This window comes from Gemella sanguinis ATCC 700632 (assembly GCF_000701685.1).
Taxonomy (GTDB): domain Bacteria; phylum Bacillota; class Bacilli; order Staphylococcales; family Gemellaceae; genus Gemella; species Gemella sanguinis.
In genome coordinates this window covers 57,672-108,663 of sequence record NZ_JNJO01000008.1, presented here as the reverse complement: position 1 = coordinate 108,663, position 50,992 = coordinate 57,672, and the positions used below count along the sequence as shown (strand labels likewise).

56 protein-coding genes, 1 rRNA gene and 1 other annotated feature (1 of these 58 running past the window's edge) are annotated in these 50,992 nt (G+C 32.2%); of the genes, 4 read left to right on the top strand and 53 right to left on the bottom strand.

Annotated elements, in window-relative coordinates; genetic code table 11:
• From T369_RS0105170 to T369_RS0105125, 10 genes are all read right to left on the bottom strand, one after another.
• Window positions 1-187 (bottom strand): 16S ribosomal RNA (locus T369_RS0105170); the annotation flags it as partial.
• 567 nt (window positions 188-754) lie between these two features.
• A complete protein-coding gene (gene nadE / locus T369_RS0105165; RefSeq protein WP_006364546.1) occupies window positions 755-1,576 on the bottom strand; it encodes an ammonia-dependent NAD(+) synthetase in 822 nt (273 codons plus the stop codon).
• Between the two features lie 8 nt (window positions 1,577-1,584).
• Window positions 1,585-3,030, bottom strand: a complete 1,446-nt coding sequence (locus T369_RS0105160; RefSeq protein ID WP_031552606.1) for a nicotinate phosphoribosyltransferase — start codon at window positions 3,028-3,030, stop codon at window positions 1,585-1,587.
• 145 nt (window positions 3,031-3,175) lie between these two features.
• Window positions 3,176-3,820, bottom strand: coding sequence for an FtsB family cell division protein (locus tag T369_RS0105155; RefSeq protein WP_006364548.1), 645 nt, complete (start codon window positions 3,818-3,820; stop codon window positions 3,176-3,178).
• Window positions 3,807-4,082, bottom strand: a complete 276-nt coding sequence (locus T369_RS0105150; protein ID WP_006364549.1) for an RNA-binding S4 domain-containing protein — start codon at window positions 4,080-4,082, stop codon at window positions 3,807-3,809. Before T369_RS0105150 ends, T369_RS0105155 begins: the two co-directional genes overlap by 14 nt.
• A 172-nt stretch (window positions 4,083-4,254) precedes the next feature.
• Window positions 4,255-5,484 carry an aminopeptidase gene (locus T369_RS0105145; protein WP_006364550.1) on the bottom strand — a complete coding sequence of 410 codons (1,230 nt, stop codon included), beginning with the start codon at window positions 5,482-5,484 and terminating at the stop codon, window positions 4,255-4,257.
• A gap of 80 nt (window positions 5,485-5,564) precedes the next feature.
• A complete protein-coding gene (locus T369_RS0105140; protein ID WP_006364551.1) occupies window positions 5,565-7,358 on the bottom strand; it encodes an aminopeptidase P family protein in 1,794 nt (597 codons plus the stop codon).
• 43 nt (window positions 7,359-7,401) lie between these two features.
• Window positions 7,402-8,367, bottom strand: coding sequence for a prolyl aminopeptidase (pip, locus tag T369_RS0105135; protein ID WP_031552597.1), 966 nt, complete (start codon window positions 8,365-8,367; stop codon window positions 7,402-7,404).
• Between the two features lie 147 nt (window positions 8,368-8,514).
• Window positions 8,515-9,477 carry a prolyl aminopeptidase gene (gene pip / locus T369_RS0105130; protein ID WP_031552596.1) on the bottom strand — a complete coding sequence of 321 codons (963 nt, stop codon included), beginning with the start codon at window positions 9,475-9,477 and terminating at the stop codon, window positions 8,515-8,517.
• A 212-nt stretch (window positions 9,478-9,689) separates the two neighbouring features.
• Window positions 9,690-11,078 carry a peptide MFS transporter gene (locus T369_RS0105125; RefSeq protein WP_031552594.1) on the bottom strand — a complete coding sequence of 463 codons (1,389 nt, stop codon included), beginning with the start codon at window positions 11,076-11,078 and terminating at the stop codon, window positions 9,690-9,692.
• Window positions 11,079-11,247: 169 nt separating this feature from the next.
• Between T369_RS0105125 and T369_RS0105120 the strand changes: the two genes are divergently transcribed.
• The gene (locus tag T369_RS0105120) at window positions 11,248-12,330 is read left to right on the top strand and encodes a M24 family metallopeptidase (protein WP_031552592.1); all 1,083 of its coding nucleotides are present in this window, start codon (window positions 11,248-11,250) and stop codon (window positions 12,328-12,330) included.
• Window positions 12,331-12,398: 68 nt separating this feature from the next.
• On the opposite strand, the gene T369_RS0105115 is transcribed toward T369_RS0105120, so the two are convergent.
• The 5 genes from T369_RS0105115 to T369_RS0105095 all read right to left on the bottom strand — a co-directional run bounded on the left by T369_RS0105115 (window position 12,399) and on the right by T369_RS0105095 (window position 18,429).
• Window positions 12,399-13,331 carry an alpha/beta hydrolase gene (locus T369_RS0105115; RefSeq protein ID WP_031552591.1) on the bottom strand — a complete coding sequence of 311 codons (933 nt, stop codon included), beginning with the start codon at window positions 13,329-13,331 and terminating at the stop codon, window positions 12,399-12,401.
• Between the two features lie 111 nt (window positions 13,332-13,442).
• Window positions 13,443-14,363 (bottom strand): ABC transporter ATP-binding protein, encoded by a 921-nt coding sequence (locus T369_RS0105110; RefSeq protein WP_031552589.1) that lies wholly within the window; start codon window positions 14,361-14,363, stop codon window positions 13,443-13,445.
• A 3-nt stretch (window positions 14,364-14,366) separates the two neighbouring features.
• Window positions 14,367-15,968 carry an ABC transporter permease gene (locus T369_RS0105105; RefSeq protein ID WP_031552587.1) on the bottom strand — a complete coding sequence of 534 codons (1,602 nt, stop codon included), beginning with the start codon at window positions 15,966-15,968 and terminating at the stop codon, window positions 14,367-14,369.
• A gap of 89 nt (window positions 15,969-16,057) precedes the next feature.
• Window positions 16,058-17,098 (bottom strand): ABC transporter substrate-binding protein, encoded by a 1,041-nt coding sequence (locus T369_RS0105100; protein ID WP_031552586.1) that lies wholly within the window; start codon window positions 17,096-17,098, stop codon window positions 16,058-16,060.
• 185 nt (window positions 17,099-17,283) lie between these two features.
• Entirely contained in the window at window positions 17,284-18,429 is a 1,146-nt protein-coding gene (locus T369_RS0105095; RefSeq protein WP_031552583.1) for a BaiN/RdsA family NAD(P)/FAD-dependent oxidoreductase, read from the bottom strand.
• A 409-nt stretch (window positions 18,430-18,838) separates the two neighbouring features.
• Here T369_RS0105095 and T369_RS0105090 point away from each other — a divergent pair, with 409 nt between their 5' ends.
• Window positions 18,839-20,038 carry a D-alanyl-D-alanine carboxypeptidase family protein gene (locus T369_RS0105090; protein WP_031552580.1) on the top strand — a complete coding sequence of 400 codons (1,200 nt, stop codon included), beginning with the start codon at window positions 18,839-18,841 and terminating at the stop codon, window positions 20,036-20,038.
• 2 nt (window positions 20,039-20,040) lie between these two features.
• The gene (locus T369_RS0105085; RefSeq protein ID WP_006364559.1) at window positions 20,041-20,328 is read left to right on the top strand and encodes a YutD family protein; all 288 of its coding nucleotides are present in this window, start codon (window positions 20,041-20,043) and stop codon (window positions 20,326-20,328) included.
• Between the two features lie 43 nt (window positions 20,329-20,371).
• On the opposite strand, the gene T369_RS0105080 is transcribed toward T369_RS0105085, so the two are convergent.
• From T369_RS0105080 to T369_RS0105030, 11 genes are all read right to left on the bottom strand, one after another.
• Window positions 20,372-21,265, bottom strand: a complete 894-nt coding sequence (locus T369_RS0105080; protein ID WP_006364560.1) for an ATP-binding cassette domain-containing protein — start codon at window positions 21,263-21,265, stop codon at window positions 20,372-20,374.
• Window positions 21,265-22,131, bottom strand: coding sequence for an ABC transporter ATP-binding protein (locus tag T369_RS0105075; protein WP_031552575.1), 867 nt, complete (start codon window positions 22,129-22,131; stop codon window positions 21,265-21,267). The genes T369_RS0105080 and T369_RS0105075 overlap by 1 nt, the downstream gene beginning before the upstream one ends.
• Before the next feature lies 1 nt (window position 22,132).
• The gene (locus T369_RS0105070) at window positions 22,133-22,957 is read right to left on the bottom strand and encodes an ABC transporter permease (RefSeq protein ID WP_031552572.1); all 825 of its coding nucleotides are present in this window, start codon (window positions 22,955-22,957) and stop codon (window positions 22,133-22,135) included.
• 2 nt (window positions 22,958-22,959) lie between these two features.
• Window positions 22,960-23,916: an ABC transporter permease gene (locus tag T369_RS0105065; protein WP_031552569.1), complete on the bottom strand. Its 957-nt coding sequence runs from the start codon at window positions 23,914-23,916 to the stop codon at window positions 22,960-22,962.
• A gap of 108 nt (window positions 23,917-24,024) precedes the next feature.
• Window positions 24,025-25,584 carry an ABC transporter substrate-binding protein gene (locus tag T369_RS0105060; RefSeq protein WP_031552566.1) on the bottom strand — a complete coding sequence of 520 codons (1,560 nt, stop codon included), beginning with the start codon at window positions 25,582-25,584 and terminating at the stop codon, window positions 24,025-24,027.
• Between the two features lie 352 nt (window positions 25,585-25,936).
• Window positions 25,937-27,091, bottom strand: coding sequence for a 5-methyltetrahydropteroyltriglutamate--homocysteine S-methyltransferase (locus tag T369_RS0105055; RefSeq protein ID WP_031552565.1), 1,155 nt, complete (start codon window positions 27,089-27,091; stop codon window positions 25,937-25,939).
• A gap of 64 nt (window positions 27,092-27,155) precedes the next feature.
• On the bottom strand, window positions 27,156-27,896 hold the full coding sequence (locus T369_RS0105050) for a cyclase family protein (RefSeq protein ID WP_031552562.1): 741 nt from the start codon (window positions 27,894-27,896) through the stop codon (window positions 27,156-27,158).
• A 93-nt stretch (window positions 27,897-27,989) separates the two neighbouring features.
• Window positions 27,990-28,240 (bottom strand) — a binding site (T-box leader).
• 286 nt (window positions 28,241-28,526) lie between these two features.
• Window positions 28,527-29,369 carry a YwqG family protein gene (locus T369_RS0105045; RefSeq protein ID WP_031552560.1) on the bottom strand — a complete coding sequence of 281 codons (843 nt, stop codon included), beginning with the start codon at window positions 29,367-29,369 and terminating at the stop codon, window positions 28,527-28,529.
• Window positions 29,370-29,468: 99 nt separating this feature from the next.
• The gene (locus T369_RS0105040) at window positions 29,469-32,075 is read right to left on the bottom strand and encodes a cation-translocating P-type ATPase (RefSeq protein WP_031552557.1); all 2,607 of its coding nucleotides are present in this window, start codon (window positions 32,073-32,075) and stop codon (window positions 29,469-29,471) included.
• 260 nt (window positions 32,076-32,335) lie between these two features.
• Window positions 32,336-32,809, bottom strand: coding sequence for a threonine/serine exporter family protein (locus tag T369_RS0105035; protein ID WP_035496411.1), 474 nt, complete (start codon window positions 32,807-32,809; stop codon window positions 32,336-32,338).
• A 2-nt stretch (window positions 32,810-32,811) separates the two neighbouring features.
• Window positions 32,812-33,582, bottom strand: coding sequence for a threonine/serine exporter family protein (locus T369_RS0105030; RefSeq protein ID WP_006364572.1), 771 nt, complete (start codon window positions 33,580-33,582; stop codon window positions 32,812-32,814).
• A gap of 512 nt (window positions 33,583-34,094) precedes the next feature.
• On the opposite strand from T369_RS0105030, the gene T369_RS0105025 reads away from it, so the two are divergent.
• Window positions 34,095-38,117 (top strand): Spy0128 family protein, encoded by a 4,023-nt coding sequence (locus T369_RS0105025; protein WP_051618972.1) that lies wholly within the window; start codon window positions 34,095-34,097, stop codon window positions 38,115-38,117.
• 617 nt (window positions 38,118-38,734) lie between these two features.
• On the opposite strand, the gene rplQ is transcribed toward T369_RS0105025, so the two are convergent.
• From rplQ to rplD, 27 genes are all read right to left on the bottom strand, one after another.
• Entirely contained in the window at window positions 38,735-39,103 is a 369-nt protein-coding gene (rplQ, locus tag T369_RS0105020) for a 50S ribosomal protein L17 (RefSeq protein WP_006364576.1), read from the bottom strand.
• A 21-nt stretch (window positions 39,104-39,124) separates the two neighbouring features.
• Window positions 39,125-40,066: a DNA-directed RNA polymerase subunit alpha gene (locus T369_RS0105015; protein WP_006364577.1), complete on the bottom strand. Its 942-nt coding sequence runs from the start codon at window positions 40,064-40,066 to the stop codon at window positions 39,125-39,127.
• A gap of 36 nt (window positions 40,067-40,102) precedes the next feature.
• Entirely contained in the window at window positions 40,103-40,492 is a 390-nt protein-coding gene (gene rpsK / locus T369_RS0105010; protein WP_006364578.1) for a 30S ribosomal protein S11, read from the bottom strand.
• Between the two features lie 25 nt (window positions 40,493-40,517).
• The gene (gene rpsM / locus T369_RS0105005) at window positions 40,518-40,883 is read right to left on the bottom strand and encodes a 30S ribosomal protein S13 (protein ID WP_006364579.1); all 366 of its coding nucleotides are present in this window, start codon (window positions 40,881-40,883) and stop codon (window positions 40,518-40,520) included.
• Between the two features lie 22 nt (window positions 40,884-40,905).
• The gene (rpmJ, locus tag T369_RS0105000) at window positions 40,906-41,019 is read right to left on the bottom strand and encodes a 50S ribosomal protein L36 (protein WP_003144208.1); all 114 of its coding nucleotides are present in this window, start codon (window positions 41,017-41,019) and stop codon (window positions 40,906-40,908) included.
• 26 nt (window positions 41,020-41,045) lie between these two features.
• Window positions 41,046-41,261, bottom strand: coding sequence for a translation initiation factor IF-1 (gene infA, locus T369_RS0104995; RefSeq protein ID WP_003144387.1), 216 nt, complete (start codon window positions 41,259-41,261; stop codon window positions 41,046-41,048).
• Between the two features lie 15 nt (window positions 41,262-41,276).
• Window positions 41,277-41,930 (bottom strand): adenylate kinase, encoded by a 654-nt coding sequence (locus tag T369_RS0104990; RefSeq protein ID WP_031552550.1) that lies wholly within the window; start codon window positions 41,928-41,930, stop codon window positions 41,277-41,279.
• Between the two features lie 5 nt (window positions 41,931-41,935).
• A complete protein-coding gene (gene secY, locus T369_RS0104985; RefSeq protein ID WP_031552549.1) occupies window positions 41,936-43,240 on the bottom strand; it encodes a preprotein translocase subunit SecY in 1,305 nt (434 codons plus the stop codon).
• Window positions 43,241-43,243: 3 nt separating this feature from the next.
• Window positions 43,244-43,684, bottom strand: coding sequence for a 50S ribosomal protein L15 (gene rplO, locus T369_RS0104980; RefSeq protein WP_031552546.1), 441 nt, complete (start codon window positions 43,682-43,684; stop codon window positions 43,244-43,246).
• A 28-nt stretch (window positions 43,685-43,712) separates the two neighbouring features.
• A complete protein-coding gene (gene rpmD / locus T369_RS0104975) occupies window positions 43,713-43,889 on the bottom strand; it encodes a 50S ribosomal protein L30 (protein WP_031552544.1) in 177 nt (58 codons plus the stop codon).
• A 16-nt stretch (window positions 43,890-43,905) separates the two neighbouring features.
• A complete protein-coding gene (gene rpsE, locus T369_RS0104970) occupies window positions 43,906-44,403 on the bottom strand; it encodes a 30S ribosomal protein S5 (protein WP_006364584.1) in 498 nt (165 codons plus the stop codon).
• Window positions 44,404-44,423: 20 nt separating this feature from the next.
• Window positions 44,424-44,780 (bottom strand): 50S ribosomal protein L18, encoded by a 357-nt coding sequence (gene rplR, locus T369_RS0104965; RefSeq protein WP_031552541.1) that lies wholly within the window; start codon window positions 44,778-44,780, stop codon window positions 44,424-44,426.
• A 27-nt stretch (window positions 44,781-44,807) separates the two neighbouring features.
• Window positions 44,808-45,344: a 50S ribosomal protein L6 gene (gene rplF, locus T369_RS0104960; RefSeq protein ID WP_006364586.1), complete on the bottom strand. Its 537-nt coding sequence runs from the start codon at window positions 45,342-45,344 to the stop codon at window positions 44,808-44,810.
• A 23-nt stretch (window positions 45,345-45,367) separates the two neighbouring features.
• Window positions 45,368-45,763 (bottom strand): 30S ribosomal protein S8, encoded by a 396-nt coding sequence (gene rpsH, locus T369_RS0104955; protein WP_006364587.1) that lies wholly within the window; start codon window positions 45,761-45,763, stop codon window positions 45,368-45,370.
• Between the two features lie 32 nt (window positions 45,764-45,795).
• Window positions 45,796-46,065, bottom strand: a complete 270-nt coding sequence (gene rpsN / locus T369_RS0104950) for a 30S ribosomal protein S14 (RefSeq protein ID WP_003144337.1) — start codon at window positions 46,063-46,065, stop codon at window positions 45,796-45,798.
• Between the two features lie 21 nt (window positions 46,066-46,086).
• Complete coding sequence (rplE, locus tag T369_RS0104945) at window positions 46,087-46,626, bottom strand: 50S ribosomal protein L5 (RefSeq protein ID WP_006364588.1); 540 nt, start codon at window positions 46,624-46,626, stop codon at window positions 46,087-46,089.
• Window positions 46,627-46,658: 32 nt separating this feature from the next.
• Window positions 46,659-46,964, bottom strand: a complete 306-nt coding sequence (gene rplX / locus T369_RS0104940) for a 50S ribosomal protein L24 (protein ID WP_006364589.1) — start codon at window positions 46,962-46,964, stop codon at window positions 46,659-46,661.
• 34 nt (window positions 46,965-46,998) lie between these two features.
• Window positions 46,999-47,367, bottom strand: coding sequence for a 50S ribosomal protein L14 (gene rplN, locus T369_RS0104935; protein WP_003144098.1), 369 nt, complete (start codon window positions 47,365-47,367; stop codon window positions 46,999-47,001).
• 39 nt (window positions 47,368-47,406) lie between these two features.
• Window positions 47,407-47,670 carry a 30S ribosomal protein S17 gene (gene rpsQ, locus T369_RS0104930; protein ID WP_003144356.1) on the bottom strand — a complete coding sequence of 88 codons (264 nt, stop codon included), beginning with the start codon at window positions 47,668-47,670 and terminating at the stop codon, window positions 47,407-47,409.
• A 15-nt stretch (window positions 47,671-47,685) separates the two neighbouring features.
• Window positions 47,686-47,895, bottom strand: coding sequence for a 50S ribosomal protein L29 (gene rpmC / locus T369_RS0104925; protein WP_003144404.1), 210 nt, complete (start codon window positions 47,893-47,895; stop codon window positions 47,686-47,688).
• Complete coding sequence (rplP, locus tag T369_RS0104920; RefSeq protein WP_006364590.1) at window positions 47,895-48,320, bottom strand: 50S ribosomal protein L16; 426 nt, start codon at window positions 48,318-48,320, stop codon at window positions 47,895-47,897. The genes rpmC and rplP overlap by 1 nt, the downstream gene beginning before the upstream one ends.
• Window positions 48,321-48,323: 3 nt before the next feature.
• Window positions 48,324-48,977, bottom strand: a complete 654-nt coding sequence (gene rpsC / locus T369_RS0104915) for a 30S ribosomal protein S3 (RefSeq protein WP_006364591.1) — start codon at window positions 48,975-48,977, stop codon at window positions 48,324-48,326.
• Window positions 48,978-49,026: 49 nt separating this feature from the next.
• On the bottom strand, window positions 49,027-49,362 hold the full coding sequence (gene rplV / locus T369_RS0104910; protein WP_003144105.1) for a 50S ribosomal protein L22: 336 nt from the start codon (window positions 49,360-49,362) through the stop codon (window positions 49,027-49,029).
• A 33-nt stretch (window positions 49,363-49,395) separates the two neighbouring features.
• Window positions 49,396-49,674, bottom strand: coding sequence for a 30S ribosomal protein S19 (rpsS, locus tag T369_RS0104905; protein ID WP_003147627.1), 279 nt, complete (start codon window positions 49,672-49,674; stop codon window positions 49,396-49,398).
• Between the two features lie 87 nt (window positions 49,675-49,761).
• The gene (gene rplB / locus T369_RS0104900) at window positions 49,762-50,592 is read right to left on the bottom strand and encodes a 50S ribosomal protein L2 (RefSeq protein WP_031552537.1); all 831 of its coding nucleotides are present in this window, start codon (window positions 50,590-50,592) and stop codon (window positions 49,762-49,764) included.
• A gap of 38 nt (window positions 50,593-50,630) precedes the next feature.
• A complete protein-coding gene (rplW, locus tag T369_RS0104895; RefSeq protein WP_003144216.1) occupies window positions 50,631-50,912 on the bottom strand; it encodes a 50S ribosomal protein L23 in 282 nt (93 codons plus the stop codon).
• Window positions 50,912-50,992, bottom strand: the end of a protein-coding gene (gene rplD / locus T369_RS0104890) for a 50S ribosomal protein L4 (RefSeq protein ID WP_031552531.1). Its footprint extends 543 nt past the window's final position; 81 of the gene's 624 nt are visible here — the last part of the coding sequence; the start codon falls outside the window, past its right edge — the gene reads right to left on this strand; its stop codon occupies window positions 50,912-50,914. Before rplD ends, rplW begins: the two co-directional genes overlap by 1 nt.

Sequence of the window (50,992 nt, the reverse complement as noted above, 5' to 3'; positions counted from 1 at the left end):
GCTGTTATCCGGTATTAGCTATCGTTTCCAATAGTTGTCCCCGTCTATGAGGCAGGTTCTTTACGTGTTACTCACCCGTTCGCCGCTAAGTTTTTCTAGTGCAAGCACCAGAAAAACTTCGCTCGACTTGCATGTATTAGGCACGCCGCCAGCGTTCGTCCTGAGCCAGGATCAAACTCTCCAAATAAATTTGTTAGCTTGATTAGCTCATTAAAAAGTTTTATAGTTCCTTTTTAGAACTGTCCTTTTTTGGAATTAACGTTGACTTAATTCGTTTAGTTTTCAATGTTCAAGTTTGTTGCGATTAGCAACTTTTATAGTTTAACATTTTTATTATTCAATGTCAAGAACTTTTCAAAAGTTTTTTTAAAAAATTTTTAACATTCGGTTTTTAAAAAATGTAATTTTAGCCTTCTCTCCTGAAGACTTTTTCTATTCTATCATCTCATTTATTCTTTGTCAAGAAGTTTCTGTAACTTTTTTTAAGTTTTTTAAAAAGTATGGTAAATAATAAGATAATATCTTTCAAAACGAAAGATTGATATTATTTTAACATCTCTAATTAGTTTTGTCAATATATTTCATGAAATTTATGCTGTTCTTCTTAACATTTTATTAAAATAAAACTACCATTGTTCGCATTCTTCTATAATTAATGCAAATTCTATTTATTTACAATTCATTTTCATATGAAATTCAGCGATAAATAACAAGTAGAGATAGGATTTAACAATTCTATCTCTACTTGTTTCTTCTATATATTGTAAAAATCAAATATAGTTACAGGCATATTTCTTTTATGCTCTGATTTTATATAATGAGTTTCTATAATTTTCTTAGCTTCTTCTGGCACCTCTCGCCCTTCAAGGTAGTCATCTATATTATCATATGTCACTCCAAGAGCTACTTCGTCAGCTAAAGCTGGTCGATCTTCTTCTAAATCTGCCGTAGGTTTTTTCAAATAAAGATGTTCTGGACAATTTAGTTCTTTTAATAATGCTTTCCCTTGTCTTTTATTCAGTCTATATAACGGAACAATATCTACACCACCATCACCATATTTTGTATAGAAACCAGTAATCGCTTCTGCAGCGTGATCTGTTCCTACTACTATACCTTTATTCATTGTGGCAATTGAGTACTGAACTTTCATTCGTTCTCTTGCTTTTTCATTCCCTTTAGCAAAGTCTGAAATTGCAATACCTGCTGCTTTTAATGATTCTACACTTGCATCTACAGCATTTTTTATATTAACAGTATATACTTTATCCGGTTGTATAAAGTTAAGCGCGTCGTTACAATCTGCTTCATCAAACTGTGTTCCGTACGGTAATCTAACAGCTATAAATTTATAATCGCGTCCAGTTTCTTCTCGTAATTCAGTTATAGCCATCTGGCAAAGTTTACCGCATAAAGTTGAATCTTGGCCACCAGATATACCTAAAACTAAAGTTTCTAGAAAATCATTTTTTTTCAAATAATCTTTTAAGAAATTAATAGTTAATCTAATTTCTTCTTTTACATTAATTTCAGGTTTACATCTTAATCTTTTTATTACCTCTTGTTGTAATGTCATAATTTCACCTAGTCAATCTGTTTTTTTGTAATTTTTTTCATTATATTATTTCTATTTTTCCAACATTTAGTACTTAAGTCCACCGGATAAAACTCAGGGTTTAATAAACGTTTGTATTCACTCCATATCAGTTCCTTGCTTTCTTTAAAGTATTCAGCACTCTCTTGAACAGTTGGAGCGACATAAACTTGTTTTCCATCTTTGAATACATCCACATGAATATCACGAGCTTCAAAGTTTACCACTTCTTTCTCTAAATACGTATGTGTTGGATGGAATAATTTTATTGTAGGTTCCGCTTGCACATCTTCATCATCCATTGCAATATAGTCCCCAGCAGCTTTACCGGTATCTTTATTGATGATTCTATAAACTTTTTTCGCTCCAGGAATAGTTAACTTAGCAGGATTTTCTGATATTTTTAATCTATCCACCATTTCCCCATTGTCATCTTCTAAACATACCAATTTATAAACTGCACCTAATGCTGGATTATCATATGCTGTAATTAACTTAGTACCAATTCCCCAAGAGTCTATTTTAGCCCCTTGTTGTTTTAGGTGAGTTATAGTGCCTTCATCTAAATCATTAGATGCAACAATCTTAGCATCCGGATAACCAGCAGCGTCTAACATTTTTCTAGCTTCTTGAGATAGGTATGCAATATCGCCCGAATCCAAACGAACTCCTAAGAAATTAATTTTATCTTTCAATTCATCAGCAACTTTAATTGCTGTTGGAATACCCGAACGTAAAGTATCATATGTATCCACTAAGAAGTAGCAATCTTTATGAACTGAGGCATATTTTTTAAATGCCGTTTCTTCATCTTGATAAGCCTGCACAAATGAGTGCGCATGCGTTCCACTACATGGAATACCAAACAGTTTTGCAGCTTTCACATTACTTGTCGCATCAAATCCACCTATTATTGCAGCACGAGTTCCCCAAAGAGCGGCATCAAATTCATGTGCACGTCTTGTACCAAATTCCATGCAAACTTCATTTGGACATAAGTGTTTAATACGCGCAGCTTTAGTAGCAATTAATATTTGATAATTCACTATATTCAATATTGCAGTTTCCATTAATTGCGCTTGAATCAAAGGAGCCTCTACTCTAATTAGCGGTTCATTACCAAAAACAATTTCACCTTCTCTAACCAAACGTATACTTCCTGTGAATTTTAAATTTTTTAAATAATCTAAATAATCTTCATCATAGTTAAGCGTACGTAAATACTCTATATCAGAATCTGTAAATTTAAAGTCATTTACATACTCTATTATTTTGGCTAACCCTGCAAATACAGCATAACCTCCACCAAATGGAATCTTTCTGAAATATACATCAAAATATGATTTTCTTTCATGTATACCATCTTTAAAATAAACATACCCCATATTTATTTGATATAAATCTGTATGAAGCGCATCGCCTATGTATTTATTCATAACACCCTCCGGCTTTATTTAACTTATTACTAAAAATTTTTAGTTATCTATATATTAACACTTTTAGAGTATTTTAACAAATAATTATTATCATTTAAATTATTTATCAAAAAGACAATATAATAAAAATAGAGATTAGATATTACTAACCTCTATTATTGCTTCTTGTATTCGATTGGGTGTTATTAGTGTTTGAATTCTTTTTAGTATTCGTACTGTTACGATTACTGTTTGAACTTGAAGTTTTTTTGTCAGACGTATTTTCTGACTCCTCATCCGATGATTCTTCATCTGTTTTTTCAGATTTACTTTCTGATTTATCATCTTTATTTTTTTTATCTTTTGAGTCTTTATTCGAACCTGGTAATTTACTATCATCTATACGACCGCTACCATCATCTTTTTTCTCGATATTACCTTGCATAATAGCTTCTATAGCATTTTTTAAGAAGTTCTCTTGCTGAGGTAAACTAAAGATTATCTCTCCACCGTAGCTAAGTCCATATTCTTGTCTTACTAAATCAGTAATAAACTGAGGATCTTTCAACTTATCGATTACTACATCATTTACTTTTGCTTCTTTTTCTAATTTCTCAATTTGTTGAGATTGTTCTTTTAATTGGGCATTAATTTGTTTCTTTTCACGAATATAGAAAAATGTCTGAACCAAGGTAACTACAAGCAATAAAGAAAGAACACTTATTATTATGAACTTTCTACGCTTTCTGTATTTCGCCTTTGCTTTAAGAACATCCTTCCTGAATTGGGGGTCTAAATTATGCTCTGCCATTGTCTTCCTCTCTTGTTTTTTCCGACACTATTTTGAACATTTTAGTTGCATCTTCTTTTTTTGTGCTGTCTTTTAATTCTAACACTTCATATACAACTTCTTTTTTCGCAAAGAAAATAGTAATTACATCTCCGACTTTAAGAGGACTAGACGGCTTTGCTTTCTTTCCGTTTATCGCAATGTGTCCTTCAGCCGAAATTTCATTAGCTACTGTTCTTCTTTTTATTATTCGTGAAACTTTTAAGAATTTATCTAAACGCATTTAATCACCCCTGTATAATTTGTACTAACTATTATCACATATAATTCATTTTTTCGCAAATATTTCCAATTACAGTAACACAAAGTTACATAAACACGAAGAAACTTAACTAAACTCAATTTTGTCTAGCTAAGTTTCTAACATTAATTATATTTGATTCAGCCCTTATAAACTATGCCCAGTTACCATCTTTAAATATTTGGACTTCACGACCATCTTTAGTTATACCAACTATATTAGTAGTTCCTTCTCCAACCATAAAGTCTACGTGAACTAAACTATCATTAGCACCCACTGCCGCTAATTCTTCATCAGACATTTCGCTTCCACCTTCGACACATGTTGGATAAGCTTTACCTAGCGCGATATGACAAGCTGCATTTTCATCAAATAATGTTTCTAGGAATAAGATTCCTGTATTAGAAATAGGTGAATCAAATGGAACAAGAGCCATTTCCCCTATACTTCTAGCACCTTCATCAGTTTCTAAAATATTTTTAAGTGCATCATATCCTCTTTTTGCATCATAATCAACAACTTTACCATTTTCAAATTTCAACCAGAAATCATCAATTAGCACTCCACCATGGTTTAATGGTTTTGCATTATAAACTATTCCGCTTGTAACATCTTTATGAGGCATTGTAAATACTTCTTCCGTTGGAATATTAGCTACAAAACGACCTGCTTTTTTAGCATAACTTCCTGCACTTTGCCAAATATGACCTTCAGGTAAACCTACAATAAGATCTGTTCCTAAGTCATTTGTAATATGTAATTTTTCAAGATTACTTTCTATTAAGAATTTTCCTTTAGCATCTAAAACACTAATATGTTCTTCCCAAGCTGCAACTGGATCATCTCCATCAGCACGACAAGCACTTAAAATTTCATCCCATAGACGTAAGTATGCTGCTTCATCATCTAATTCAGGGAATAGGCGTTTGGCCCATCCAACAGTTGAAGCTGCAACTACTGACCATGGACACTCATCACTCATTATAGATTTCATGTAATTTCTTAAAGCTTTAGAGCGCCCAACTAAAGATGCTTTCATTTTATTACTATCAACACCTGCTAATCCATCAGGATCGTCTCCAATAATTGATAAGAAAGCTGCACCGTTTTCTAAAGTTTCTTGGTAGTGGTCAACATACCATTGGCTTACGTTACTTAAACTTTCTTCACTTTGATAAGTTAAATTTAATTTTGTTAATTCTTGATCACGCCATTCTACTTCCACTTTACTAGCACCAAGTTCATAACATGCTTTTACTACTTTCACTACAAAATTTCTAGTATCAGTAGTAGCTCTAACCAATACTGGTTGATCTTTTTGTACGTTCAGCCCTACTTTAGCTATTAATTTTGCATAGTTATCTAATTTTTTATCTAATCCCATGTTTATCTCCTATATTTCAATATTAATTTATTTTAATAAGGCTTTGAGAACAATACCCCAAAGCCTTATTTGACCTACTATTAAACTTCTCTAGTAGCTTCTTTTAACCAAGCTCTTTCTTCTTCAGTTAATTTAGGCGCAATAATATCATATACTTCTTTATGATATTTGTTTAATTCGTATTTATCTTCACTTGTTAGTAAGTCTACGTCAATTGCTTCTAAATCCCAAGGAACATATGTAATAGGTTCAAATTCTAAGAATTGACCATATTCATTTTTAACTGTAGCTTTTACTAAAATTTCGTTTTCTAAACGGATACCGTGAGATCCTGCAATATATAATCCAGGTTCGTTAGTTAATACCATACCAGCTTTAAATGGTTCTACAGAACGAGCTATACTCCAGTGAATTCCTGCTGGACCTTCGTGGATATTTCCTAAGAATCCTACACCGTGTCCTGTTCCGTGGTTGTAATCTTCATAGTCATACCATAACGGTGCACGAGCGAATAAGTCTACGTTTGGACCAGAAATTCCTTCTTTGAATTTCAATCTTGATAGACGTAAGTGACATTGTAATACACGAGTGTAGTCACGTTTCATTCTATCTGAAATTTCTCCTAACGCAGTTGTTCTTGTGATATCAGTAGAACCTTGACTGAAGTTTGCCCCAGTATCTGTTAAGAATAGTGTGTTTGGAGTTAGAGCACGGTTAGTTTCTTCGCTTGAAGAGTAGTGAACGATTGCTCCATTTGGACCATGACCACAAATTGGGTCAAAACTTGGACAAATGAATCCACCTTGTTCTTCTCTGAATTTTTCTAATCTTGCAGATGCAGATAATTCTGTTTCATTTGCAATTTCACCACTTTTAACTAATTCTTTTAACCAATAGATGAATTTAGTATGAGCTGCTCCATCTTTAACGTGTGCTTCTTTGATGTTTTTAATTTCCACATCATTTTTAATTGCTTTCATTAATACAGTAGGGTTACGTTTTTCAACTAATTTAACACCTTCTGGAATATTACTGAAGATAGCAAAGTTTAGACGTGCAGGGTCTACTAATACAACATCTTCTGATTTAAATCCTTTAATATCTTCATAGATTTGGTTGTATGGTTTAATAACAACATTATCTTTAGCTAAGTTAGCTTTAATTTCATCAGAGAATTTAGATTCGTCAACATATAAATCAACGTGATCTTCAAATACTACTGTATAACTTAATAGTAACGGGAAGAAATCAACGTCCATTCCACGGATATTTAGTAACCAGCCAGTATCATCTAAACTAGTAATGATGTGGATATTAGCTCCTGCTTCTTTCATTTCTTTTCTTACGCGTTCTAATTTGCTAGTAGCAGTTTCACCAGCTAAATCAACATCTAGGTAAAATGCTTTACGTTTAGATAATTCTGGTCTATCTTCCCAAATTTCATCTACTAAATCAACTTCGTATTTAATAGTTGCATTTTTAGCTTTTAGTTTTTCTGATAAAGTTTTTCCTTCACCGAATGTTACAACACGTCCATCAAAACCTAATACTCCTCCTTCAGGAATATTTTTTTCGATAAATTCAGTAGTTGTTGGAACTCCTGGGTTGAACATACGACATAATTCAATACCAGAACCTTCTAATTGTTGTTCAGCTTGTAAGAAGTAACGTCCATCTGTCCAAAGTCCAGCATAATCTTTTGTTACTACTAGTGTCCCAGCTGACCCTGTGAAACCACTCATAAATACACGAGCTTTAAAGTGTTCTCCTACATATTCACTGTTATGGAAGTCAGCAGTTGGTACCATATAAATATCAATTCCATCACGTTCCATAAGTTCTCTTAGTTTAGCGATTCTTTCTTTAATTGCCATTTTATATTGCTCCTTTGTTATTTTTCATAATTTATTTTTTACCTTATTTCAGTTTTTCTTTAAATCTATCTGTTGCACGTACCAAAGCATCCACTATTGCAGGTTCTGCTGAAGAGTGACCAGCAATAACAAAATCTAGATCACAGTTATTCAGTTTTTTACTTAACTCATAGGCTCCAATTGGTCTACAATCTACATCATAGCGCCCATGTACTATATAAGTAGGAATATCCTTAATAACATCTACATTATTTAATAGCCAGTTATCCTCTCCGCCCCAGAACATCTCATTCATCCAAAAATGGCATTCAATAGTAGCTATTGATATAGCAAAGTTGATTTCTCCTGCACTCTCTTCAACATCTGGGTTAGGATGTAGCGTTACTACACTACCTTCCCAAATACTCCACTCACGTGCAGCCTCTTCTCTTACCTCTTTATTTTCACTTGTTAAGCGCTTATAATACGCACCTATAATATCATGTTGTTCTTCTTCTGGAATAATAGATGTATATCTAGCAAAAGCTTCTGGGAAAAATTCACTTACTCCACCCTTTTCATATAGCCATTCAATATCTTCTCTGCGCCCTAAGAATATACCCCTTAGTACTAAACCAAGAACACGTTCAGGATGCTTAATAGCATAACAAAGTGATAAAGTAGTTCCCCAGCTTCCTCCAAAAACAAGCCATTTATCGATATTTAACTCTTTACGAATTTTTTCAATATCTTCTATAATGTGCCATGTATCATTATCTTTCAAACAAGCTCGTGGTGTCGATTGACCACTACCTCTTTGATCTAATAAAATAATACGATATGCTTCAGGATCAAAATATCGTCTACCAGCTGGTGATGTACCTCCACCAGGACCTCCATGTAAGAAAACTACTGGTATTCCATTCGGATTACCACTTTCCTCATAATAAATAGTGTGAACGTCATCAACTTTTAACATTTTAGAGAAGTTCTCACTTATCTCTGGATATAACGTCCGTAGTTCTCCCATAGTCAGGACCTCCTATCTCTATAAAATATTTACATTTACTATTCTACCATAAAATAAAGCGTTTTTCATTACTAATTTTAAATAATTTCTTACAATCTTATAATTTCAGTAAAATATATTTGTTTATACTATTTTTAAATATTTTTGTTATTTTAGAATTTCTTTGAAATAGTCGGTAGCACGTACTAATGAATCAACAATTTCCGGTTCTCCTGATGAGTGACCTGAAACCGTAAATTCTAACTTGCAGTTATTTAATTTTTTATTTAGTTCATATGCACCTATCGGTCTACAATCTACATCATATCGTCCATGAACTATCCATGTTGGAATATCTTTTATAACATCCACATGGTCTAACAACCAGTTATCGTCATCCCAAAACATGTTATTCATCCAAAAATGACATTCAATAGTTGCCATAGAGATAGCATAGTTAATTTCTCCAAAACTTTGTTCAAGGTTTGGATCAGGATGAAGAGTTACTAGACTACCTTCCCACATACTCCATTCCTTAGCAGCAACTTCTCTAGTTTCTTTATCTTCACTTGTTAAACGTTTATAGTATGCTCCAATAATGTCTTTTCGCTCTTCTTCTGGAATAATCGAAATATATCTTTCAAAAGATTCTGGGTGAAAATTACTTGCTCCACCTACTTCATAAATCCATTCAATATCTTCTCGTCTTCCTAAGAAAATACCACGCAGCACTAAACCTAACACTCTTTCAGGATGTTTAATTGCGTAGCAAAGCGATAAAGTTGATCCCCAGCTTCCTCCAAAAACAAGCCATTTATCAATATTTAACTTTTCACGAATTTTTTCTATATCTTCTATGATATGCCATGTATCATTATTTTCTAAACATGCACGTGGTGTTGATTTACCACTTCCACGTTGGTCAAACAAAATTATACGATAAAACTCCGGATCAAAATATTGTCTACAGCTTGGAGCTGTCCCGCATCCAGGTCCCCCGTGTAAGAATATTACAGGTACTCCGTTAGGATTTCCACTTTCTTCATAATAAATTGTATGCGTCCCATCTACATCCAACATTTCTGAGAAATTTTCTTTTATTGCAGGATATAAAGTTCTTAATTGTTCCATAATAGACCTCCCAATTATATATATTTTATTTACACTTCTATTTTACCATAAAACCAGTATTTTATCATTATTATATAAAAATTATTTTTTCTATTTAATGATAACGTCTTAATCAAATAAATATTTATAATATAACAATATTTTTTTAAGCACTCTACTCTTTTAAATAAAGAAAAAAGGCTAGAATCTTAATTCTAACCTTTTTATTAATTTTATTCTTCTACTAATGTTTCACCTTCACGAAGTTCTACTAGACTAGCTAATTTTTTCTCGAAGATAAATACTAATACTGCAACTACCACACAAACAGCACCTATACCTAGCGCTACTTGAATAATAGGTAAATCAGCTATTTTTGAATACAATAAACTGTATCCTTTAGCTGCACCAAATGTTGCAACAATCCAAACAGCCATCATTATAGATAGAATTTGTTTAGGTGCATATTTAGATACAAATGATGCCCCTAATGGAGAGAAGAACATTTCAGCCAAGCTTAGTACTACGAAGAATAGTATTACCCAAAGAATACTAGCTTTTTGAGTTTCAGGAGCTCCTACTCCACGAGTTACTTCTGTTAATGCTAAGATTCCAAAAGTTACTCCTAATAAGAATAACGCGATAGATGCTTTTTTGTATAAACTCCAGTCCCCTTGTGGACGAGTAGCTAGTTTATACCACAACGCCCCTAAAACAGGCCCTAGAATAATACAAGTTAATGCGTTAACAGAATCTAACCATGATGTCGGAACAGTAAAGCTACCTAGGTTTGTATCAATAAATTTAGGCATATAATCATAAAGAATTACATATGTTAAATACCAGAAAACCCAGAAAACAACAGAAAGTAATGAAATGATTACGATAGACCATACGCGACGAACTTCATATTTTTCCAAAGGTCTATTTACTTTTGGTTTATCTTCGTGGTGTTCTTCACCTTGTGCAAATGGATGTTTACCAACATCTCCTAAAGATTTATAACCTAATACAAACCAAACCGCTCCAATTAAACAAATTAATCCAGCTAATTTGAAACATTGTAAGTAACCATTAGCACTCGCTGTTGCAAGTTTTACATATAAAACCCCTACAAAAGTTGTTCCGATAAATGACCCAATATTAATAAATGAATACATAGTTGAGAATGCGTCATCTTTACGTTTTTGATCACCTTCGAAGATTTGTCCAACTACTGCTTGAAGGTTACCTTTGAAAAATCCAGTTCCTAAAGAAACTAAAACAATCATCGTCCATAAAGCTGAATATGATCCAACAAACCCTGCATAACCATATCCTATTCCCATTAATAATAATCCTAGAGGAATAAGATATCTAGCTCCTATCAACTTATCGGCAATAAAACCAAATAATACGGGCGCAAGATAAGTGAATGCCACTAAGTTAGATTGCATCGCTGCACCTTCTACCTTACCTAGACCAAGACCACTTTCTCCAAAACCTCCACTTACTACAGCTGCTGTTACATAAACAATAATAAGCCATTTTGATGAGTAGTAAGCACAACGTTCGAACATAAAAGTCATCGAGCTCATATAAAAGCTCCACGGTTTACCTTTTTTTACCGCTACTTCAGACATATAAATCCCTTCTTTCTGTATAATTTAATACACAAATATTATAGCATAGTTTTTCAATTACTACAACTATTTTTGAAAATGTTACCATTCTATTAATTAACTATTGTGTTTCAAATTAGCAAGTGATATAATAAAAATATATTCGAAATATTAAAAGGAGTTGTATAATATGAAACTTTCTAGAACTAATACCATTTTAGCTAAAATGAAAGAGCAAGGAATCACACATGCACTTGTAAGTGATCCATATTCTATTTTTTATTTAACAGGATTTTTAGAAAATCCTGGTGAACGTTTCTTCGCTATTCTACTTGACGAAAACGGAAATCACAAATTATTCTTAAATATTCTATTCCCATTAGAAGAAGACTTAGGTTTAGAAATTGTAAGTTACTCAGATACTGATGATATTATTAGTAAAGTTGCTGAGTACATTCCAGATGGAACAAAACTAGGTATCGATAAAATTCTACCTGCTCGTTTCTTACTTCCATTAATGGATAAATTACCTAAAACTAAGTTTGTTGATGTTTCAGTACTAGTAGATACTACTCGTATGTTAAAAGATGAAGAAGAGAAAGAATTAATGCGTATCTCTTCTGAACTAAACGACAAAGCATGTCAGTTTGTTATCGACAACATTACAGAGCACACTACAGAAAAAGATTTAGTTAAAAAATTATTAGCTTACTATGAAGAAATCGGTGTAGAAGGGACATCATTCGCACCAATTATCGCTTTCGGTGATAACGGTGCAAACCCACATGGTATGCCAGGAGATAGAAAACCAAAACCAGGTGAATCTGTTATTGTAGATATCGGTGGTATTAAAGATAAATATTGTTCAGATATGACTCGTACAGTGTTCTTTAAACAACCTACACCAGAAGACAGAGAAGTATTTGAAATCGTTCTAGAGGCTGTTAAACGTGGTACTGCTTTAGTAAAACCTGGTACTAGATTGTGTGATATAGATGCTGCTTGCCGTGATTATATTACTGAAAAAGGATATGGTGAATACTTCACTCACCGTACTGGTCACCAAATTGGACTAGAAGACCACGAATACGGAGACGTTTCTAGTGTTAATGAGATGGTTTGTGAACCAGGTATGATTTTCTCTATAGAACCAGGTATCTACCTTCCAGGACGTATGGGAGTTCGTATCGAAGACTTAGTACTTGTTACTGAAGATGGTGTTGAAGTACTTAATAAACTTAACAAAGAATTTGTTGTAGTTGGAGAAAAATAATATTATTTAGTATTTTAATAATCAATGAAAAACACTAGATTGTATATACAATCTAGTGTTTTTCATTGTTATTTTTTAAAATATTTTTCTAAAAACTTACTTACGATATCCCAATATTGATCTCTGTATTTTCGTTCTGCTTGAACATGCTTCATTCCAGGGAAACTATGGAATTCTTTTTCTGATCCAATTAACTCATAAGCTTCTCTACCGTGTTCTATAGGAACAAATCCATCTTCTTCCCCATGTAGAACTAAAGCTGGTAACTTAGTATTTTTTAATCCTTCAGTTGCATTAACATCTCCAAAGAAGTATCCACCTCTTATTTTAGTCATTGTATTAGCTGCAGGTATTACAGGGAAACTAGGTAGTTTAAATAGTTTCTTCAATTGATAAGTAAATTCTACTTTTAAATTAACATATCCACTATCTTCTATAAATACCTTAACATTACTTGGCAAATCTTTTCCTATCGCATTCATAACAGTTGCAGCGCCCATACTTATACCAAATAATGCTGTGTCCGCATTGTTATTTTCAGCAGAGATTTTCTTAACCCAATTTACTAAGTCATCTGAGTCAAATCCACCCATCGATATTGTTTCACCTTCACTCTTACCATGAGCAATTAAATCTGGAGCAAATACACTATATCCCATATCATAAAATCTTTTTATATACTTAGCCATCTTTTTAGCATCACTAGTATAACCATGCACAACAAAAATCCATTTTTTAGCATTAGGATTAACAAACTTATACCCTACTAATTTATTTTTAGTAACAGACTCCATTGTCACTTCTGTTTTCGTTGATTCAAACCAGTTCTCTACAGCCGTCTTATCCTCTTTTTCTCCATCGCTATCTTGATTAACAATTGCACTTTTATCTACTTTTGGATTTAAGGCAAAATTATAAAAATAATTTCCTGTAAAACCAAAAGCTACTATTAACAATACTAAAATTGATAATAATATTTTCTTAAAATGTTTTTTTATCATCTACAACTCTTTCTCCTTACTAATAAATATAGTTTACATTATACTACTTCATTTGGGAAAAGTAAACAATAAAATACACTAATAGAGACTTGCATTGTCTCTATTAGTGTATTATTTTATTTTTACTTCTACCCTTTCTCCTACATCATATTCCGCTTCCGAAGATAATCTTAACGCTTTAATAACGCCATATTTATGTGTTTGAATTTTATATTCTATTACTGAACCAAAAAATATTTTTTCTATTATAATATCATCACTAGTCTCGCTTTTAAATAACTTTACATTCTCATATCTAACTATTTTTTCGGGATCTATTATATTACTATCTCCTATGAACTTAGCAACAAACTCTGTTTTCGGTTTTAAATATAGTTCCTTTGGAGTTCCTATTTGCTCTATTTTACCATTATTAAGAACTACTATTCTATCAGCCAATCTAAAGGCATCCTCTTGATCATGTGTAACAACTACCATAGTAATTCCAAATTGTTTTTGAATTCTTTTTACCTCATCACGCATAACGCCTCTAAGATGAACATCAAGATTTGAGAAAGGTTCATCTAAAAGCAATACTTTGGGATTTAGCACTAAACTACGAGCAATAGCAACACGTTGTTGTTCTCCTCCAGATAATTCACTAATTCTCTTTTTATCATACCCTTCTAACCCAACTTTTTTTAATACATCTTCAGATTTTTCTAGTATTTCATTTTTTGATAATTTCAAAAACTTTAATCCGTAACTAACATTTTCTATCACATTTTTATGTGAAAATAAACCATAAGATTGAAATACAGTAGAAATTGGTCTTTTTTCTGGAGGTACATTACTTATATTATTATTAGATAAGACTATATCCCCCTCATAATCCGGTATAAACCCTCCTATTATGTTTAATAGCGTAGTTTTCCCGCAACCTGAAGGTCCTAAAACACATATTAGTTCACCTTCATTCAGTTCAAAATCTATATTTTTTAAAACTTCTTTATTATCATATTTCATTGAAACATCTTTTATTCTTAAATACATCTTTTACCTCTTTCTGTTTATTACTAAATAATATACAACATTTACTAATAAACAAATCACAATTATATAAAATGCTATTACTGAACCTATATCATATTTCCCACTCTCAATCACATCAAACATTACTAAAGTAGCAACTTTTTGACTTGGATAAACTAAAAATATAATTGAGCCTATTGTTGTCATAGTGGCAGTAAATCCATTTACGAAACTCACATATAGACCGCGTTTACTAAGCGGAAATACTACATCTTTAATTTCATTTATTCTACTTCCCCCTAAGTCTCTTACCGATTTTAATTGTGAAGTAGAAACTTGGCTAACCGAACTGTACCCTATCTTGCTAGCGAATGGCATTTGTTTAAAAATCAGGTTAAGTACTACTATTGCTGCTGTTCCTGTTAATTTTAAAGGTGTAGAGTTAAATGCTAATACATAACCTAGTCCAAAGAATGTTCCTGGTAATATATATGGTAGCGTTGCTACAAAATCAATAATCTTCAATGATTTAATTTTTCTTATGTTTATATAATATTGCAACACATGACCTATAACCGATGATAACCCTCCAGCTATTAACGCATATATTATACTACGTATAAATACACCAGAAATATATTCACTTGCATCGCTGAAGTTCTGTAACGTAAGTACTAGTTTTCCATATTCCATTGTAGAGAAAGCAGAAAGGATAATAGCCCCATATAGACTTACTAACGCAAATAACATTAATGTTGATGCGATAGCAGAAATATAATAAATTACCCCGCTCTTTCTCATATTTAGACTCACAGAAACTAATCCCCTTGATTCTGTTGCTGTACTTCTAAAACTCTTAGAAAATACTAAAAATATAATTAGTGATGGTAATAATATAATAAGATTCATAATAACCGCCTTACTTACATCTCCTTCAGCAATAAATGCCAAATACCCTTCTGTAGCAAGAACATTATATTTTCCTCCAACTATTGCAGGTGTAGAAAAATCAGCCATACTTCTAATAAAAGTTAATAATACTACTACTTTTATTGCTGGACGGAATAGCGGTAATATAATATCTAAAATTATTCTATTTGTATTGGCACCAAGTGATCTAGCAGAGTTAATAACACTCCTATCGATACTACTAATAAATCCAATTAACAATAAAGCATTTATAGCAATATGAGTAACACTTTGCATACTAATAATTCCCCAATATCCGTAAGGATCATAATTTAATTTCAATAAATTATAAGTAATTAACCCTCTTCTACCAAATAAGTTTATATATGATAAAGATGTTACAAATGGCGGTGAAATTATTGCTATCATAAAAATAAAGACAAGTATTTTTTTTATTCTACCACTACTTATAAAATAAAATATTGAAATAAAGATTGAAAAAATTGTTGTTAAAACTGTAGTTCCTAAAGCTACTTTTAGGGAATTAATAAATAATTTATTATAGTATTGTTTATTTGATAAAAAACTTTGGATTAAATCTCCTTTAATTCCATAATTGAATACTGCAATAAATGGATATAAAACAAAAAGAACAAAAGAGATAATTATTGTTAGTATCACTATTGAATCAAATAAATTTATTTTTCTTAATCGCATATTATCTCCTTTGCCTTATAATATATTTTTAAATAAAGAGATAGTAAATCAGAAAATACATCTTCTTCATTACTATCTCTGATATTTTACTATTTATCCCCTACTAACTCTTTCCATTTTTTAAGAATTGAGTCACGTTCGCTACCAAAAGTAGATAAATCTTCTTTCATAAGTCTATCTTTTGGTAATCCTAAATCCGCTCCTTTAGCTCCATCGATTACCATTTGAGCTCCATCTTTACCATCCAATTCAGCGATTAATTGTTGATTTTCTGGTTTTAAGATATAATCTTCAAATGCTTTAGCAATATCAGTAGCTTGTGAGTTTTTAAAGATTGCTACACCTTCTGGAATCCAAGGAATTCCATCTTCTGGATAAACAACTGTTAAGTTATTTTTCTTAGCTGCATCAAATGCAGATTTATCTACAGGAATAATTCCAATTCCAAATTCTCCTGCAACAGTTTTTTCTTGTGGATCTTTTCCTCGTTTACTATAGAAGTCAACATTTTTATTGAAAGCAGTCCAATATTCCCAACCTTTTTCTGTACCTTTTTGATCTAGGATACCTTTTACAGCTCCATAGTTTGTTCCAGAAATAGCAGGATTACTCATAATAATTTGACCTTTATATTTTGGATCAGTTAAATCTTCCCATTTTTTAGGAATATCATACCCTTTTTCTTTAGCTACACTATCATTTACTAAGAAACCAACAACTGTGATTCCTTTAGATATCCAGTAGTTATCTTTATCTTTAAACCCTTCTTTAATTTTATCAGAACCTTTCGCTTCATATTGTTCTAATAAACCATCATTTTTAGCAGCAATAAAAGCATCTACTCCCCCTCCAAACCAAAGGTCTGCCATAGGCTTACCTTCAGCTTTTGTTCTTGAGATAACTTCTCCACTAGACATAGATAAAAACTCTACTTTACAGTTTGTTTCTTGAGCAAATTTATCAAATAGTTTTTTGTATTTTTCAGAAGTAGCAACAACATTCATTGTTCTACCACCAAAGTCCAATTTTTGCTCTTCTTGTTTAGTTTCTGTCGATTGTTTTTGACCACAACCTAATAAAACTAAAGATACTGCTAGAACCGCAGCCAATAATTTGAATATCTTTTTCATATATTTACATCCTTTCTGTAATTTTAATCTATATAAAATTATACTAGCTATTAACATAAGTTGCAACCTAGCTACAGATAGGGCGTTTATATTATATTACTATTTTTATCGAAACATTAAGCCTGTTATTTATTTTTATATATAATTATTTTTATATTTTCTGTATGCTTACAATTTGAAAAATACTATTCTATTCCAAATTTTTCCTTAATTGCATCAGCAACTATCATTCCTGTAAACCAAGCTACCATTAGATTATACCCTCCTATTTCACCGTGTAAATCAAGAATTTCACCAGCAAAATACAAGTTATCTATTTTTTTATGGCAACATGTTTTTGGACTAACACCTTTTAAATCTACTCCACCTGCTGTAGTAAAAGCATATTCCAACGGCATTGTTTTAACCCCTACTAATTCATAGCGTTTAATCTTAGCTACAAATTTTCTTAGTTCTTTTTTACTAACATTTTCAGGGAAATATTTATCTAACATGAAATTATAAAAGCTTTTTGGTAATTTCCCATGTAAATATTTATTATCTTGCCATAATTTCTCAAAAAGTTTTTCCTCATTAAGTTCTGGATAAAAATCTAAGTAAAATTTATCTTCCGGAAATCTCGCAACAAATTCTCCCATAGAAATAGATAATGGCCCACTAAGCCCTTTATGGGTAAATAACAAATCCCCAGTTCTTTCATTTTTCTTATGAAACATTCTAACATTTTGAAGGGCAACACCAGATAATTCAGTAAAATCATCAAAAATTAATGCTACTTCACTAGGATATATCTTTGTTAATTTTACACCATGTTTTTTCAGTATTCTGTGTAATGAGCCATCACTTCCACTCTGTGGATAAGTTTTCCCTCCAGCACAAACTACAATATTTTTTCCTAGATATGTATCAACGTTTGTTTTAACTCCTACTAGTTTATCATCTTCAAATATTAAGTCTTCTACCTTCTCTTTATATTTAATTTTTGCATGATCTATTTTAAAGGTATTTACTACATCACGTGCTTTTTCACTTGCTGGATATAGTCTTCTATTTTCTTGTTTAAGTTTTAGATTGTGCTTATCAAAGAATTTTTTAACATTATATTTATGATATGCACTGCGTAAAAATCTCCCGTTATGTACAGCGGCTACAAAGTCTTCTGCATTATCACTACTCATGACATTACAGCGGCCATTCCCTGTTAGAAGCAGCTTTACACCTGCTCTTCGATTTTGTTCAAGTACTAATACTTTTAATCCACTATCATTTAATCTATCTGCAATCATAAGTCCAGCACTTCCCAGACCTATAACTATAACATCATATTTCATAGTTTCTCTTAACAACCCTTATATTTTAACTTCCCATCTCTAGCAACTCAATTTTATACTATTAGCTATATTTATTCAAAGATGAGACACATAGGCTGTATTCCTCCTAATATATTATATTCATTTTTTCTTTATATTTACCATAGTTAATTATATCTATATTTACTATTTAAAGCAAGAATCTCAGAATAAACTTATCACTAGAAAATAGTTTATTTATTTTTTATCGATAGTAACTATTTCTGTATTTAATTTTCTTTTACACATTATTCTAATTTAAAATAAATTATTGCTTTCCGTTCCTTCTTAATGGAATTTTTTACAATTTTGTACTATACTATATTGTATGTATTTAGAAAATTATTTTTATTATTTTCTAAATAATTTTTATGTAAAGGATTTTTTTATAATGAGATTTAAAAAAATTAGTATTTTAGTTATGGCTGTGGCATTTCTATTTCCTAATCTTGCCAAAGCAGATGACGTATTTTTAGATAATAATGCCATTTCGGAATTTAGTGATGCTAATTCTAGCATTGTTATATCTGAATATAATACCGGAAAAATTATTTCCAAACGTGGAGAAAACGAAAAAGTATCAGTAAATAAATTACCAAATTATCTTGCTTTATATTTATTAACAGATGATTTGAAAAATAAAAAAACTAGCTTAGACGATAAAATAACTATTAATAAAGGTGATGACGTATTATCAAAATACCAAATCACTAAAGAACTAACTATTAAAGATGCTATATTCTTATTAGAAAATGAGAATTCTAGTAGCTTATTAGAGGCAATCTTTACAAAATATAATGTAGATGTAGAAAAAGCTAATTCTATTCTTGGGGCAATGTCTCTTAATAACACTAAACTAGAAAACCTTGAAAATTCTGACAGCAACACTAGTTCAGCAAAAGATATTACATTCTTAAATAGTGTTATTTTAAAGAATTATCCTGAATTAACAGAAATTACAAAAAATCCAGAATACACTCTTTCTTCTGATGAAAAAGTAACAAACAGTATTACATTTAAAGAATCAGAAAAATTTAGGGTTCTTGGACTAGATTATTCAGGAAAAAATAGCGTAACGTACGCATATAGTGGAAACACAAAATTACTTGTAACAGTATTAAATCAAAGTGATGATAAAGATAAGTTTTTCGAAAAACTTCAAAAAACTTATGAATATCTATTTTCAAACTATCAATATAAACTTGCTTTAAAAGCAGGAACTTATACAATAAATAACGAAAATATTAGTTTTGATCAAGATATTTATGATTTATTCTATGAAAAACATTCTATCAAAGATGTCACCTACCTATTAATGAATAGTAAAATTCTTCTATTCCAAAAATATGAAACAATTTCAGCTAATGAAGGTACAGTATATGCTGACATTAAAAATAACGATTCAACTGGAGTATTAGACAAGTTTAAATTCAATTTTATCGAGGATAAAGACTTCAGTAAGAAATCAAATTCAGAAAAAGCCCTTATGGTAATTGATCGTACTAAGTATTTTGCTACTGGTATTTTAGCTATATATTCACTTGTCTTCATGTCATTATATATTATGAGACGAGTAGTTAGGAAGGATTAATTATGGAACAAAACAATTTAGTATTCGAAGTTGATGGACTTATCTATGAACTAATTTATAACTTCAAAGATGCTTTCCAAAGAGAAGCTTTCGAAGAAAAATTAGTTGATGTCCTTAAAAACAAACCATATATTGTTGGTGATATATCTCATGATAAACTACGTTTAAGTGGCTTTATCCTTACAAAAGATGGGAGTAATCCTAAAAACATTAACAATCTGGAAGACTATATTTTAGAATATTGTAATTTTGGTTCACCCTTCTTTGTAGTAAAAAAACGAAATGGTTAAACATAATAAAAAGCTCTCAAAAATAAAATTGAGAGCTTTTTATTTATTTTAGAACGAAGTGACCTTCTTCTATTTCTTCTAATTTTTCTTTTTCTGTGATTGTAAAATCTTCATCAGAAACTTCGAATTCTTCAAACATTTTTCTTGCTTTTGACGGATTCATAATAGGTGTCGAATTTAACAATCTCTTTGTATAAGGGTGTTGAGCATTATTTATAATTTGCTCAGTTGTACCTAATTCAACTAATTTCCCACGATACATAACTGCTATTCTATCAGCAATATATTCTACCACTCCTAGATTATGAGAAATAAATAGATATGTAAGATTAAATTCTTTTTGTAAATCTTTTAATAAATTAATAACTTGAGCCTGAGTAGAAGCATCTAATGCTGATGTAGGTTCATCACACAATATAAAATCTGGTCTAGTAACTACCGCTCTAGCTATACCAATTCTTTGTCTCTGCCCACCACTAAAAGTATTAGACAGTTTTAAGGCATCTTCATTAGATATTCCAACAAACTCTAATATATCTAATGCTTTCTTTTTTGCTTCTTCTTTGTTCTCTTTAAATAATGGTTCCATTACAATATCTAATGCTGACAATCTAGGATTTAAAGAAGAGTATGGATCCTGAAATATTATTTGCATTTTACTATATACTTCTTGTTGCTCTTTTTTAGACATTTCTAATATAGATTTTTCTTTTCCTTCTACATATATACTTCCAGAAGTTAAAGTTTCAATATTCAGAATACCTTTACCTAATGTAGTTTTACCACTACCTGATTCTCCTACAAGCGCTAAAGTTTCTCCTTTGAATATATCTAAACTTATATTATCAACGGCAACGGTATTAGTAGGTTTACCACTTATCCCCTTACTTTTAAATACTTTTTTTGCATTTTTAATAGTCAAATATTTTCTACTCATTACTCCACCTCTTTCAAATATTCATGAGTATCACTTACTTTTTCCCATACGTACCCAGATTTATTTTGTTCGTAATCTACAGTTAGCAATTCACTTTCTTTATTTTCTAATCGTGCTGCAGCTAATAGTTGTTTGGTATATGGATGTTGAGCATTAGAAAAAATTTCTTCAACATTACCTTTTTCTACTACATTACCTCTGTACATAATATATACATAATCACACATCCCAGCAATAACACCGAAATCATGACTTACTAAAGCTACGCTAAGTTCAGTTTCTTTTTGTAATTTTTTTATTAAAGATAATATTTGCGCTTGAACAGTAACATCAAGTGCTGTTGTAGGTTCATCTGCAATTAATAATTTAGGATTAGCAAGTATTGACATAGCAATCAATATTCTTTGTCTCATACCACCCGATAGTTCATGTGGATATTGTTTCATTCTTAACGGTGCATTTAGTATCCCAACTCTTTCTAACTGAGCTATTGCTAACTCTGTAGCTTCTTTTTTAGATTTTTTCTGGAATCTTTCTATTACTTCTATTAAGTGATATCCTATTGTGCGAACAGGATTAAGAGAGGTCATAGGATTTTGAAAAATCATTGAGATTGGTAATTTTTCTCCTTTTTTAACCTCTTTTCCATCAAATAAGAATTTTTCATAATTATCATCAACATTATTTGGTAATATTGACATAATACTTCTCATAAGAATACTCTTACCACTACCAGATTCTCCTACAACTCCAGTTATATGTCCTTTTTTTATATCAATATCGATTCCATGTATTATTTCTTGTTTATTACCCTGTTTAGGTGTGTAATCTACTTTTAAATTTTTTAATTCTACTATATTCGCCATACTACTCACCTTCCCTTTGTACATATTGAGTAACTAAATTACCTATATTGTTAAATGAGTAAATAGTTAACATTACAAATAATCCCGGTATTATCGCCATATGAGGTGCACTTTGCAAGCTCTGTTGAGCATTTTGTAATAATGTTCCCCATGATGTCATCGGTTGTTGAATACCTAAACCTAAAAAACTCAGAGCTGCTTCTGTCATTATTGCATTGGCAATAGATGAACTAGCCGCAACTACTAATGTTGGAATAATTGCTGGTAGAATATGTCTTTTTAGTATAGTCGTTGCCTTTACTCCTGTAAACTTACTATAAACAACATAGTCATACTCTTTAGCTGATAATGTCTCCGCTCTTATAAGTCTTGCCAAACGCATCCAAGAAAAACATCCGATTACTATTACAATAGAAGTTAATCCAGGTTTTAAAAATACACTTAATACTATAACAAGTACTAACCAAGGGATAGATGAAAGTACATCTACTATACGCATTAATAAACTATCTACCCAGCCACCTAGATATCCAGCAATAAGACCTATAGTCGTACCAATAATTACTGATGTTATCATGGCTAGTAACCCTACTTTTAGCGATACTTGTCCACCATAAACAACACGTGCAAAGTAATCACGCCCTACTTCATCTGTTCCAAATAAATATTGTAAACTTGGCCCTTGAGATAAGCTACTAATATTAGTTTTTGTCGGATCAATAGGTAATATTGGAGCTAATAATGAAATTAGCATTAATACAGTTATAAAAATTACTGAAAAAATATAAACTTTAGAACTTTTAATTGTATTAAAAAATCTCTTCATAATTACTTACCTCCTCTTCTAATACGAGGATCTACTAATGAATAAAGTATATCCGAAATTAGATTACCTACTATTACTAATGTCGCAGACAGTAGCATTACTGCCATAATTATTGGGTAGTCTAAAGAACGTGTAGCACCCGTAATATATGGACCAACACCTGGCCAACCAAATACAGTTTCTGTTATTATCGCTCCTGTTACTAACATCGGTAATGACATACCAACTTGTGTAATGACTGGTATTAAAACATTTTTTCTAATATGACGTGTGAAAATTTGCCATTTTGTCGCTTGGAATGCTTCTTGAACAACTACATACTCTTCATTAGTTTGACTAATTGCTGATGATCTTACATAACGAGTTAACTCTGCAAAGAAGACTATAACCAATGTTAAATAGGGCATAAAGAAGTGCTGTAAAAAGTCTCCAAAGTCTCCTTCTTTACCTATTGTATGCATTCCCATAATAGGAAATATATTCATTTTGTAACCAAGTAAGTAAATAAATAGCATAGCTATCCAAAATGAAGGAGTAGCTATACCAAGTGATGCTAATCCATCCACGAATCTATCTAAAAACTTACCTTTGTTAGCAGCTGCTATTAATCCAAGTACTATCGCTAAAATTAGTGCTGTAATATATGCTGGTAAAACTAAAGAAATAGTATTAGGAATACGAGCTAATAGCTCCTCCCCAACTCCTACATGAGTTACTAATGAATGTCCAAAATTACCAGATAAAATCTGTTTTAACCATGCAATGTATTGAACTATAAACGGCTGATTCAAACCACTTTGTTCACGTAAAATATTAATTTGTTCTTCTGTCATATTAGGTGTTACTTGAGCATCAATTGCATCATACGGTGCAATATGAATTAATGAGAATACAATAAATGAAATAACAAATAACAGAGGGACTGCCTGTAATATACGTTTAATAATATAACGTAGCATCAAAATACTCCTTTCATGTACTTTATGAATAAACGGCTGGAACAACTGTCCCAGCCTATTTATTTATAAATAGTATAATTATTATTTTCTAGCAAACCAGACTATTTATTACTTAATTGAGATTTTTGATAAATCTTCAAATGTATAAATAGGTACTAATTTTGCATCATTCACTCCACTTACGCGTTTATTTACCGCTAAGATTTTTTGGTTATCTACTATTGGATAAATAAATGCTTCTTTAGCAATTTCACGTTGTAAATCATTGTAAATTTCTTTACGTTTTGTGCTATCTAATTCTGCTGCTCCACGTTTAAATAAATCATCAATTTTTGATTCTCTATATTGGAAGTAATTTGATGTACCATTTGAAGCAAATAATGTTGAATATAAGTCTGGATCGTTACCCATAATATATCCACCTAAGAATAAATTATAAGCTGTTGAATCTTTCTTTCTAAGTTCTGTAAAGATAGCTGTACCATCTCCACCACGTAATTCTACATTAACACCAATTGCTTGTAATTGTTGTTGGATAAATGTTGCCTGAATTTTCTGAGCAGGGTCATTACTTGTATATGCTAATGTTAATTTCAGATTACTTACACTCGCTTCTTTTAATAATTCTTTTGCTTTATCAACATTTTGTGTATATTTTTCTACATCATCAGTTTTATATGGATTATTCGGTGGTAAAATTGAATATGGATTTTGGTAATATTTCTCATCTAAGTAAGCTGCTTTATTCATATCCCCTTTATTTAAAGCATATAAAATAGCTTGACGAACTTTAACATCTTTTAACTCATTAGTTTTTGTATTTAATCCTAAATATCCTATTCTGTTTTCACTATATGAATACACATCTAGTTTATTTGTATCTAAATCTTTAATATCAGTAGGTAATACGTATGATGCATCAATTTCACCTTTTTGTAAAGCTACTTTAGTTGTATCTGCACTTTGAATAACACGTAAAACTACATTTTTAACTTTAGGTTTACCTTTATAGTAGTTTTCATTTGCTTCAAACTTAATGTATTCACCACGTTTATTTTCTACTAATTTATATGGCCCAGTTCCTACAGGTTTTTCTTGTAAATCTTTTACTGAAAAATCACTAACTTTTCCATAAATATGTTTAGGAATGATGTATGTTTCAGTAGCAATATTATTTGCCGCTGCTGCACTTGGCTCTGGGAATTTAAACACTACTGTATGATCATCTTTTTTCTCTACAGTGATTGGTTTATCATTAATCCATAAACTCTTGAAGTTTCCGTTTTCTTTCTTCGCTTTTGTTTCATAAGTAAATACTACGTCATCTGCAGTAAAGTCTTTACCATCTGACCATTTAATACCTTTTTTCAGGTTTACTGTTAAGCTTAATCCATCTTTTGCAAGTTCTGTAGATTCTGCTAACTCATTTACTAATGATCCATCACCTTCAACACGAATTAATGGTGAGTATATCATATTTGTCATAGTTAGTCCCCAACGGTCACTTACATTAATTGGATTTGTTGAAGATGGGTCACTATTTATTGCATAAGTGAACGTATCTTTATCCTGAGAAGTGGTTGTTGTGTTTTCCGTTTTAGAACTACATGCTGTAGTAAATGCCATTAATAACGCTAGTGCTCCTATAAACAACTTATTCTTTTTCATTCTCATTTCCTCCTTTGGTTTAAAATATCAATGTAATAAAACATTACTGCTAAAAAGCTATCTCTAATAATGGTTTAATATAGCCATGCATAATTATGGCGCGAGCTTAGTTTCCACTCTTATATTAATTAGAAATAATATAATCTTCTATATACATTAATATTTATTATTTAATTATGATCACATTGAGCGAATGAATTCAATGTGGTTTTAGTTTACATTTTTTAATTTACAATGTCAATCTTATTGTTTTCATTTTTATTTTCATTTTCATAACTGATCTTTAAACCTTTAATCTTAAGGTGATTCGCTATGAAAACAACTACCAGCTGTCTGATTCTTTGGAAGTCAATTACTCTCCCCAAACTTCATCAACTATTTCACTTATTAAAGCAATTTTTTTCCATTGATCTTCTTCAGTTATTACATTTCCTTCTTCTGTAGAAGCAAATCCACATTGTGTACTTAAGTAAATATTTTCTAATGGAATGTATTGACTAGCTTCTTTAATTCTTGCGATAACTTCTTCCTTATCTTCTAAATCAGCAAATTTAGATGTAATTAATCCTAAAACTACTTTTTTATCTTTTCCAACTTTAGCTAATGGTTTGAAATCCCCAGCGCGGTCAGTATCATATTCTAAATAGTAGGCATCTACATTTTCTCCTGCTAAAAGTTCATCTTCAACATTTTGATATCCACCTTGTGAAATCCATTTAGAAGCAAAGTTACCACGACATACGTGTGTATTGATTACTAAATCTTCAGGTTTTCCTTCAATTACTTCATTATTTAAAGCTAAACAACGTGCTGCATAATCACGACGAACTTCTTCTAGTGGTCTTTCATCACGGAAACGATTTGCAAACCCATCATCTGCTAATGCTCCCCAAGTACAATCATCAAATTGAAGTACTCTTAATCCTTCATTGTAAAGATCGTTAATAACTTGTTTGTATGCTGCAACAATTGCTGCTTTTAATTCATCAAAGTTACTATAAAATTGTTCATATGATTTAATGTGATCTTCTGTACGGATTAATTCGAAATATAATTGTGATGGAGATGGTATAGTAAGTTTTACTACTACATCTTTATCTTTAGTAATATCTCTTAAATATTTGAAATGTTCTACAAATGGGTGATTTTCTCCACTAATTTTTCCTGATACTTTAGCTGTATCTGGTTTAGTTTCTATCCCTTTAAAAGCATACCCTTTTTCTCCTTGAACGTGTTCAATTCCGTTAAGTCCCCAGAAAAAGTCTAGGTGCCAGTATGCACGACGAAACTCTCCATCTGTAACTCCTTTTAATCCTGCAGCAATTTGTTTTTCTACTAGTTCTGCGATTAATTTATCTTCAACTTTTGTTAATTCTTCTTTGCTTAATTCACCTTTAGCGAATTTTTCACGAGCTTCTACTAACTCTTTTGGTCTTAAATATGATCCTACGTGATCTACTCTAAATGGTGCTTTTCCTACTACTTTATTTTGACAATTTTGACACATAATTTTGTTCTCCTTTTGTTTTCTCTTTTTTATTTTGACTTCTGTTTAATTATTAATAAATTTTTTATTCATCTTCTGGCAAAATAGCTACTACTCTTACAGGTGACCCAGTTGCTTCTGTCCAGTTAGGATACGCTACTGATATTAAAGCTCCTGTTGCTGGAACTTGATCTAAGTTAGCTAAAACTTCTACTTGATAAATATCTTGTTCTAATAAGTAATACTCTTGAATTAAACCTTCTGCTGCTGCAGATACACCTGAGTCTGTATCTAATGTTTCATGTCCTACTGCTTTAACATTTCTTTCTTTAATTAAGAATTCTAATGCATCTCTTCCCCAACCTGGTGTGTGTTGTACATCATTCTCATCAAGATTTCTTATTTCATCATAACTTGGCCAACGTTTTGACCAGTCACTTCTAAAAGCTACAAATGATTCTGGTAAAATTTCACCATGTTCTGCTTCAAAATCAAGAATATCTTGTTTTGTAATAACATAGTCATTATTTTCTGTAACTTCAGCGCTTTTATCTATTACATAAAGAGGTAGTAATAAATCTTTTAGTTCAATTTCATCAAGCCATCTACCACCTTCTACAAAGTGAATTGGAGCATCAATATGTGTTCCATATTGACCAACTACTGAAAATTTTTGAACGTAAAATCCATCTTTTAGTGTAAATACATTTTCTTTTTCTAAAGCTGGTAAAGCTGGGAATTTTGGTGAGTTTTCATCGATCTTATGACTTAAGTTTACCCATTTTTTTGATTTTAAAGTTTTGTAAATATTTAGTAATTCTGACATTTTGTTGTCCTCCAGTTATGTTAATTTTTAAAGTTAATTATTCTCTTGATTATTTTGAGAAATAAAAAAAGTCCTCACAGAAGCTTATGCTCCTGCAAGGACGTCTAATAATCTACGTGTTACCACCTTACTTTATGATATTCTCACAAATATCAACTCAAAAAGTACGCACCAAATAATTATGATGTTATACCCTGAGCTTTAACGGGCTCTCCCGTAGAGGTCTAATTATTCGACCACTACCACTCAAAGACCATTTTCAAAGTTTCCGTATTGATCTCTTTTCACCACCCGAGACTCTCTTTACAATCTTTCACTTTTACTTATCTTTTCAACGTGTGAATCATTAACTTGAAATTAGTATAACAAGATTTTAATTTTATGTCAATAGTTTTTTCGGAAAATAATATATGTTTTTTAAAGTCTATATCAGGTGGAAGCATCCTATGGTACGGATATAACACTTAAAATACAGCATACACCTTATTATTATTCACTTTACATCTAAAAAACGAATTTTTCTCTGAGGAGAACAATTGTTTTTTACGAACTTTCTAAAGAGAATTAAAACTAACCTATATGCAAAAATAACCACATACGCTTAGTACATATGTGGTTAAAGTAATAATCTTAGCTACAATCCCAATTGTATAATATATTAGAGAAATCTTGTGCTTTTAAATCTTTTTCTCTTATAAAGAAGTTTGCAATACCACAATCCCCCCAAATAATTAAATATCTACGCTCACCTTCAACAAATTCACTATCTACCTGTAATAGCATAACATTGTATTCTTCTTTTTCCTCATCGTACTGTCTCGGATCTTCTTGTATAAATAGTGGATATCCACCTATTGAATGTCCTTCATTTGAAAACTCATTAAATACTTTATCTAATGAAAAATCATCTATATCAGTCCACATATCAGTTACATTTGCTTCTGGATATAGTTCATTTATTGCATTACAGAATATCTCCTCAAATCTATAATCTACAGCTGTTATTGATACTGGTTTCTCTTCAAATGCTATTTTTAATGTATTATTTGCAGGTTCAAACGGAGAGTATTCATCTCGATCATCTTCATCAAAAAGTTTATACTTTTCTAATACATCCATTTCTGTTACCATTCTATCTAACTCTGGATAATAAATAACTTTACTTCCTTCTTCTTCATCTAATCCCATAAGATCATCACGCCCAATCCAAAATTGTACTAATCCAGTTTTTGGGTATAAATCATTTTCTGGTAAATCACTACAATTAATCTGTGCAAGTAATCCTAACTGCACCCCTTCACTATCTACTGGAACTTTTGCATCTTGAGGTAAATATGGAATACCTCCAAATTTACTATCAAATATTGATAATGTAGGATCTTCACCGACAACTGTAATTTTAATATGTTTATCAGTAATCGTATCTCCCTTTACCTTTTCTATTGCTTTACTAATCATTTCTTCAGTAACCATATAGTACCTCCTTAAATTTTTCTAAATTAATTATACCATAGTAAAATAATATTTCATATATTAAAGGAGCTAGTTTTCACTAACTCCTTTAATCTTTTATTATCTGCTTTTGATCATTTTAATAATTTGAGTCACTATTGTTGGTGCAATAGCTAATCCAATTATTGTTAATACTTGAGTAATATTTAAGCTCATAACTTTAAATATACTTCCTACAGCAGGTATAAATACTATAATACCTACTAATGTTATTCCAATCAGGAATGCATATACTGTATTTTTGTTAGAAAATAATCCAATCTTAGTTAAAGGTTGATCACTTCTGCAACTAAATCCATTAAATAATCTAGCCAAGCATAAAGTTAGGAATGCAAATGTAGTAGCATAACCTTCTCCTGTTTCAATACCAATATAGTATCCAACAAATACTGCAACCGCAATTAAAGCAGCTTCAATCAACACTGATGTGAATGTTGCACGAGTTAAGATTGGCTCATTTGGATCTCTTGGTTTTTGTTTAAGAACATCATCTGTTCCTTTTTCAGTACCGATAGCTATTGCTGGTAGCGAGTCTGTAACTAAGTTAATAAATAGTAACTGAATTGCAGCAAATGGAACTACAAATTTACTATCGAAGAACGCTAATAAAGTTGTTGCTATAACAACAAAAATTGCTCCTGTATTACCAGTTAATAAGTATTTAATAGCATTTTTAATATTTGTAAAGATATTTCTTCCTACTGTTACAGCTTTTACAATTGTCGCAAAGTTATCATCTGTAAGAATCATATCAGCTGCATCTTTGGAAACTTCTGAACCTGTTATTCCCATCGCAATACCAATATCTGCTTGTTTCAATGCTGGAGCGTCATTTACTCCATCACCACTCATACCAACTACTTTTCCTTTTGCTTGCCATGCATTAACTATACGTATTTTATGCTCTGGTGCAACACGTGCATATACTGATATTTTTTCTAAATCACGTGCTAATTCTTCATCTGTCATATTTTCTAATGTTAAACCATCAACAACCATATCACCATCTTGGAAAATTCCAATTTTACGTGCGATTGAGCGAGCTGTAACAGCGTGGTCCCCAGTAATCATAATTGGTTTAATACCTGCTCTAATAGCTTTTTCTACAGCCTCTTTTGATTCTTCACGAGGTGGGTCAATCATTGAAGTTAATCCCACGAATGTTAAGTTATTTTCATCATCAAATGTTAACTCATCACTTGCATCTTTTTTGAATGCATAACCTAAAACACGTAATCCTTCTTCAGCAAAGTTATTATTTTGTTCTAAAATTTGTTTTTTATCTTCTTCTGTAATATCACGAACTTGACCATCTATTAGAATTGAACTACATTTTTTAAGCAGTTCATCTGTTGCGCCTTTTGTTAACATTAATTTCTCATTATCAATAATTTGTAATGTTGACATGAATTTACGAACTGAGTCGAATGGTAATTCTGATATACGAGGGTATTTTTCTCGAAGATCTTGTTCAATTATACTATATTTTCTACCTAATTCTACAAGTGCTAACTCTGTTGGATCCCCTACTTTTTGATCACCATTTATAAATGAATCATTAGTAAGAACCATTGTATCTATAATAAGTTTACCTGCTTTATCTTCTAGATTTATATCCGCTGGATTTAGCAATTTACCATTAATATAGACATTTTCAACAGTCATTTTGTTTTGAGTTAATGTACCTGTTTTGTCTGACGCAATGATAGATACTGAACCTAGAGTTTCTACAGCATTAATATCTTTCATTATTGCATTTTCTTTAGCTAGTGTTTGAGAACCTAGTGATTCAACTATTGTAATAATTGAAGCTAGAGCTTCTGGTACTGCAGCAACTGCTAATGCTATAGCAAACATTGCAGCTCCACCAAAATCATGTGAACTCATGTAAGTTAATCCAAATACTACAATACATAAAATTATTATTCCTACAGATAAATTTTTTGAAAACTGATCTATAGATTTTTGCAATGGAGATTTTCCACTTGAAGCATTGTTTAATAACTCTGAAATCTTACCAATTTCTGTATCAACACCAATACTTGTAACTACTGCCTGTCCTTTACCATATGTAACTTGTGAACCTGTGAAAACCATGTTTGTTTGGTCTCCTACTACAACTTCACCTTCAACTACATCAGTATTTTTATCTACTGCATGACTCTCACCAGTTAGCGCTGATTCCTGCACCTGTAGTGAACTTGCTTCAATAATACGTGCATCAGCCACTATCATATCACCAGCTTCAAATTCAACAATATCACCAATAGTTAAGTGGTGCGAATCAATCTCTTGTTTTACACCATCACGAATGACTTTAACTTTTGGTACTGATAGTTGTTTTAAGCTATCTACTGAACGCTGAGCATTTAATGTCTGGGTAGTTCCTAAAATTGCATTAATGATTAACACTACTACAATAACTATTGATGACTCTGCATCTCCTGTTACTCCTGAAATAACTGCCGCTGCAATTAATATTAATACTATTAAATCTTTAAATTGATTTAAAAATATTTGAAACCCACTTGGACGTGGCGCTTCAGGCAGCACATTTAATCCATGCTTTTCTTGACGTTTTTCAACTTCTTTACTGTTTAAACCAGAAGTAGTTGTATTTAATTCATCTAAGATTTCTTTACTTTCTTTTTGATAAAAATATTTCATCTCTATACATTCCTTTTTTATAAATTTCACAGAGTATGTACCTAGTTACTACTCCTTCAAATGCAAAAAAGCGAGACCGGTTGCGTAGCAACCAAGTCTCGCTTTTTAATATAGTACCGGAAAATATTCTTTCGTACTGACGATACTATAACGTTTATTCGTAAGCTAATCCCTTGTGTTGATAATACTATAACATAGTATTTTCACTTTTGCAAGAAGAATTTATCTATTTTTTCTTAATTTTAAAATAATACGTTTTTTTACAATCTTTGTGAACGTTTTTGTAACATAGGTCCTACTATTACTCTAAAGATTGAGTCTGCAATAATAATTCCTACTGCTAAACCTATTGCACCATAAAAACTATTTAAGAAAATTCTTGCAGAATTTGAATATTCATCTAATAATAATGTTCTAAATGCATCGTAAATAGTAACCCCAGGAACTACCGGAACAAGTCCAGGTACGAAGTATACTGTTAGTGGGTTTTTAAATTTAATAGCACAAATTTGACTCGTATTAGCTAGTAAAAGTGAACATACTAAACTCGACATAAAGACGCTTTGCCCATGGCTCCACATTTCCCAGTATCCACACCAACCTATTGCTCCAATAATTCCTCCAGTAACCAAGCTTTTTCTAGGTACATCACATATTACGGCAAACGATACTGATGAAATAAAACTAAATACGAAGTGATATAATAATAAAAGTAAATGACTTAATATTGCCATAATTATACTACACCTCCAAATAATCTAACTAAATAATAAACAGTTACTATCCCTGCTCCAAGCGCAAAGGCCACACAGAAAGTTTCTATAAACCTAATAACACCTGATATATATTGCCTTGCTATAATATCACGCATAGAGTTAGTAATAGTTATCCCTGGTACTAAAGGTACTACCGCACCAATCATTGCTAATCTTAGCGATTGACCATTTAATAATGCAAAACCTAAATACCCTGCTACACCACCTACAAAGGTACTAATATACTCTGAAATAAATGGTGCCTTTAAATATGTAATAGCTACTAAATAAATATAAAAAGCTACTGCACCAGCAATACTTCCTGGTATAACATCCCAGTAACTTCCCTCGAATATTAATACGATACCTCCACTAAGTATTCCGGCACATAAGATTTTAAACCAATCCGGAACTTTACTTTTTGAAGTATGAATTCTTTTTAATGCATCATACATATCTTCTAGACTAATTTGTCCTGAAGTATATGCCCTAGATAAGGTATTTACAGCAGTTGTTTTTGTTAAATTATATGTTCTATTTTCTACTCGATAAAAGTCTGTTCCATAATCTTCAATACGGACAAATAGCCCTGTTAATGTTACATGGGTATAAAAAATATCAGTCCTTACTTGTCCAACACCTTTTCTAATAATACGTTCCATGGTGTCTTCTGTACGGTACACTTCTGCACCATTTTCCATAAGAATTTTTCCCGCTAATAAAGCAGTTTTCATCAACAATTTTTCATTCATGTAATTTGCCCTATCACAGACTAACCCTACGTTAATCCCGTTTCCTTTCTAAATTTTGTCAATATGCATATTATATCATAAATAACCTAAGAAAAATATAGTTTTATCAAGATTTTTGAAGATAATTAGTTATAAAATATTAAAATAATTAAATAAACAAATATTATATACTTAAAATAAACTTTAAATATGTATTTTTTCTAAATTTATTATATTATTATAAAATATAAAGTTCATTTTAGATTTATATTTCAATTATTTTTCAGAAAATGATTTCAAAAGACACGAACGCCCTATTATCAAAGTAATATCTAATTTTTTTCTTATAAGAAATTATAGTCAAATCCTATTAAATATAATCTGATAAATTTTTACATAAATATGGTAAAAATTTATGTGATCTATGAGCAATTTTTTTGATAGATTATGTTAATCATGGTAAAATATTTTCAATTGTGTTTTAAATGCTAGTATAAACACGATATAATAATGAAAAGGAGCCTATTTATATTATGAAAAAATATATTAAACTATTTCTAGCAATGACATTGGTCATCATCAGTATGTTTAGCTCAGCTAAGCTGAACTCTACATCTGCTTTAGGTGCAACTGGGGCCATTAATATTACAGGTCAATCTATTACACCTACAAAAAATCCTGTTGACCAGTATACAGATATAAATGTTAACATGAATTTTTCTGTTCCTAATACTGCAAAAACAGGTGGTCAAGCTATTATATCTTTACCAAAAAATCTTAAGTTTGTCTCTGATACAAGCTTTAATGTAATGAGTTCTGACCAAAAAGTTGTAGCAAAAGCTGTTCTTAATGCTGCAACAAAAACAATAACTCTTACATATACAGATTACGTAACAAAAAAATCTGATATTAAAGGTAGTCTATTCTTCAATGTAAGAGTAAGTCCTGATACTGCATCACCTAGTAAAGTACCTATTAATATTAGTGTAAACAACAAAAATATACCAGTTGGAGAGGTTAATTTTGTTGTTGATCCAGGTAAATCTGATAAAGTATTGGACAAAGTTAGCTGGAATACACAAAAATTAGCTGATGGAGGAATTACTCGTGATTATGAAGTTCGAGTTAACGCTGAAAATAAACCTCTAACTAATGCAATCGTCCTTGATAAACTTAGCACTGATGGAATGAGCTATGTAAAAGATTCATTCGTTGTTAAAAAAGGAACTTGGGCTGTAAGCAGTAACCACAAATTAGGATTAACAAATGCTACTGTAGTTAGTGTTCCTGTTAACTTTGATGCTAGTCAAAAGAGTTTCCAAGTTAACTTAGGAAATGTTGCTGCTAATGAAGGTTATTCTATTTACTATAAAGTAAAAATTGATAAAACACCTAAAAATGGACAACAATTCCTTAATAATGTAACTCTTAAAGCAGATAAAGTTACTGAAACTAAGAGTAACCCATTCGTTTACCAAAATGCCGGTGGTGAAGCAGAAGGTTTTAACTACTCTGTTAAAATTAAAAAAGTAGATAGTGAAACTAATACAGCTTTAGCTGGAGCAAGTTTTGATGTTATTCGTACATCAACTAATGAAACAGTTAAATCAGTAACTACTGATGCAAACGGTGAAGCTTTAATTGATGGTCTACTAAACACAGAATATAAATTAGTAGAAACTAAAGCTCCAGAGGGATACCAATTAAATAAAGAAGCAATTGCGGTAAAACCAACAGACTTTAATACTTCAAAAGTTGCTTTAAAAACTATTAGCAACAAAAAAATCCCTAAAGAACCTACTCCAACCAACGCTACTATTGAGTTCGACAAACAACTTTCTGGTCGTGATTTAGTTGATGGAGAGTTTAGTTTCGAGCTTTATGAAGGTTCTAACAAAATTCAAACTGTTTCAAACAAAAACGGTAAAATTACTTTCGATGCTATTTCTTACAAAGAAGTAGGAGAACACACATACACTGTTAAAGAGGTAAAAGGCGATAACAGTACTATAGCTTATGATTCTTCAACTAAACAAGTAACTGTTAAAGTTACTAAAGATGGAGATAAGCTTAAATCTGAAGTTGTTTATCCTGATGGAAATACATTCAACAACAAATTTACACCAAATGCAGCTAACGCTACAATAGAGTTAGATAAAGCTCTTTCTGGTCGTGATTTAGTTGATGGAGAGTTTAGTTTTGAACTTTATGAAGGTTCTAATAAACTTCAAACTACTACAAATAAAAATGGTAAAATTTCGTTTGACTCTATTTCTTACAAAGAAGTAGGAGAACATACTTATACTGTTAAAGAAGTTAAAGGTAATGATAGTACAATCACTTACGATTCTTCAGAAAAACAAGTAACTGTTAAAGTTACTAAAGACGGAGATAACCTTAAAACTGAGGTTGTTTATCCTGAAAGTAAAACTTTCAACAACACATTTACTCCTAAAGAAACTAGCGCTACTATTGAGTTAGACAAACAACTTTCTGGTCGTGATTTAGTTGATGGAGAATTTAGCTTCGAACTTTATGAAGGTTCTAATAAACTTCAAACTACTACAAACAAAAATGGTAAAATTTCGTTTGATTCTATTTCTTACAAAGAAGTAGGAGAACACACTTATACTGTTAAAGAAGTTAAAGGTGATAATAACACAATCGCTTATGATGAATCTGAAAAACAAGTAACTGTTAAAGTTACTAAAGATGGAAATGAACTTAAATCTGAAGTTGTTTACCCTGAAAGTAAAACTTTCAACAACACATTCACTCCTAAAGAAACTAGCGCTACTATTGAGTTAGATAAAGCTCTTTCTGGTCGTGATTTAGTTGATGGAGAATTCAGCTTCGAACTTTATGAAGGTTCTAATAAACTTCAAACAACTACTAATAAAAATGGTAAAGTTGCTTTCGACTCTATTTCTTACAAAGAAGTAGGAGAACACACTTATACTATTAAAGAAGTTAAAGGTGAAGACAGTACTATAGCTTATGATTCAACAGCTAAAGAAGTAACTGTTAAAGTTACTAGAGATGGTGACAACCTTAAAACTGAAGTTGTTTATCCTGAAAGCAAAACTTTCAACAACACATTCACTCCTAACGCAGCTAACGCTACTATTGAGTTAGATAAAGCTCTTTCTGGTCGTGATTTAGTAAATGGTGAGTTTAAATTTATTCTTAAAGATGATAAAGGAAACCAAGTAGGAAGTGAAGCTACAAACCAAAATGGTAAAGTTACATTCCCTTCTATAAAATTTGAAAAAGAAGGAACATATAACTACACTGTTAAAGAAGTTAAAGGTGATAACAGCACTATTAACTATGATTCATCTGAAAAACATGTAACAATTAACGTTACAAAAGATGGAAACAATCTTAAAGCCGAAGTTATTTACCCTGATGGTAAAACTTTCAATAACACATTCACTCCTAATGCAACTAATGCTTCTATCGAATTAGATAAAAAACTTGATGGTCGTGATTTAGTTGATGGTGAATTTAGCTTTGATCTATATGAAGGTTCTAACAAACTTCAAACTGTTACAAATAAAAACGGTAAAGTTGCTTTCGACTCTATTTCTTATAAAGAGGTAGGAGAACACACTTACACTATTAAAGAAGTTAAAGGTGATAATAGTACTATCACTTATGATGAATCTGAAAAACATGTAACTGTTAAAGTTACTAGAGATGGTGATAACCTTAAAACTGAGGTTGTTTACCCAGAAAGTAAAACTTTCAATAATAAATTCACTCCAAACGAAGCAAAAGCTACTATCGAGTTAGAAAAACAACTTACTGGTCGTAACTTAGCAGATGGTGAATTCAACTTTGATTTATACGAAGGTTCTAACAAACTTCAAACAACTACTAATAAAAACGGTAAAGTTACTTTTGAGTCTATTTCTTATAAAGAAGTAGGAGAACACACTTATACTGTTAAAGAAGTTAAAGGAACTGACAGTACAATAGCTTATGATGAGTCTGAAAAACATGTAACTGTTAAAGTTACTAGAGATGGTGACAACCTTAAAACTGAAGTTGTTTACCCAGAAAGTAAAGTATTCCATAATTTATTCACTCCAAACGCAACTAGCGCTGAATTCTCACTTAAAAAGAATTTAAGCGGACGTGACTTAAAAGATGGTGAATTTACATTTACTCTATTCGACTCTGAAGGAAAAGCTGTTAAAACTGTTTCAAACGATGCAAATGGTAATATTTTATTCAATGGATTAATTTTCTCTAAAGAAGGTAGATACACTTATAAAGTAGTAGAAAATAAAAACAATGTAGAAGGTATTACTTACGATGAAACTGCTCGTACAGTTACAATTGACGTTAAATTAGATAAAGAACGTGGTGTTTTAACTTCAGTAGTTGAACTACCAGAAAACAAAGTATTTAATAACAGCTATAAACCAACAACTCCTCCAAAAGGAATTTTACCTCGTACAGGTATTGGTGCTCTATCTTCATCTATCGCAGGTTTAGGTATTTTATCACTAGTTGGACTAGCTATTAGAAGAAAACAAAAAATGAATTAATTTTAAGAAGACATAAATAAGAAATTTCTTATTTATGTCTTTTTCTTTATACTTTGTACGTAATGATTTCTACGTGTCTTCGACACTAGAAATCTTAACTAAACTGTAGTAAATTATTAATGCAACTTCGCAGTCTTGACTAAACTTTTATTCGTCACTTTGTTCCTTAGAAATTTAGTTCCTTTTGCGTATTTTGCACGTAATAATTTTTACGAATCGAAGATTCTAAAAATCTTAACGCTATAATGTTTACTTTTGAAATATTTAGATCTTCGCAGTGGTTGTCATCCAATCACTCATTTCATTCATTCTTGGGACAACTGTGCGTATTTTGCACGTAATGATTTCTACGAATCTTTGATTCTAGAAATCTTAACGTGCAAAATAAAAAAGACTACCTTGCCTGGTAATCTTTTAAAGTATAATTAGATTTAATTTTTAAAGGGACAAAAGGGTATCCTAGCATCCTCGCTAGGATACATTAGAGCTAGACGACGTAGCCTTTTATCTACGCATTTCAAGCACTCTTTTGCCAAAAAAATTAGTTTAAATTGTGTTGTATGTGTTGTTTAGTTGTGTGTGTATGTAGTATGTTATTGTTGTATGAAAAATTTTTATTAAACTAATTCTATAATAGCTGTTTCTGCACCGTCACCTTTACGTGGTCCAACACGTAAAATACGAGTGTATCCACCATTACGGTCTGCATATTTAGGTGCTACTTCTTCAAATAATTTTTTAAGAGCTAATTGACTCTTACCTTCTTCAGTTGCTACTGCAACAGGTTGAATGAATTTAGCTGCATTACGTCTTGCTGCTAGATCACCTTTTTTACCTAATGTAATCATTTTTTCTGTTAATGAACGAACTTCTTTCGCTCTTGTAACAGTTGTTTCAATTCTACCGTGTACTAGTAGAGCTGTAACTAAGTTTCTTAACATCGCTTTACGGTGAGCTGATGTACGTCCTAATTTTCTGTAACCCATTAGTGTGCCTCCTTGTTAGTTTTATTCTTCTCTAAATCCTAGTTCTAAATCTTGAAGTTTAATTTTAACTTCTTCTAATGATTTACGACCTAAGTTTCTTACTTTAATCATTTCTTGTTCTGTTTTGTTAGCTAATTCTTGAACTGTATTTATACCTGCACGTTTTAGACAGTTATAACTACGTACTGATAAGTCAAGTTCTTCAATTGTCATTTCTAACATTTGAACTTTATTATCTTCTTCTTTAGCTACCAATATATCAGCAGCTTTTGCTTCTTCAGACATTTCCATAAATAATTCTAAATGAGAAATTAGAATTTTTGATGCTAATGCTAAAGCGTCGTTAGCTGTAATTGTACCATTTGTTGTAACATCTAAAATAAGTTTATCAAAGTCAGTGCTTTGTCCTACCCTAGTTTTTTCAACTGTGTAGTTTACTTTAGATACTGGTGTATAAATTGAATCGATTGGAATTACGCCAATTGGTAAGTCACGTTTTTTGTTTCCATCTGCTGGTACAAATCCACGTCCTTTACCTACGTAAATAAGCATTTCAAATTGTCCACCTTCTGATACAGTAGCAATATGTTGATCTGTGTTGATAACTTCGATATCTGAATCGATAGCGATATCTTCTGCAGTAACAACTGCTGGACCTTTTACATTAATTGATACTACTTTTTCTTCTTCTGAATGTACTTTAAACGCAATGTTTTTAACATTCATAATGATTTCAGTAACATCTTCTACTACACCTTTAACGGCTTGGAATTCGTGTTGAACTCCTTGAATATCGATACTTCTTGCTGCTGCTCCTGGTAATGATGAGATTAACATTCTTCTCAATGAATTACCTAATGTAGTACCATAACCACGTTCTAATGGTTCTACTACAAAGCGACCAAATCTTTTATCTGATGATTCTTCGATGATTTGAATTTTTGGTTTTTCTATTGCTAACATTATGTTAAACCTCCTAAATTTAGTGTATTCAAATTATTATACACGACGACGTTTAGGTGGGCGACATCCATTGTGAGGAACTGGAGTTACGTCTTTGATTGATGTAACTTCTAATCCTGCAGATTGTAATGCACGAATAGCTGCTTCACGCCCTGCTCCTGGACCTTTAACTGTTACATCTACATATTTCATTCCGTGTTCCATAGCTTGTTTAGCTGCTGCTTCACTTGCCATTTGTGCTGCGAATGGAGTAGATTTTCTAGAACCTTTGAATCCTAACGCTCCTGCACTTGACCATGATACTGCATTACCATGTTCATCTGTAATTGTTACTATTGAGTTATTGAATGTAGAACGAATGTGTGCTATACCGTTTTGTATATTTTTTTTCACACGACGTTTACGTGATTGTTGTTTACGAGCCATAGTTGTGTTTCTCCTCCTATCCTAATTATTTTTTCTTGTTCGCAACTGTTTTCTTAGGACCTTTACGAGTACGAGAGTTGTTCTTAGTATTTTGCCCTCTTACTGGAAGTCCACGACGGTGACGGATACCTCTGTAACATCCGATTTCCATTAGACGTTTAATGTTTAATGAAACTTCACGACGAAGATCACCTTCTGTTTTGTAGTTATCTACAGCTTCACGAATTTTATCTAATTGTTCACCTGTTAAGTCTTTAACTCTCACATCTTCAGAAACACCAGCTTCTTTTAAGATTTTTTGAGAAGTTTTTAAACCTATACCATATACATAAGTTAGTGATATAACAACGCGTTTTTCACGTGGAATATCGACTCCTGCTATACGTGCCATTAAGTTTGCACCTCCTAATTAATTATCCTTGTTTTTGTTTGTGTTTTGCGTTTTCGCAAATCACTAATACTTTACCACCACGACGAATTACTTTACATTTGTCACAGATTTTCTTTACTGATGGTCTTACTTTCATCGTTATTTCCTCCTTGAGTTTATAACTTACTTGAATCTATAAGTTATTCTACCTTTTGTCAGGTCATACGGACTCATTTCTACTGTAACTTTATCACCTGGTAAAATTCTTATATAATTCATTCTGATTTTTCCAGAAACATGAGCTAAAATAATATGACCATTTTCTAATTCTACTTTAAACATTGCATTCGGCAAGTTTTCTACTACTAAACCTTCTACTTCAATGACATCTTTTGCCATACTTTTCCTCCCTGATTATTTCAGTTTATCTAATACTTTTTGTACATCTTGGAAAACTACTTTGATGTCTTGATCACCATTAATATTTTCAACTACACCTTCTTTTTGACTATAGAAGTCAAGTAATGGTTTAGTTTGTTTAATATTAACCTCTAAGCGATTAGCAACTGTTTCTTCGTTGTCATCACTTCTTTGGTAAAGTTCACCACCATCTTTATCACAAACACCTTCAACTTTTGTTGGGTTGAAAATTAAATGATAAGTAGTTCCACATTGTTTACAGATTCTTCTACCTGTTAAACGAGGTAATAGAATATCTGGATCAACATCGATATTTAATACTTTATCGATTTTTCTATTAGTTTTCGCTAAAATTTGATCAAGGGCTTCAGCTTGTTCTACTGTTCTTGGAAAACCGTCAAGTAAAAAGCCTTCTTTTGCATCTTCTTGATTCAATCTTTCTTCAACTAATCCTATAGTTACACTGTCAGGAACAAGTTGTCCTTTATCAATATAACTTTTTGCTTCTTTTCCAAGCGGTGTCTCATTTTTAATAGCAGCTCTAAACATATCTCCTGTAGAAATATGAGGAATTGGATAATTCTCTTTAATTTGTTCTGCTTGAGTACCTTTACCCGCTCCCGGTAATCCCATTAATATTATATTCATCATATCTATTTACCACCTTTTTTCCCAGTAATGAAACTTCTATAGTTTCTTTCCGTTAATTGTGTATTAAGTTGCTTAACTGTCTCTAGTGCTACACTGACAACAATTATTAAACTTGTTCCACCAATGTGTACAGAAGCTGGTAATTTAGCTAGGTTGGTGAATATTGTTGGAAGAACCGAAACAGCTGCTAGGAATATTGAACCTACAAACGTTAGTCTGTATAAAATACCTGTAATGTATTGTTCAGTTTTTTTACCTGGTCTAACCCCTGGAACAAAACTTCCTTGTTTTCTTAAGTTATCTGCCATTTTCTCTGGGTTAACTTGTACCATTACATAGAAGTAACAGAATGCAATAATTAATACTACATATAATGTTAATCCAATCCAATGACTGAAATCAAAATATGAAACTATTTTTTGCAATTTCTCATTGTTAGGTGCGAAGATTGCAATAGTTCTTGGTAATTGTAAAAATGCTACTGCAAAGATTACTGGGATAACTCCGGCACTGTTAACACGAAGTGGTAAGAATGTTGAACGAGCTCCTAACATTCTACGCCCAGCTCTTGCTTGAGAGTATTGAATAGGTATTTTACGAATAGCTTCTTGCATGAAAACAACAGCAGCTACTATTGCGATAATTACTAATCCAACTATAACTAGTTTTAAAATAGCTAGGTTAACATTCTCAGCATCTTTAATTTGTGATTCATATACTTGGTAGAATTGTTGAGGCATACGAGCTATAATACCAGCTAAAATGATAATTGATACCCCGTTACCTACACCATATTGAGAAATTTGATCCCCAATCCATAATAGTAATGCAGTACCTGCAGTTAATACTAAGGCTACTGTAATGAATCCTACTACAGATGTATCTTTGATTAATCCACCATAAGCATTATTAAATCCATAAGACATAATTAACGCTTGAATAAATGATAAGACTATCGCTAATACTCTAGTTAATTTTTGAGTTTTCTTCTGACCTACTTCACCTTGTTTTGCCCACTCAGCTAATGTAGGAATAACATCCATTTGCATAAGTTGAATTACGATAGATGCTGTAATATATGGCATGATACCCATAGCGAATACAGAAAACTGTTGTAATGCTCCTCCTGCAAATGTGTTAAATATACCGAATAACCCTGATGCGTCTTGACTTTTTAGAACATCCGCATCTACTCCCGGTACCGGTAAATATGAACCGACACGGAATAAAAATATACCAAATAAGGTAAATAATATTTTGTTACGAGTTTCTTTTACTCTAAACAAATTCAGCGTTGCACTAAACATTTATTATAGCACCTCGCAAACTCCTCCAGCTGCTTCAATAGCTTCTTTTGCTGAAGATGAGAATTTATGAGCTTGTACAGTTAATTTTTTTTCTAATTTACCGTTAGCTAATACTTTAACACCTGAAAGTTCTTTTTTAATAACTTTAGTTTCTACTAATAGAGCAGGTGATACTACAGTACCATCTTCAAATTTGTTTAAGTCTGTAAGATTTACAACTGCATATTCTTTTCTGTTAACGTTGTTAAATCCACGTTTTGGAATACGTCTGAATAATGGGTTTTGTCCACCTTCAAATCCTGGGCGAACTCCACCACCACTACGTGCTTTTTGTCCTTTTTGACCACGTCCACTTGTTTTACCGTTTCCTGATCCAATCCCACGACCTACTCTGTTACGCTCTTTACGAGAACCTTCAACTGGTTGTAATTCATGTAATTTCATTTAGACTAGCACCTCCTTGTATTAATAATTATTTTTCTTCTACAGTCACTAAGTGTGAAACTTTATTAATCATACCACGAATCGCAGCGTTATCTTTGTGTTCAACTGTTTGGTGCAATTTTTTAAGACCAAGAGCTTCTACAACTTTTCTTTGATTCTTTGGACGACCAATTGTACTACGAGTTAGGGTTACTTTTAATGTCATGTTCTTTTCCCTCCTCTTATCCTAATAATTCTTCTACAGATTTACCACGTAAAGCTGCTACGTGTTCAACTGTTTGTAATCTTGTTAATCCTTCGATTGTAGCACGAACCATGTTTACTGGTGTGTTTGAACCTAGAGATTTTGATAAGATATTTGAAATACCTGCTAATTCTAATACGGCACGAACTGGACCACCAGCGATTACCCCAGTACCTGGTGCAGCTGGTTTAACTAAAACTGAACCTGCTCCAAATTGACCTGTGATTTCGTGAGGTATTGTTCCGTTAACTACTGGTACAGTAATTAAGTTATGTTTTGCAGCTTCAACTGCTTTTTTGATTGCATCTGGTACCTCTTGAGCTTTACCAGTACCAAATCCTACGCGACCATTTTTGTCACCTACTACTACTAAAGCAGAGAAACGGAAACGACGTCCACCTTTAACAACTTTAGCTACACGGCGAATGGCAACTACGCGTTCTTCAAATTCTTTTTTGATTTCTTCCTGACGCATCTACTAATTTCCCTCCTTTATTAGAATACAAGTCCGTTTTCACGTGCTGCTTCAGCTAATGCTTTAACACGTCCGTGATATAAGTATCCTCCACGGTCGAAAACAACTTTTTCAATTCCTTTTTCTTTAGCTACTTCTGCGATTAATTTTCCTACTTGTTTAGCTGCTTCAACACTTGATTTAGAAACATTTTCTAATTTTAATGAAGAAGCTTGTGCTAATGTAACACCTTTAGTGTCATCAATAATTTGTGCGTAAATGTTTGTGTTTGAACGGTATACGTTTAAACGTGGCACTTCAGCAGTTCCTTGAACTTTAACACGAACTCTTGCGTGTCTTTTTTTACGAACTTTATTTTTGTCAAGTTTCGTAATCATACTTGAAACACTCCTTTCTGTTATCTATTATTTACCAGTTTTACCTTCTTTACGGCGAACATATTCACCAACGTAGCGAATACCTTTACCTTTATAAGGTTCTGGAGGACGTACTGCACGAACTTTAGCTGCGTATTGTCCTACTACTTCTTTGTTAATACCTTCGATACTAACTTTAGTGTTTCCTTCAACACCTAATTTAATTCCTTCGATTTCTTCAAATTCAACTGGGTGAGAATATCCAACACTTAGTACTAATTTTTTACCTTGCATTTGAGCACGGTAACCAACCCCGATTAACTCAAGTTCTTTTTTGAATCCAGCAGATACACCTTCAATCATGTTAGCTAAGATAGCACGAGTTGTTCCGTGTACTGTACGGTGACGTTTTGAGTCTGATGGACGTACTACAGTGATTTCATTCCCTTCAATGTTGAAAGTCATGTCTTTATCAAATTGTTGTTTTAATTCACCTTTAGGTCCTTTTACTGTTGCGAAGTTATCGTTAATGTTAACTTCAACACCTGCAGGTATTGTAATAACTTTATTACCTATACGTGACATTTAATTGGCACCTCCTTATAATATTACCAGATGTAAGCTAATACTTCTCCACCTGTATTGTTTTTACGAGCAACTTTATCAGTTACAACTCCGTTTGAAGTTGATACGATTGCTATTCCTAGTCCGTTTAATACTCTTGGCAGTTCGTCTGCTTTAGCATAAACACGTAAACCAGGTTTTGAAATTCTTTTAATTCCTTTAATTACTCTTTCACCTTTAGAGTATTTAAGTGAAATTTTAATGATTCCTTGTTTGTTATCTTCGATGTATTCTACATCTTTGATGAAACCTTCTTGTTTTAATATTTCTGCAATTTGCTTTTTAATATTTGACGCAGGTAATTCTAATGTTTCGTGTTTTACCATGTTAGCATTACGAATACGTGTTAGCATATCTGCGATAGGATCTGTCATTGTCATTAGGATAAATCCTCCTTTCTTCTACTAATATATTACCAACTTGCTTTTTTAACTCCAGGAATTTGTCCTTTATAAGCTAATTCACGGAATTTAATACGGCTAATACCAAATTTCCCAATGTATCCGTGAGGACGTCCAGTTATGCTACAACGATTGTGTAAACGAGCTGGAGCTGAGTTTTTAGGAAGTTTGCTAAGTCCGATGTAATCACCTTTAGCTTTTAATTCCGCTCTTTTAGCTGCATATTTATCAACTAATTTTTGGCGTTTTAATTCACGCTCTACCATTGCTTTTTTAGCCATGTGTCTATTACCTCACCTTTCTTATTTTGCGAATGGCATACCACATAGTGTTAATAACTCACGAGCTTCCTCATCTGTGTTAGCTGTAGTTACTACTACGATGTCCATACCACGTACTTTACTTACTTTATCATAATCAATTTCAGGGAAAATTAATTGTTCTTTAACACCTAATGTGTAGTTACCACGACCATCGAATGCTTTTTTAGAAACACCGTGGAAGTCACGTACACGTGGAAGTGCTACTGTTACTAATTTATCGAAGAATTCATACATTCTTTCCCCACGTAAAGTAACTTTTGCACCGATAGGCATACCTTCACGTAGTCTGTATGTAGCGATTGATTTTTTAGCTCTTGTAATTAATGGTTTTTGACCAGAAATTAAAGCTAATTCAGCTACAGCGTTATCTAGGGCTTTAGAGTTTTGCACTGCATCACCTACACCCATGTTAATTACGATTTTTTCAATTTTTGGTACTTGCATTACGCTTTTGTACTCAAATTTTGTCATTAATTCTTTTGTTATCTCAGATTTAAATTTATCTTCTAAACGAGCCATCTAAAATTGTGCCTCCTTTCTTCAACTAATAATTATATTTCTTTTCCTGATTTTACAGCGATACGTACTTTCTTACCATCTTTAGTTTCAAAACGTACTCTTGTTGCTTTTCCAGTTTCAGGATCTTGTAACATTACGTTTGATGCGTGGATTGCTGCTTCTTTTTCTACGATTCCACCTTGAGGTGCATCTTGAGAATTTTTAACGTGTTTTTTAATGATATTAACACCTTCTACAACAACACGATCTTTTTTAGGTTGAGCTTCGATTACTGTTCCAACTTTACCTTTGTCTTTACCAGTAATTACTACAACTTTATCACCTTTTTTAATGAACATTTCTTGTTAACCTCCTTCTTTCTGTACTTTTTTATTATAATACTTCTGGAGCTAATGATACGATTTTCATGTAGTTACCGTCTCTTAATTCACGAGCAACTGGTCCGAAAATACGAGTACCACGTGGGCTCTTATCATCACGGATAATTACACAAGCATTTTCATCAAATTTAATATATGAACCGTCGTTACGACGAGCTCCTGTTTTTGTACGAACGATTACGGCTTTAACTACTTCACCTTTTTTAACAACTCCACCTGGTGTTGCTTTTTTAACAGAACATACAATAACGTCACCGATATTGGCAACTTTACGTCCTGAACCACCTAGAACTTTAATTGTTAAAACTTCTTTTGCTCCTGAGTTATCAGCCACTTTTAAGCGTGTTTCTTGTTGAATCATGCGCTTTTTGCCTCCTTCTTAGGGTTTATCCTAGTTTTATTAGATTATAACTGCTTCTTCTACTACTTCTACTAAACGGAAGTTTTTAGTTGCAGATAATGGACGAGTTTCCATTATTTTAACGATATCATTTAATTTAGCAACATTGTTTTCATCATGTGCTTTGAATTTTTTAGAATATTTTACACGTTTACCGTATAGAGGATGTTTTTTGTAAGTTTCTACTAAAACTGTGATAGTTTTATCCATTTTATCAGAAACTACTTTTCCAACGTAAACTTTTCTATCATTTCTCTCAGTCATGTTTGCCTCCTATTATTATTTATTCGCTAATTCTCTTTCGCGAATAACAGTTTTCATACGAGCGATTGATTTTCTAACTTGACTAATACGAGCTGTATTTTCTAATTGACCAGTTGCCAATTGGAAGCGTAAGTTGAAAAGCTCTTCTTTAAGTTCTTTGATTTTTGTTTCTAACTCTTGTGAAGTTAATTCTCTAATCATAGATTTGAATTCATTTGTTTTCATTATGCTTCACCACCTGTTTCTTCACGTTTTACAAATTTACATTTAACAGGTAACTTGTGAGATGCAAGTCTTAGAGCTTCACGTGCAACTTCTTCACTTACTCCAGCAACTTCAAACATCACTCTACCTGGTTTTACTATTGCAACCCATCCTTCAACTGCACCTTTACCAGATCCCATACGAACTTCTAATGGTTTTTTAGTATAAGGCATGTGAGGGAAGATCTTAATCCAAACTTTACCACCACGTTTCATATAACGAGTCATCGCTATACGAGCAGCTTCGATTTGACGAGAAGTAACTCTTGCTGCAGTAGTAGCTTGTAATCCATATTGACCGAAATCTACTACGTTTCCGCCTTTAGATTTACCTTTTGTTGATTGTCTGTGTTGACGACGATATTTAACACGTTTAGGCATTAACATAAATTAGTTACCTCCTTTTTCAGATTTTCTAGTTGGTAATACTTCACCACGGTTAATCCAAACTTTAACTCCAAGTTTACCATAAGTAGTATCTGCTTCTTCGTGAGCGTAATCGATGTTTGCTCTTAATGTATGTAATGGTACTGAACCTTCTGAATAGTGTTCTGCACGAGCGATATCTGCTCCACCAAGACGACCTGATACTTGAGTTTTAATTCCTTTAGCTCCTGCTCTCATAGCTCTTTGGATAGCTTGTTTTTGAGCACGACGGAATGATACACGAGCTTCTAATTGACGAGCAATGTTTTCAGCTACTAATTTAGCGTCGATATCAACTTTTTTGATTTCAACTACATTAATGTGTACTCTTTTTCCAGTTAATTTGTTTAATTCTAATCTTAATTTATCGATTTCAGATCCACCTTTACCGATAACCATACCTGGTTTACCAGTGTGTACTGAAATATTTACTTTCTTATCGAATCTTTCAATTTCTACTTTAGAAACTGAAGCGTCTTTTAATTGTTTACTGATGAACTCACGGATTTTGAAATCTTCGTGTAAGTTAGCAGCGAAATCTTTTTCCGCATACCATTTTGAATCCCAATCACGAATAACTCCAACACGTAAGCCTATTGGATGTACTTTTTGACCCACAGTTTGTAGCCTCCTTTAACTAGTTTAGCTTTTTATTTCTTAATTTTTATTATTTGTTGTCACTTAAAACGATAGTGATGTGACTTGTTCTTTTGTTAATTGAACTTGCAGCACCTTTTGCTCTTGGACGGAATCTTTTAAGAGTTGGTCCTTCATTTGCAAATGCTTGTGATACTACTAAGTCTTCTACATTCATTCCATAGTTGTGTTCAGCGTTAGCAGCAGCAGATTTAATAACTTTAGCTACTGGTAGAGAAGCTGATTTTGTTGTGAATTCTAAAATTCCTAATGCTTCGCCCACTTTTTTTCCACGTACTAAGTCTAATACTAGTCTTACTTTACGAGGAGCGATGCGGACTGTCTTAGCGATTGCTTTTGACTCCATGAATGTGCCTCCTTGATTTTTCTAATTTCTAAATTATCTTCTTGTTTTTCTGTCGTCTGCAGCGTGACCTTTATAAGTTCTTGTTGGTGCGAACTCACCTAATTTGTGTCCTACCATATCTTCAGTCACATATACAGGTACATGTTTTCTTCCGTCATATACTGCAAAAGTAAGTCCTATGAATGTTGGGAAGATTGTTGAACGACGAGACCAAGTTTTGATTACTTGTTTTTTCTCTTGTTCGTTCATTTTTTCAACTTTTGCTAATAAGTGGTGATCAGCGAATGGTCCTTTTTTTAAACTACGAGCCATTGTGTTATCTCCTTTCCGATACTTTGCATACTTAAGGTTCTGGTAAAGAGCACTTGCTCCTCACCAACTAACCTTTGTTTCGTTTTATTATTTGTTTCTAGCACGTACGATGAATTTGTTTGAACGAGCTTTTTTAGAACGAGTTTTCTTACCAAGTGTAGGTTTACCCCAAGGTGACATTGGTGATTTACGTCCGATTGAAGTACGTCCTTCACCACCACCGTGTGGGTGATCGTTCGGGTTCATTACAGATCCACGTACAGTAGGTCTTTTACCTAACCAACGAGTTCTACCGGCTTTACCGATATTAACTAGTCCGTGTTGTTCGTTACCAACTTCACCGATTGTAGCACGGCAAGTTGCTAAGATCATTCTAACTTCTCCTGATTTAAGACGTACTAATACGTATTTACCTTCTTTACCAAGTACTTGAGCACTTGCTCCAGCTGAACGTACTAATTGTCCACCTTTACCAGGTTTAAGTTCGATGTTGTGAATTAATGTCCCTACTGGGATGTTTGCTAGTGGTAATGTATTACCAATTTTGATATCAGCTTCTGGTCCAGATACTACTACTTGTCCTACTTTTAGTTCTTTAGGAGCGATGATGTATCTTTTTTCTCCATCAACATAGTGTAATAATGCGATGTTTGCTGAACGGTTTGGATCGTACTCGATTGTAGCAACTTTTGCTGGTACGTTGTCTTTATTTCTCTTGAAGTCAATAATACGGTATTGTTTTTTGTGTCCTCCACCATGGTGACGAACAGTGATTTTACCTTGGTTATTTCTTCCCGCTTTTTTCGGTAGCGGCGCTAATAATGACTTTTCTGGTTTGCTTGTTGTAATTTCTGCAAAGTCTAATGATGTCATGTGACGACGACCATTAGTAATAGCTTTATATACTTTAATAGCCATTTGTCATTTTTCCTCCTTAGTGGTTTTAAATGTTATTCTTAAGCGAATAATCCTTCGATTGTTTGTCCTTCAGCTAACTTAACGATAGCTTTTCTACGTTTGTTAGTGTAACCACCGTATCTTCCAACACGACGGAATTTTGGTTTGTAGTTCATTACGTTTACTTTCTCAACTTTAACTCCGAAAATTTCTTCGATAGCTTGTTTAATTTGAGTTTTGTGAGCGCGTGTGTCTACTAGGAAAGTGTATTTATTTTCTTGCATTAATAAATAACTTTTTTCAGTTAATACTGGGCGTTTGATAATATCGCGTGCTTCCATTATGCTAATACCTCCCCAACTTTTTCTAATGCATCTTTAGTGAATACAACTTTGTTGCTTCCTAAGATGTCTAATACGTT

Coding starts and splice junctions, on each gene's coding strand:
- nadE (WP_006364546.1), bottom strand. CDS start 1,576: ATGACATTACAACAAGAGGTAATAAAAAGATTAAGATGTAAACCTGAA.
- T369_RS0105120 (WP_031552592.1), top strand. CDS start 11,248: ATGAAACTTTCTAGAACTAATACCATTTTAGCTAAAATGAAAGAGCAA.
- T369_RS0105045 (WP_031552560.1), bottom strand. CDS start 29,369: ATGGTTACTGAAGAAATGATTAGTAAAGCAATAGAAAAGGTAAAGGGA.
- T369_RS0105150 (WP_006364549.1), bottom strand. CDS start 4,082: ATGCGTTTAGATAAATTCTTAAAAGTTTCACGAATAATAAAAAGAAGA.
- rplN (WP_003144098.1), bottom strand. CDS start 47,367: ATGATTCAACAAGAAACACGCTTAAAAGTGGCTGATAACTCAGGAGCA.
- T369_RS0105085 (WP_006364559.1), top strand. CDS start 20,041: ATGGAACAAAACAATTTAGTATTCGAAGTTGATGGACTTATCTATGAA.
- rplE (WP_006364588.1), bottom strand. CDS start 46,626: ATGGCTCGTTTAGAAGATAAATTTAAATCTGAGATAACAAAAGAATTA.
- T369_RS0105090 (WP_031552580.1), top strand. CDS start 18,839: ATGAGATTTAAAAAAATTAGTATTTTAGTTATGGCTGTGGCATTTCTA.
- T369_RS0105125 (WP_031552594.1), bottom strand. CDS start 11,078: ATGTCTGAAGTAGCGGTAAAAAAAGGTAAACCGTGGAGCTTTTATATG.
- rplF (WP_006364586.1), bottom strand. CDS start 45,344: ATGTCACGTATAGGTAATAAAGTTATTACAATACCTGCAGGTGTTGAA.
- T369_RS0105015 (WP_006364577.1), bottom strand. CDS start 40,066: ATGTTAGCAATAGAAAAACCAAAAATTCAAATCATCGAAGAATCATCA.
- T369_RS0104990 (WP_031552550.1), bottom strand. CDS start 41,930: ATGAATATAATATTAATGGGATTACCGGGAGCGGGTAAAGGTACTCAA.
- rplX (WP_006364589.1), bottom strand. CDS start 46,964: ATGTTCATTAAAAAAGGTGATAAAGTTGTAGTAATTACTGGTAAAGAC.
- T369_RS0105115 (WP_031552591.1), bottom strand. CDS start 13,331: ATGATAAAAAAACATTTTAAGAAAATATTATTATCAATTTTAGTATTG.
- T369_RS0105145 (WP_006364550.1), bottom strand. CDS start 5,484: ATGGGATTAGATAAAAAATTAGATAACTATGCAAAATTAATAGCTAAA.
- T369_RS0105110 (WP_031552589.1), bottom strand. CDS start 14,363: ATGTATTTAAGAATAAAAGATGTTTCAATGAAATATGATAATAAAGAA.
- T369_RS0105035 (WP_035496411.1), bottom strand. CDS start 32,809: ATGGCAATATTAAGTCATTTACTTTTATTATTATATCACTTCGTATTT.
- T369_RS0105080 (WP_006364560.1), bottom strand. CDS start 21,265: ATGAGTAGAAAATATTTGACTATTAAAAATGCAAAAAAAGTATTTAAA.
- rpsH (WP_006364587.1), bottom strand. CDS start 45,763: ATGACAATGACAGATCCTATCGCAGATATGCTAACACGTATTCGTAAT.
- rpsQ (WP_003144356.1), bottom strand. CDS start 47,670: ATGACTGAGAGAAATGATAGAAAAGTTTACGTTGGAAAAGTAGTTTCT.
- rpsM (WP_006364579.1), bottom strand. CDS start 40,883: ATGGCACGTATAGCAGGAGTCGATATTCCACGTGAAAAACGCGTTGTT.
- T369_RS0105065 (WP_031552569.1), bottom strand. CDS start 23,916: ATGCTACGTTATATTATTAAACGTATATTACAGGCAGTCCCTCTGTTA.
- rpsE (WP_006364584.1), bottom strand. CDS start 44,403: ATGCGTCAGGAAGAAATCAAAAAAGAATTTGAAGAACGCGTAGTTGCC.
- rplQ (WP_006364576.1), bottom strand. CDS start 39,103: ATGGGTTACAGAAAATTAGGACGTACATCAGCTCACCGTAAAGCGATG.
- pip (WP_031552596.1), bottom strand. CDS start 9,477: ATGGAACAATTAAGAACTTTATATCCTGCAATAAAAGAAAATTTCTCA.
- rplB (WP_031552537.1), bottom strand. CDS start 50,592: ATGGCTATTAAAGTATATAAAGCTATTACTAATGGTCGTCGTCACATG.
- T369_RS0105155 (WP_006364548.1), bottom strand. CDS start 3,820: ATGGCAGAGCATAATTTAGACCCCCAATTCAGGAAGGATGTTCTTAAA.
- T369_RS0105040 (WP_031552557.1), bottom strand. CDS start 32,075: ATGAAATATTTTTATCAAAAAGAAAGTAAAGAAATCTTAGATGAATTA.
- rpmC (WP_003144404.1), bottom strand. CDS start 47,895: ATGAAAACAAATGAATTCAAATCTATGATTAGAGAATTAACTTCACAA.
- rpmD (WP_031552544.1), bottom strand. CDS start 43,889: ATGACATTAAAAGTAACCCTAACTCGTAGTACAATTGGTCGTCCAAAG.
- T369_RS0105070 (WP_031552572.1), bottom strand. CDS start 22,957: ATGAAGAGATTTTTTAATACAATTAAAAGTTCTAAAGTTTATATTTTT.
- rplV (WP_003144105.1), bottom strand. CDS start 49,362: ATGGAGTCAAAAGCAATCGCTAAGACAGTCCGCATCGCTCCTCGTAAA.
- T369_RS0105095 (WP_031552583.1), bottom strand. CDS start 18,429: ATGAAATATGATGTTATAGTTATAGGTCTGGGAAGTGCTGGACTTATG.
- rplP (WP_006364590.1), bottom strand. CDS start 48,320: ATGTTAATGCCTAAACGTGTTAAATATCGTCGTCAACACAGACAATCA.
- rplR (WP_031552541.1), bottom strand. CDS start 44,780: ATGATTACGAAACTTGACAAAAATAAAGTTCGTAAAAAAAGACACGCA.
- infA (WP_003144387.1), bottom strand. CDS start 41,261: ATGGCAAAAGATGTCATTGAAGTAGAAGGTTTAGTAGTAGAAAACTTG.
- T369_RS0105060 (WP_031552566.1), bottom strand. CDS start 25,584: ATGAAAAAGAATAAGTTGTTTATAGGAGCACTAGCGTTATTAATGGCA.
- rpsN (WP_003144337.1), bottom strand. CDS start 46,065: ATGGCTAAAAAAGCAATGGTAGAGCGTGAATTAAAACGCCAAAAATTA.
- rpsK (WP_006364578.1), bottom strand. CDS start 40,492: ATGGCTCGTAAACAACAATCACGTAAACGTCGTGTGAAAAAAAATATA.
- T369_RS0105055 (WP_031552565.1), bottom strand. CDS start 27,091: ATGTGTCAAAATTGTCAAAATAAAGTAGTAGGAAAAGCACCATTTAGA.
- T369_RS0105030 (WP_006364572.1), bottom strand. CDS start 33,582: ATGAATGAAAAATTGTTGATGAAAACTGCTTTATTAGCGGGAAAAATT.
- T369_RS0105140 (WP_006364551.1), bottom strand. CDS start 7,358: ATGGCAATTAAAGAAAGAATCGCTAAACTAAGAGAACTTATGGAACGT.
- T369_RS0105025 (WP_051618972.1), top strand. CDS start 34,095: ATGAAAAAATATATTAAACTATTTCTAGCAATGACATTGGTCATCATC.
- rplW (WP_003144216.1), bottom strand. CDS start 50,912: ATGGAAGCACGCGATATTATCAAACGCCCAGTATTAACTGAAAAAAGT.
- T369_RS0105100 (WP_031552586.1), bottom strand. CDS start 17,098: ATGAAAAAGATATTCAAATTATTGGCTGCGGTTCTAGCAGTATCTTTA.
- rpmJ (WP_003144208.1), bottom strand. CDS start 41,019: ATGAAAGTAAGACCATCAGTAAAGAAAATCTGTGACAAATGTAAAGTA.
- secY (WP_031552549.1), bottom strand. CDS start 43,240: ATGTTTAGTGCAACGCTGAATTTGTTTAGAGTAAAAGAAACTCGTAAC.
- rpsS (WP_003147627.1), bottom strand. CDS start 49,674: ATGGCTCGTAGTTTAAAAAAAGGACCATTCGCTGATCACCACTTATTA.
- T369_RS0105050 (WP_031552562.1), bottom strand. CDS start 27,896: ATGTCAGAATTACTAAATATTTACAAAACTTTAAAATCAAAAAAATGG.
- T369_RS0105075 (WP_031552575.1), bottom strand. CDS start 22,131: ATGGCGAATATAGTAGAATTAAAAAATTTAAAAGTAGATTACACACCT.
- pip (WP_031552597.1), bottom strand. CDS start 8,367: ATGGGAGAACTACGGACGTTATATCCAGAGATAAGTGAGAACTTCTCT.
- T369_RS0105105 (WP_031552587.1), bottom strand. CDS start 15,968: ATGCGATTAAGAAAAATAAATTTATTTGATTCAATAGTGATACTAACA.
- rplO (WP_031552546.1), bottom strand. CDS start 43,684: ATGAAATTACATGAATTACAACCAGTTGAAGGTTCTCGTAAAGAGCGT.
- T369_RS0105160 (WP_031552606.1), bottom strand. CDS start 3,030: ATGAATAAATACATAGGCGATGCGCTTCATACAGATTTATATCAAATA.